Origin of the sequence: Allobaculum fili (assembly GCF_020969955.1) — a bacterium.
GTDB lineage: Bacteria > Bacillota_I > Bacilli_A > Erysipelotrichales > Erysipelotrichaceae > Allobaculum > Allobaculum fili.
This window is the reverse complement of the sequence record NZ_JAHDSX010000018.1, coordinates 1-44433: the sequence shown is the minus strand read 5'-3', so window position 1 is coordinate 44433 and position 44433 is coordinate 1. Positions and strand designations below refer to the sequence as shown.

Here is a 44433-nt window from a genome sequence, read left to right as displayed (position 1 = left end):
CTTTGGAGAAATCGATACCGAGATCGATTGCAGGGATGATTGATTCCATGAAAAAGCCTCCTTGAATAAAGGAATTATCCCAAGGAGGCGGTCGAGAAAATACCCGTCTTTTATTTGACGCTTACGTTTTTTCAACAAAATGTTCTGGCTCAGAAAAGCTTGTACGCATCTGCTTTAAAACCGTTTTCCGCAAAGAATTTCTGAAATTGCTTTTTCGTGAAAGAAAGAAGATGGACGTATGTACTTTTTTATGACCAGTCGTACAAGCCCGGTGTCATGGCATGGAACGCGGTGCCGATTTTTAAAAATTCTGGCACTTTTCGCAATGCCAAATGTCAATTTGAAACCGTTGTAGGCCAAAAATAAACCACGTAGGATGGAATCAACAAAGAAAGGAACAAAACGATATGAAACAGAAGCTTCAGACGTTCGGCCGATTCCTTTCCGGAATGGTCATGCCGAACATTTCCATCTTCATTGCCTGGGGTATTATCACGGCACTCTTCATCCCTACAGGCTGGTATCCAAATGAGACACTGAATCAAATTGTTTCCCCTATGCAGCGCTTCCTGCTGCCCGTACTCATCGCCTACTCCGGCGGCGAAATGATTTACGGCGAACGCGGCGGCATCATCGGCGCCTGCGCAGCCATCGGCGTAGCCGCCGGCGTAGAAACCCCGATGTTCATCGGCGCCATGGCGGTCGGCCCGCTCGGCGGCTGGTGCATGAAGAAAGTGGATGAGTTCATCACCCCGCGCACACCGCAGGGCTTCGAAATGTTATTCACAAACTTCTCCGCCGGCATCCTCGGTGCCATCCTCGCGATCCTTGGCTGCCTCGCCATCGGTCCGCTTTGCGAAGTTCTTACTTCCGCTCTTGAAACCGGCGTTGCCTTCCTCGTTCATCACGGCATGCTCTGGCTGACGAGCCTGATCGTTGAACCGGCAAAAGTTCTCTTCCTTAACAATGCGATTAACCACGGCGTATTCACCCCGATGGGGATGAATCAGGTTGCCGAAACCGGCAAATCCATCTTCTTCCTGATTGAATCCAATCCAGGTCCCGGCTTAGGCCTTCTGCTCGCCTACTGGTTCTTTGGCAAGGGCAATGCGAAAGAATCCGCTCCAGGTGCCATGATTATCGAATTCTTCGGCGGTATTCACGAAATTTATTTCCCGTACGTTCTGATGAATCCGATCACCATCGTCGGTCTGATCGGCGGCGGCATGGCCGGCGTCATCACCAACTCGATCTTTAATTCCGGTCTGGTTTCCGCAGCTTCTCCTGGATCCATCATTGCCATCCTCGGCATGACCGCCCGTGACAGCTATCTCGGCGTCATTCTTTCCATCGCGATTGCCTTCGCCGTTTCCTTCGGTCTGAACTGCGTTCTGCTCAAAGTATTCGGCAAAGACGAAGACATGGAAGCCGCAAAACAAAAAGTCGCTTCTTCCAAATCCGCATCCAAAGGCCAGGCCGTTCCAGCGGCTGCTCCAGTCCTGATTCAGGCCGACGTGAAACTGCCGAAACTTGCCTTCGCCTGCGATGCCGGCATGGGTTCTTCCGCCATGGGCGCTGCAGCACTGACGAAAAAGCTGAAAGCCGCCGGCGCAGACTGTACGGTTCCGCATTACGCCATTAACGATCTTCCCTACGATATGGAAGCCATCGTTACCCAGGCCAGCCTGGTCGATCGCGTCCGCACCAAATGTCCAAACGCAAAAATCTATCCGGTAAACAATTTCATGGGCGGTGCTGAATACGATGCCATCGTTTCCGATCTGCTCTCGAACACTTCCAGCCCAGCTCAAGCCAAACCTTCTAAAGCGCCTGGTGCACTGGAAAAAATCGTCTTTGCCTGCGATGCGGGCATGGGCTCCTCCGCCATGGGCGCCGCGGCACTTGCCAAAAAGCTGAAAGCCGCCGGCCTGAACATTCTCGTTACCCATTGCGCCATCAACGATCTCGCCAGCGATACCGCCTTTGTTGTAACGCATGAGTCCCTTGCCGACCGCGCCAGACAGCAGTGTCCGAACGCGACGATCCGTCCAATCACCAATTTCATGGGCGGCAGCGAATACGACGCCATCGTCGAAGAAATCGCCGGCTAAATACCTGACCCTTTCTAATCTCTCATTTCCACAGGGATCCATCGCCCTGGATCCCTCCTCGTTTTCCCTCGTTTCACCTGCATGGTTTCCTCTCTGAACTTCACAAAGGAAACGTCCCTTTAAAAACACGCCACGCTTATGAACCTTACTCAACGACAGATTCGAATCTTCCGGACGCTTCTGGACCTTGAAGACGGACAGACCATCAGCACTGAGCAGCTGGCTGCCAAAGTCAGGGTGAGTCGACGAACGCTGTTTCGCGAACTCGAATCGATCCGGCTGATTCTCGAACAATACGGCCTGTCCCTTTCCCGACGGCCCGGCCTCTCGCTCAACGGGGACAGAGAAAAACTCGCCAGAGCCCTCGACACAAGACAGGCGCCTGGCGCACTCGATAAAGACGAACGGCAGGACATGCTTCTGTATGAACTGCTGCGGGCCGAAGAAAAAGAAAAGCTCATTGTCTATGCCGCCCGGTTTCAGGTTTCGGAAGCGACGATCTCGCACGATCTTGAAGACCTGCAGCCCCGTCTGGACGCCTGGGATCTCCGGCTTTCCAAAGACGGAACCATTGAAGGCAGCGAAGACGCCAGACGACGCGCCATGGCCGAACTGGTCCGTGACGGCGTCGAATACAAAACCGTGGACTATCTCGATCCCGATACCGTCCTCGAACAGATTTTCAACGGAAGTGCCATCTTCTCCCTGCTCAATCAGGACATCCTCAAACGGATTCTCGACCTGTTTTCCGAGCGGCGCGAAGAACTTGGATTAAGCCGCTACGAACAGAACTCCTATATCGGACTGGTCATTCATCTCGTCATCGCTCTCGAGCGCATCCAGGCCGGCGAACCGGCCAGCGAGCGCATCGAAGGCTTGCCGGATCTGGAAGAAAGCCGGCAGGAAGCCAGAAAAATCACTTCCTTGCTGGAAGACGAATTTGAACTGACCTTTCCGGAATCCGAAATCGATGCCATCGCGCTTCATCTGCGCGGAGCCAAGGTCAACGCCGCCACCGGTACGCTTGACCACGACCAGAACGAAATTCTCGAACTGGCCAGACAGTTTGTGGAAAGCTTCCCGCCGGGCGACGCCGCGCTGCTCAGTACCGACCCGCAGTTCATTCAGGGCCTGCTTTCCCACCTCGAACCGACGGTCATCCGCCTGAAAAAAGGCCTTCCCATTTACAACCCGCTGCTCTCTTCATTAAAGGAGCAGTACGAAGCCCTCTTTGAAAAGACACGAAACGCGGCAGCGTCGATCGAACGCACGCTTTCCCTTCCCCTCTCGGATGAGGAAATCGGTTTTCTGACGATGCACGTCGGCGCCTGCTTCGAGCGAAGCGGCTATCAGTACCGGCGAAAGATTCACGCAGCTGTCGTCTGTGCCAGCGGCATCGGCGTTTCCGCCCTGCTTCGTGCCCGTCTGGATAAGGCGTTCTCCAGCCAGATGGATCTCGAAAACCTCTCGCTGGCCCAGGCCAGAAAACGCGCAGATCTCGAGCTCTTCATTACTACGTTTTATCCCGGCACACTTCCGGCGCCGTTCATTCAGGTTTCGCCGATGCTGCCGGTGAGCGACCTGAAAAAGATTCAGGAACAGCTGGCCCTCATGCAGACCACACCAGCGCCGCTTGAAAGCGCCCAGGCCGGTATGGATCAGGATCTGCTGGAACTAGAAGAAGCCATTCAGGCCATTCGTCCGCTGCTCAACCGGATACCAATCATCCATTCCGATCGGAAAACCGCCGACGAACTGATTCACGAAGCCGCTTCGGTTTTCGAAGGCGATTCTGAGCGCCTTGAGCGCGATCTTCTCACCCGCGAACAGCTCGGACCCGTCGTCGATCCCGACGAAGGATTTGGACTCTTCCATACCCGAAGCCAGGGCACCGACAAGCCCCAGGTCGCCGTGCTTGTTCCAGATGACGGTACCTTCCATAACGGCCTGCAAGTCATTCTGGTCACCATTCTTCCCGAACAGCACACCAAGGCGATGCAGGAAGCGCTCAGCGAACTCAACGTTGCGCTCGCTCTTGATCCCGCGTTTCGAAACACGCTCAAAAGCGGACCCGATTCCAAGCGGCACGAAGCGCTCAACCGCATTCTCAGCGGCTATCTCCACCGCATTCAGAGCCGAATCGGCTTTTAAGAAAAGCCGGTCCTGCATAAAGCTTTCCCGCTTTATACGCCTCAATATTTTGAATTTTCCAGCAGCCAGACTGTCGGATCGTACCGATCCATCGAACATTCCGCACAGGAATCAGAAAGGAGCCCTCTCATGGCACTGTTTTTTAAGAAAAAAAAAGCCGAAGAACCCAAAAACGAAATCCTCAGTAAGGAAAACATCCGCACCGGATGCAAAGCCGCAACCAGCGATGAAGCCATCGTCTCCGTCGGCCAGATGCTGCTCGATGCCGGCTACATTTCCGAAGGCTACATTCAGGGCATGCTCAACCGCGATCATTCTCTGACCACCTACATTGGCAACGACATCGCTATTCCGCACGGCGAATACGAAGTAAAAGACTGCGTGAAGAAAACCGGTCTGGCCATCCAGGTGTATCCCGACGGTGTGGAATGGGCCGGCAGCCGGGCCCGCATCGTCATCGGCATCGCCGCCACAACCGATGAGCACATCACTATCCTGCAGAACATCGCCGAGCGCTTAGGCGACATGGAGATGGTTGAAAAAGTCGTTGCGGGCGATCCCGATCTGATCCACAGGATCATGACCATGGAGGCTGCATGATTACCACCGTTACCTTCAATCCGGCGATCGATAAAACCGCACAGGTTCCGCAGCTGATCGCCGGCGGCCTCAACCGCCTTGAGAACGTCCGTCAGGACGCAGGCGGAAAAGGCATCAATGTCTCCAAGACGCTCAAGGCGATCGGCCAGGACAGCATTGCCACCGGCTTTCTGGCCGGATCGGCCGGCAAGTTCATTGAAGACCGTCTCGACGATCTCGGCATCGATCACGTCTTCGTCCAGATCGAAGGCAGCACACGAACCAATCTGAAAGTGCTCGACGCCCAAATGAACCTGACTGAGCTCAACGAAGCCGGACCGATGTGCACCAAAGACGATCTCGACAAGCTGATCGATCAGCTTTCGGATCGCGAGGGCATTCTCGTTCTTTGCGGCAACACCGGACCGGGCGTTCCCAAAGACATTTACCGCACGCTGACCGAAAAAGCGCACGCAAGCGGCCTGCAGGTCATTCTCGACGCGGACGGCGGACTCTTTAAGGAAGGGATTCAGGCCCATCCGGACATTATCAAGCCCAACCGCTTCGAACTCGCCCAGTACTTTGGAAAGCGCGAAGAAGACATGGACGCTCAAACCATGATCGAACTGGCCAGAACGTTCATAAACGAAGGCGTCAAGCTGGTCGTTATCTCGATGGGCATTGAAGGAAGCCTCTTCGTAACCAGAGACCGCGCGCTTCAGGCTCCGGCACTGAAAATCCCGTTCCAGTCCGCCGTCGGCGCTGGAGACGCGATGGTCGCTGCCCTGGCTTACAGCCTGGAGCATGAAATGAATCTGGAAGACACCATCACGCTGGCGGTTGCCATGTCCACCGGCGCCTGCATGACCGAAGGCACGCAGCCCGCTGATGCAGCAACCGTAGAAACACTGAAACAGGAAGTAACCTGGAAGGAGATCTAAATCATGAAAACAAAAGCGATCCGCCTGTATGGCGTAGACGACATCCGTCTTGACGAATTTGAACTGCCGGAAATTCAGGATGACGAAATCCTGGTAAAAGTCGTATCCGACTCCATCTGCATGTCCACCTGGAAAACCGTAAAACAGGGTGCGAAACATAAACGCGTACCAAACGACGTATACGACAACCCGATCATCATCGGCCACGAATTCGCCGGCGACATCGTGAAAGTCGGCAAGAAATGGCAGAACCAGTTCAAGCCCGGTCAGAAATTCGCGCAGCAGCCGGCCATCCCCGGTCAGATGGAATCCCCGGGATACTCCTACCGTTACTGCGGCGGCGACACCGAATACTGCATTTTCCCCAACCACATCATTGAATCCGGATGCCTCTGGACGTACGATGGCGACGCCTACTTCGCCAGTTCAGTAGCCGAACCCGTTTCCTGCTGCATCGGCGGCTATCACACCAACTACCACACGATTCCTGGCACGTACCAGCACGTAATGGGTACGAAAGAAGGCGGCGATATCCTGATCCTTGGCGGATGCGGCCCGATGGGTCTTGGCGCCATCTCCTATGGCCTGACCTTTGAAAACAAGCCAAAACGCATCGTGGTTACGGAAATCAGCGATGATCGCATTCACCGTGCCAGAGAAGTCATCAGCGAAGAAGAAGCTGCCAGAAACGGCGTTGAACTCATTTACGTAAACACCGCCAAAATGGAAGATGCCGAAAAAGAACTGCGCGACATCACCGGCGGCAAAGGCTACGACGATGTCTTCGTCTACATTCCGAACCGGGCTGTATGCGAAATGGGTAACCGCCTGCTCGCCTACGACGGCTGCATGAACCTCTTCGCCGGCCCGACCGATCCGAAGTTCTCCGCCACCTGCAACCTGTACGACAGCCACTACTCCCGTACCAAAATCATCGGCTCGACCGGCGGTACCATCGATGACATGAAAGAAGCCATCGAAAAGAACGCCGACGGACGCATCGATTCCGCGGTCATGATCACCCACGTTGGCGGTCTCGCTTCCGCTGTAGACGTTACCAAGGATCTGCCAAACATACCTGGCGGCAAAAAGCTCGTCTACACCCACATCGACATGCCGATGACCGCGATCGACGATCTGGCCAGCCTCGGCAAGCAGGATCCGTTCTTCTACGAGCTCGACAAAGTCTGCAAAGCCAACCGCGGACTCTGGTCGGCCAAAGCCGAAAAAATGCTTCTGGAACACTTCGGTGAATAATTCGCCCGCACCTTGAAGTGACAGAGCCTGAGGAAATAAACGGACCGGATTTCGCCCCATCCGATCCTATCTTCCTCATTCCTTTCTAAATCTGTACCTCTTCATCTGTATCCTTTCTGTCTCCTTTGTACAGCACCCCGCCTTCATCCATCCGGCAGGGGTGTTTTCTGCAGGTTCGTGATGCGAATTTTCACCGTCTTCGCTATTTTGGATGTACACCCCATACGCCGTTCCCAATTTTTTCTAAAACGGAATTTCCCGTTTTATAACCCGCAAAAGAAAACCGCATAAGGCCTTTTATTTTCCCTGTGCGGTTTATTGGATTTATGGAATGGAGCGTCTGGCGTTTGCGTCGGCAGTTTCTGGTTTCCTACCCAGAAGACCGGGGATCGCCTGATCCATCTCGCCAGATCCGCTATTTTTTAGAGGCAGAGGCTTTTGGATCCTCAGACGAAACTGGATCCTTCGTATTTGAAACCTCCCTCAGTCCGGCTTTTTTACAGATGAGGGACAGCCAGTAATTGAGATTGTCCAGATCCCGATAATATAAACGCTGCTTCTTTCTCTCGGCCAGAGCCTGAAATCTGGGCTGCAGTCTGGTGAATATCGAAAGCGCTTCCTGAACATAGTTTTGTTCAGCCAGCGAGATTCCATAATGAAGTTCCGTAATCCCTAGATCCCTCTCGTCGAAAACATCCGCATGTTCGCACTGAAGCTTTTTTCTGGCCAGTTGAATAGCATGATGATAAGAAGCTTCGGCATTCTGCCATTCCCCGGTTCTTGAATACATATCCCCCAGACGGTCATACGTATTCATCCAGGCTTCCAGATATTGTTTTGAAAGTCCGTTTTCCGTCAAATACAGATTTTGAAAACCTTCAAGAACTTCAATGAAAATCTGGACCGCGATTTCAAATTCGTGCAGATCGTAAAAACAGCTGCCAGCCAGATATGCGGCTTTCCCCCGTTCTGCCTGAATTACAGGGAGACCATACCTTTCGTAAAGACTGTCGAAAATCTCCATCTGTTCTTGATAAACCGCAAACAATCCCGATTTCCATGCCGCTGCTTTTGCTTTTCTGAATGGGAAGGAAAGCCTCTGTTTGAGTTTTTTAAACACATCCGAGTTCCATGCTTTCCTGAGTTTTCCAAGGATCAGTTCAATACCGATCCCGGAAACTCTGAGCTGGTATTCCAGCGGTGCGGATTCGAGATGATCAACGATCGTATCGACGAAACCAAGGACTTCTGAAAAATCATTTTCATTCTCCAGATTTCCGATCTGGCAGAACAGATCGATTAATCTCTGTGTTTTCGAACAGAGCAGATCATACGCTTCTAACGGAATCAGAGCCTTCGCAAGATATCCATTCACGATGCAGCAGTTTTCCCAGGTGTATTCGTCGTTTTCCGGGCTGCGTCCATAAAAACGAAAGATATCCTTTTCTACCAGAGCGGAATCTTCCAGCAGAACATTTTTTGCCTGCTCATAATCCTTCAGATTCATGCAGCTTCTTCCGGCCAGTACAAGAAGAGAATAATGACGGAAACGATAGTCCTCATATTCCGCTGTGTCCGAAGTTTTTTCAAACAGCGCACTGGCCTCATATAAAACTCGAAGCGCTTCAGAATCCCTGTCCTGAATATATAAAACCTGTCCATACTGATATTTCAGAATGGCAAGGAAAAGCGTGAGTTCCGTAGAGTTCTCCTCTTCCAGATCCTCTTCAATCCTAGGAATCAGAAATTCAAGTTCAGGCTCCGCCTGCGCAATATTCTGGTGCTGACAGATGGTTATGATTCGTATGGCGCAATTTTCCAGTCGAGTGCGTGTATCGGGATCCGGATCCAGTTTATAAAGCTTCTGGAGCCGTTTTAAAAGAATCCTGCGGTATACAGCTTCGCTTTCTTCATCCTCCTGCTGAGGATACAGATCCGCAATATTTTTCAAAATCATCTCGTCCTGCAAAAGGGTATCGCAACTGGCACAGTCCTCTGCAGACAAGACGGACCGAATCTTCCACCAGCTTACAAAATGCTTCAAAGCTCTTATGTGATCGCCCGATTGCAGAGCGCATAGGGCTGCGTTGCTCAAGGCTGTGAACAGATTCTGAAGCGAAAGATCATCGCGTCGCAAGTCGTAGTCTTTCCGTGCGGACTGAACGCTTTTTTCGAAATGGCCCAGCGCCGTTTCAAGGTCTCCTGAGCCATAAAAGATGCGTCCCATATCGCTCTCCAGTACATTTTCCAGAGAATCGGGATGATCGGAATTTGCAGGAAAGGCATTCAGCTGATTCAAAGCCTCTCTATAAAACTGAATCGCCCGTTCTGGATCCCTTTGACGTTCAAAGAACAGACCCGCTTTTCGAATCGAAGCTGCCGCTTCTGGAAAGCGCATGGAAACTTTTTCCGAATCTATTTTGTCTTTGTTCAGCTGGTTCTTCTCTACCGTGCAGTCCTGCATTTTCAGCAGGGCCATCTGATAACAGCTTTTGGCCTGTTTTTCTGAATCGGTAAGAGAATGGCTTTCTCCAAGCCCGTATAAACAAAGAATCATTTCCAGATTGTCATCTCGCGTCCTGTTTTGAATGTCAGAGATTCTTTTTATGGCTTTTTCAAAATAAGAGCGCGCACAGGCCGGTTTGTTCAGGCGCATATAATTCTCGCCCATCAGCCTGTATATATGAGCCAGACTGCTTTGATCGGACGGCGAAAGGTAAGCGCCTTTGTCAAGCAGAATTTTTTCCAGCTGTCGTAAGGTTCGAGCCGACTGCACATAGTCTTCCTGTTCCCTGGACAGCCAGGCCTTCAGCATCAAATCTGTTTTTTCTAAGTATTCTTTGCAGAAGGCGTATCCAGTGGTGCTGTTTTGGATCATGTCCTCAATTTTCTTCAGCAGATTGGAAACCCCATCCATATCCTTTTCTTCACACAGCAATGTCGCTTCAAGACCCGTTAAGTACGCTTCCCATTTCAATCGAGTACTGTATACATCCGCGCCAGAGCTGTCGTTCAGCGTCTTTTTGAATGCATTCAAAGTTCTTCTGGCTTCACTGAGATGATTCTGCTTTTGCAGGATGGAGATCCTGTCGTACCAGGCTTTCCAGTAGACATCCAGCAGTTCGACACTCTCTTCGAGGCGATCTGCCAGAATATTGGTAAGAGAGCGGTAAGCGCGTAATGCTTCTTCATATTTTCCCTGCGCTTCTTTGACCTGGCCGAGAGTGGAAAACAGAAGAACGGTTAAAGGATATACATCAAACTGGCTCTCTTTTAACGCCTGCATAATCGGAAGCAGGGAGTCGTTTACTTCCTTCTCCGCTTCTTTGTACAGCCCAAGATGGATCAGATCCTGAAGGTATCCCTTTAGCGCAAGGTAAAGCTGCAGGGCATGCTCCTGGTCCCTCCTGTTCGCAAACTGTTCAGCACACCTGAAAAGGTATCGTTTAGCGTACGTTAAAGCGGTCCGATAATTTCGGCGGACTCCATCGCCAGAGAAATACATTTCCGACAATTTTCTGAACGCTTCAATATAGCCTTTTTCGGCAGCCTGTCCGATCAGCATTTCTGCCTTTTCACCGTTTCTTTTTTTATTGATTCCTTTGAGAAGTGCCAGCCCGAGATAATAAAGCTTTGAGGGATCGCTGCCATCGAATGAAGTATCGGACTGGAGAAGCCGGTTCAGTCGTTTGCGTAAAACGGGGTCACTCACCGAACGAATTTCCGGAAGATCTTTATAGAGACGGGCGAGCTTTTCTGAATCCGCTGATTCCATTTCGATTGGAATTATCGTTTTTTTCGCATCCAGAGCCAAAGGGTATTCCTGTTTACTGATATAGTTTTCTTCTTCCAGTGCCGGGGTTACCAGCAGTGTGAAAACTTCACTCTTTTCCAGATTCTCTTTGATCACCTGATTAAAATCTTCACCAGGGATCAGATAATCGTCATACCATAACGCGACATCCCATGACGTTTCCAGAGACTGAAGGTATCCCATGAGGTTCTGTGCGTACTGCCAGTCTTTTTTCCGGTAGCTTATAAAAAGATGAAGCCGGAAGGAAGACTGGATCTTTTCAATAACATCCAGACTGACAAACATCTTATCCAGATATTCCTCCATTTTCCCTTCCAGCGTCTTTCCCTTGAGCAGATCGGGTTCCAGCTCAATAAACTGAAGATCTCCAAACACTTCCGCATAGTCGTCAATAAGGCTCGAATCGCTTAATATGGGAAGTGCAGGAAGCTTATTTCGGTCAAGAAAAGGCAATAAATTGTCTTTCAGGAAGGACTGCTTCTGGAGCAGCGATGCGGTAACGGGTACGACAGCCAGAAATACGTTTTCAAGCTGTTCCATGTCAGTCTCAGTCATTTCCTCGATGTTTCCGTCGAGCATCAGAATCGAGCAGTAAACTCTTGAAAATACGCTTTGAACAATCCGCTGGTCGATCTGTTCGGATTCGGAAGAGATAAGAAGCACCTTGGGTCGTGTTTGAAAATTTCCGTTGTCTGGGGTTATGATTTTCAGTTTCATTTTCTTTCCTCCTTTTCTGGTTCGTCAGAAATAAGGACAGCCTGATTCGATACCTGTTGAAGCCATGTGTTTATCCATTCATATTTTCAGGATTGTTTTTTGCTTGAGATAAGGAAGATATCTCAAGGATTGCACCGATGACCGTCCTGGATGTTCACGCAAATGTAAGCGCTTTCCCCTGCATTTATGAGTATAGAAGAAAAAGGCAGTCGGAACAGGATGGATTATTTTCTTCAATAAACGTGTTATAAAAAAGTAACGTTCCTAATCGTTTGCTGCACAAAAAAACCGCATAGGGAATTTCATTTTCCCGTGCGGTTCGCTTGTTTCATGGATTGGAAAGCTAGGCGTTTTCGCCGGCTACTTCTGCCTTCTGGCCAAGCAGGCCGAGGATCGCCTGATAAATCTCGTCAAATCCGCTCTTTTCTACCGAAGAGATCGGATAGATGGATTTCATCGGAATCTGCAGATCGCGCGAGATGACTTTCAGAGCGGCCTGTCGTTTTGTCTTAGGGACCTTATCGATTTTGGTAGCCCCGATAATGATCCTGCGGCCGGTCTGCTTAAAGTAGTCGATCATGTCCAGATCGTCTGCGCTAGGCGCATGACGGGCATCGACCAGGCAGACAACGCCGGCGATCTGTTTGCGTTCTCCGAAGTAATCGTCCATCATCCTGCCCATCTGGCGCAGCTGGGCCTGTGAGAGCTTCGCATAGCCATAGCCTGGGACATCGACCAGCGCCCACTGTCCGTCAATATCAAAGAAGTTGATCAGCTGAGTTTTGCCGGGGGTGGAACCGACGTACGCCAGCTTCTTGCGACCAGTAAGCGCGTTAATGAAACTGCTCTTGCCGACGTTAGAACGGCCGACAACGACGATTTCCGGCAGATCGCTGTCCGGCCAGTTGTCCTTGCCGGAAGCGGAGACGAGAAAGGAGCTGTTCAGCTGTTTCAAGCTACGTCACCTGCCTGAACTGCAGGCTGTCCTGCAGCTGCAGCAGGAAGTGCTGCGGTTTCTGGATTCGTCTTGGCTTTTCGGGTACGCGTTTTCTTTTTCGCCTTGAGCGGTTTGGTGAGCGCGTTGGCGAGAACTTCATCTACGGTAGCTACCGGCGTGAAGGTTACGGCTTTACGCACTTCTTCCGGAATGTCTTCCAGATCCTTTTCATTCATTTTTGGAATGAGGATGCTGGTAATTCCGCTGCGGTAGGCGGCCAGGGATTTCTCTTTCAGTCCGCCGATCGGCAGAACGTGTCCGCGCAGGGTCACTTCACCGGTCATCGCCAGATTGGATTTCACCGGGATGCCGGTCATCAGCGAGGTCAGAGCAGTCGTCATCGTTACGCCAGCCGAAGGTCCGTCTTTTGGTACGGCGCCTTCCGGTACGTGCAGATGAATGTCGTTTTTGGCGAACAGTTCTCCGTCTATGCCGTAGCGATCGGCATTGGCACGCACGTAGTCGAGCGCGATGGACGCGGATTCCTTCATGACATCGCCAAGCTGTCCGGTCAGGATCAGGTTTCCCTTGCCTTCGAACTTATTGGCTTCAATCTGAAGGATGTCGCCGCCAAAGGACGTGTAGGCCAGTCCGGTAACGGTGCCGACCTGATCTTCCTCTTCGCGCTTGCCATAGTCGACTTTCTCATTGCCAAGCCATTCGTGGATGAGATCCTTGTCGATCACAACCTTGTCGAATTTCTTGCGCAGAATGCCGAGGACGGCTTTGCGGGCCAGAGAGCCGAGGGTACGTTCGAGCTGACGAACGCCGGCTTCTCTTGTGTAGTAGCGAATCAGATAGAGGATCATGGCATCGCTGATTTCGAACTGTTCCGGTTTCAGACCGTTTTCTTCGAGCTGTCTGGGCACGAGATGACGCTTGGCGATCTGGATTTTTTCCACATCGGTATAGGACGAAATCTCAATGATTTCCAGACGGTCTTTCAGAGCGGCCGGGATGTTTTCGAGGTAGTTTGCGGTAGCGATAAAGAGAACTTTGGACAGGTCGTACGGCTCTTCGATGTAGTGATCGGAGAACAGCGCGTTCTGTTCGGGGTCCAGTACTTCCAGCATGGCCGAAGACGGGTCGCCTTTGTAGTCGGAAGCCATCTTGTCGATTTCATCAATCAGGAAAACCGGGTTGATGACTTCGGCTTTTTTCATGCCTTCAATGACACGGCCAGGAAGCGCACCGATGTACGTACGGCGATGACCGCGGATTTCCGCTTCATCGCGCACGCCGCCAAGGGACATCTTGACGAAATGACGGCCCAGCGCGCGGGCAATCGATTTGGCCAGAGACGTCTTTCCGACTCCAGGAGGGCCTGCGAGGCAGAGGATCGGCGCTTTCAGAGACTGGGTGTTCTGCTTCACGGCGAGATACTCCAGAATACGTTCCTTGACTTTTTCCAGACCGTAATGGTCTTCTTCCAGGACCGCTTCGACCTGATCGAGGTCTTCGTTGTCCGTGGTCGTCTGCCACCAGGGCAGATTCATGAGCCAGTCAATGTACGTCTTGATGATGCCGGTCTCGCCGCTGGCTGCCGGCAGCGTTTCGTAGCGGTCGAGTTCTTCGAGAACTTTCTTGCGAATGTTTTCCGGATACGGATTGTCTTCCAGGCGCTTGCGGATTTCCTGGCCTTCCTTGCCGATGGACGGTCCGTCGGAAAGCTGTTCCTGCATCGCCGCGATTTTCTCGCGAAGGAAGAAGTCCTTCTGGTTCTGATCAATACGTTCCTTGACGGTTTCGTTGATCATTTTTTCTACTTCCGCCAGATACTTTTCCTGCTCAATGTCTTCTTTAAGCATGTACAGTCTGGCGTTAATGCTGGTTGTTTCGAGATACTTCTGTTTCCGTTCGATGGAAAGCGGGAAAATCTGGGCCGCCTTGTTGGTCAGATTTTCCGGCGTAATTCCTTTGGAAAGGTCGAGCAGGAGTTCTTTGGACATGAACTTTTCGCCTGTTTTCATCCCTTCCAGGGACTCTTTAATCATCCGCATCAGAACGGTTTCTTCCGTTTCATCTGCTCTTTCGGATTCGAGAACTTCGACTTCGCAAAGATCAGACAAGGCGCCTTCTTCAAAGCTTTCAAGCTTTACCCGTTCAATACCCTGAAATTTCACGCGGACGAAACGGTCGAAACGACGAGCATGACGGATCCAGCAGAGGGTACCCACTTTGTGGATATCGTCTTCGGTGGGAGCGTCAATATCATTCTTGATCTGTGAGAACATGCAGATCTGGCCGCTGTAGTTTCCCTGTGCGTTATCAATCGCGCGGATGCTGGATTCCCGGCCGACGTCAATGACGATTTCCTGGCCAGGGAATACAACTACGCCGCGAGTGCAGATAATGGGATATGTCTTGGAATTCATTCAAGTATACCTCCTGTCTGTTACGGCCCATATATGGGCAAAAAAGACGCACAAGCGTCTTTTTTTATCTTAAATAAATGCCTGTTATTCAGCTGCTGCTTCTTCGCCCTGTGCGGCTTCGAGAGCTTCAACTGCCTTGTCGTGCAGAAGAGAATGTTTTACTTCTTCACGGTTTACGTTTTTGAGGATGTCTTCCACCTTCGCGTTGTTGGCTTTTGCGAAGTCTTCGATTTCGGCATCAACTTCCTCATCGGTTACTTCCAGACCGGCTTCACGGGCGATCGCGTCAAGAACGAGCGTGTTCAGAACGCGCATTCTGGACTCTTCGTAGAACTGGCCGGCAAGAGCGGACGGTTCAATGCCTGCCTGCGAGAGGAAGTTCATGAAGTTGTCCATATTGCCGAACTGGCTGGCCAGACGGTTGATCTGGTAGTTGGTTTCATTGCGGATCATGGATTCCGGAATTTCTACATCGGCTTTTTCGCCAACGGCTTTGAGCAGTTCGCCGATGAATTTTTCTTCCGCTGCGTTTTCACGTGCTTCCTGCATGCGTGTGCGCAGAGTTTCTTTCATCGCGTCAACGGTTTCCGGCTTGTCCAGATCTTCCTGCGCTTTGGCGAATTCATCGTTCACCAACGGAAGCTTGTCGCGGAATACGTCGCCGACAGTCAGGTGGAGCGTCGTTACGTTTCCTTCTGCATCGGTGTTTTCTACGTCTTTTTCTTCACCGGTCTTCATGCCAAGCAGAGCGTCTTCAACGGTTTTGTCTGCGCCGGCACCGATGACGAGCTGTTTTTTCACTTCGGAGTCGCCGTCTTTAACGGTTACGGCAACATCGTCGCCTTCTTCAATGGCACCGTCTTCAACGAGTTCGCTTTCTGCGGCTTTTTTCTGACGGTCCTTAATGGCGTTTTCTACGTCTTCGTCGGTAACGGTCACTTCGTCCTTTTTAATGCCGAGGTTTTTCCACTGACCGAGTTTGGCTTCTGGAGCTACAGGTACGGTAAAGGTGAGCGCAACGCCTTCATCGTTCACTTCGAAACCGTCAAAGGAAATGCGGTCGATTGGTTCTACGTCGGCTTCTTCAATGATCGCATCGAGATGCTGACGGCTCATTTTCTCTGCTGCTGTTTCTTCGATGGCAGCTTCGCCATAGACTTTTTTGATCATGGCAGCTGGTACGCGTCCATTACGGAAGCCTTTGATCTGGGCACGGCCGGCCAGGTTTTTCAGAGCGGCTTTGCATTCTTTCTGCCACTCAGCCTGGTCAAATGTGGCGGTAACGGTAACGGTATTGTTATCGTTTTTTACGGAATTTGTCTTCATACTCAAAATTTTCCTCTCGTTTCTATACGCAGCGGGTACGGCTTGAGACCGTCGGGATAATACTTCTTTTCCATCGCTTCCAGACCGGCCTCGTCGTTCATCTCCCTGCAGACAAGCCGGATAATGGATCCGGCCAGACGCTTTGGATCATAGCCCTCAAAATCATTGGGGAGCATTTCCAGGATTTCCTGGTCCAGAAGCTGATAAGCAAATCGGGCGCCGAACGTTCGATTTCCTTCCAGCATCGTTTCCAGCCAGTCTCTGGTCTGCAAAATGATCGACGTTTTATCGGGGTCATTTAAAAGGGATGGGTTAAACCGATAACTGACGTTGTCTTTTTCCATTGTAAACAGAGAATCTGTTTTCTGTCGGATCAAAGCCAGAATCAGTTCGCCTTTAAATTCCTGCAGAAGCACTGGACTCGAAAGCAGCTGCTGACATGCGTCATGACAGGCATTCAGATCCATCGTACAAAGAAGCGAAACGGCTTTTTCCTGATCCGATTCGGATCCATGGATCAGCCTGAGAACGCTGGCCATATCGTCCGGGTTCTGTTTATTGTCACTTGCGGGATCATTTACGGAATCCGCAAGACGGGGATTCAATTCCAATGTGCTGTCCTTTCGGTTCATACTGCCTCCGAGCCTGAAAATTATACAGAAGCGGTCGTGTTCATGACAACCATTCTTCCATTTCACAAGCCTCAATCATTGTAACAAATTTCAAAATAAAGCTGTATTTATCAGTCCTGACGCCGCTAAATCTTAGCGGGTGCATATGCGGGCAATCCGTTTTGAAAAGTACAGACGATGCAGAGGCTTTCTGAACACTCTAAACCCTTTCTTACGGCATTCCCTAAAGCTTCCGGTTCAGGACGCAGTCTCATTCTGGCAGGAAAGAACCGTATCCTTTTTAAAGGGGTGAATTTCTGATCGGGCGGATGAAGGCTCTGTATCGCGAACAGGCCTGCTCTGACTTTTTGAGGCCTTTCCGCTGGTCTGGTCATATTGCGCATTTCACTGAAATTTTTCATCAATCGGCATTTCTCACCTGAAAAGCCGTTTTTTTGTATCCGATTTCGTCAATTCAAAAGATTTCGTACAAACCGGACTGAAATTCTGACCCCTGAACAATACGCTTGGATTCAAAAATCGCTCCTTCTATAAAATTAAGGATGTAAGGGTTATCAGCAATTCTGGCACAAACCAGTGCAGGCAGAAAGGAGAGAAACTGCACGGGCCAGAAATGGATCGCTCCATCGTTTGATCGAATCTCCCCCGCTTCGATCGGACAGGGCGGTCTGGAAGAAGCGTCTTTTTTTTTCGCCTCTTCCTGCGTGCAGCCAAACGTATGCCGCACAAACAAAAATAAGGATTAAAGAGAAAATCTAAGAAAGGTTCAGCATGATTTACAGAAAAATGAACAGTCTGTTTGTGCTGACGCTCAGCACCTCGCTTGGTCTGTCCGTCCTGCAGGCTGCGCCGAACATGACCTGTGTCCTGGCCGCGGAAGAAACCGCCCCGAAGCCGGTGCTTTCCGTCAGCTTCGATCAGGAAAGCGCCAAGGACGAAGCGGCGGCGAAAACAACGGAACCGTTGTCGGCTCCCCGGAATACGGCAAAGGAAAACTTGGAAAAGCCATCCATCTCGTCAACTCGATCGAACGCACCGATGAAGCGAAACAGTATATCAACTTTGGTCAGCCGGATGATCTGAAATTTGGAACCGGCAGTTTTACCGTTCAGTTCTGGTACAAGGCGTCGGCCGATTCTCAGACCGAAGGTTGCATCGTCGGCAACAAGGAATGGGTTTCCGGATCGAATCCCGGCTTTACCATCGGCGATATGGTCAACGGCGTCACGCTCAACTTCCAGACACCGGGCGGTTCGCGTACGGATTCAAGCCGCATCACGACGCCGACCGACGGCACCTGGCACCACATTGCGGCCGTGATCGACCGCGGCCGTGCCAAAACGATGACGTACTACATCGACGGCAAGCAGGCGGAAGCGCCCAAATCGATTGCCGCCCACCATGGAACAATCGATTCGTCCGACTTTTTGATCGGTGCCTCGAACAAATCCGACGGCACGAAGTTCCTGGCGGTAGACGACGCGTGGATCGATGAATTCAGTGTCAGCCGCCGTGCGCTGAGCGCCGAGGAAATTGCCGCATCCGCCAATACGTATTTAATGGATCTGGAGCTGGAGCGCATCGACCGGCCGATCGATCTGATGACCGCGGGCGAACGCTACACCCCTGACGCTATCGAAACAATGAAAGCGTCCCTCGCTAAAGCGCGAAGACATGAAAGCTGAAGGTGCCGATCGGCAGGCCATTTATGACGCGCTGTTAAAGGAATACGACACGTTCATGGAAGGTACGCCGGCTAAGCTGAGCTTCCACGTCGTCTCCGACCTTCATACGTCCAGTGAAGCGTCTCTGAATACTTTCTCCGAAGCGCTCGCCGACATGAATACGATCAACCCCGAAGCCAAAGCGATCCTTCTGGCCGGGGATCTGACACAGAGCGGCATGCCAGAACAGATGACGAGTTTCTACGACCGGCTTGAGGCCGGTCTGAGCGAGAAAACCGAAGGCGTTCTGGTCGCCATGGGCAACCACGAAATGCGCGGACCGACGTCATCACAGTGGGAAGACAGTCCAAGCGGCGTAAACGCCCATTTCCCGATCATTTCCGCCAGCTATCTGGAAAACAACGCCAGATATATGGGTGAAAATGACGACAAGCTCTACTACGATCAATGAATCGACGGCTATCACTTCATTGTTCTCAACTCTGAAAACTCGCCGAAGGATATGGCGTGGCTCTCGCAGGAACAGCTCGACTGGCTCGATGAAAAACTGAGCGAAGACGAGTCGCTTTCCCGCCCCGCTTTCATCATGATCCATCAGGCACTCAACTATACCCACTCCGGTTCGATGAACTACAACGGATTCGGCGATCAGGATGAAGCCATGAAAACCATCCTGGCTAAACATCCCGAAACGATTCTCATCACCGGTCATATTCATAACCCGTTTGGCACAGCGGAAATCATGGACTCCGTCTGGGGAACCCTTGTCGATGTTCCTGTCTTTACCGGCAAAGGCCTGGGCTATGAAGTGTATGTTTACGATACGGAAGTCGTATTCCGTGCAAGAAACCACAATACGAAAGAATGGATGCCCGATTACGATGTCATCGTCGAACTCAACACACTGCCTTCTCTTGTGGCCCGCACCAAAGCACTGAACGAAAAAGACTACACCGCCGACTCCTGGAACAAAGCGTATCCAGCGCTTCAGGAGTACCAGAGTCAGGCTGAAGAAATTCAGGCCAGGACGTACGGAAACTTTGGCGCTGCTGCGCGTCAGGCCATCAACGTCCTCCAGAAAAAGTACCTTGCCGCGTTCGCAGAACTTGAAGAAGCCGTTCCCGCTGACCGAAGCAAGCTTCAGGCTTCCGTTGATACCGCTGCTGCCCTGCAGACCGCCGGCGGACTCGAAGGTCTTGAAGAAAACATCGTCGCCGAATTCAATGCAGCCTTAACCGAAGCCAATGTCCTGTTAAAAGATGAAAGCGCCACGCAGGAGCAGATCGATGCATCCAAAGTCCGTGTCGATCACGTCCTCGATCTGGCGGCGTTAAAAGACGATCTGAGCGCGCTCAACGCGCTGATCGCCAAAGCCGAAGCCATCGATTCCGACAAATATACCGAAGCCTCCGTTTCCGCACTTACCACAGCGGTGTCGCAGGCAAAAGCTCTTAAAGCGGATCTGAGCCGTCTGAATCAGGAAAACATCACTGCCGCTTCGACTTCCCTGCAGACCGCTATCGACGGTCTCAAAGTCAAAGTCGATCGAAGCGCTCTGCAGACGGCGGTAAATACGGCCGAAGCGAAACAGGAAGCCGGCGATCTTAACGGTCTGCCCCAAGCGATTGTATCGGAATTTGAAGCCGCTTTAAGTGAAGCAAAACCCCTGCTGGTAAACGAGAACGCCGCGCAGGAACAGGTCAATACATCCAAATCCCGTCTGGATTGCTCACTCGAACTCGTCGCTCTCAAAGGCGATCAGCTGCACTGGATACGCTGATCGAAACCGCAGAAGCTGTCGATTCCAAGCTGTATACAGAAGAGTCACTTACGAATCTGACGTCCGCCCTGAACGAAGCCAAAGCGCTCCAGACAAATCTTGAAGCCCTCAGCCAATCCTCCATCGCAAACGCCTGCACCAATCTGCAGAACGCGATCGATACCCTCGAACTTCTGCCTGTCCTGACGCTGAATCTGGATACCCTGCACTTCCTTTCGCAAAAGGCGCACGGATACGCCAAGGCGCAGTTCCAGTCCGCCGGCTGGCAGACGATGGAAGACGTTCTGGAAGCCGCGGATGAGATGATCGCGTCTGTCGATGAGGCATCCGCAGAAGCGATGACGCAGGAAGATATTGATGCGCAGGTGAAAGCCCTGCATGCATCGATTCTCCATCTGCGTCTTCTTCCCGACGCGAAACGTCTTTTCTGATTTCATAACGAAATACGAAAAGCCGGAATCCAAAACAGCTAAGTAAATCCAAATACGCAAATCCAGTTCCATAAAGAACAAAATTTCTTCTGCACATCACAAAGATATTCGGGCTGCGGTGTTCAGATCTCACACATTCGGGCAAAAAGGATCCTTCGAATTTTTTGAAAAAAATCCGGCGGATCCAGATTCCACATCCGCAAAATCGATCGTTCACACGCGATCGATCTGCAGATTTCACGAACGCTTTCCGGCCAGGAAGAATAAACTGTCGCTGAGCCCTGCACTTCCTGCCGCCTCGATGAAAATGGGGTCCACAAAGTTTCATCGATCGAAATCGTTCCATTTACCGCATATAAATTGTCGACAGGCCGAAGCCCGGGCGCATTTTGCCCGGATTACGGCCTGTTTTTGTGAAAAAGGCATCCGAATCGGATTCCTCTTTCTTCGCCTTTTCTGCTTTAGTTTTGTGTTTTCATCCGATTCGCTTGCTTTTCCATTCCGTATTGGAATACCTTTTGACCCTCGCCCTGAACAGTCTGGCCGGAACAGTCAAATCCCGCATGGTTCATGGTGAATTTGTTAAAATGGACACAGAAGGAAGATGAATATCATGGACTATAAAATTGAATATCCTAAGAAAAATGAGGCAGTAATTACCTTCACCATTCCGAAAGCGGAATACGAAGCCGATATCGAAGCTGCCAAAAAAGCAACCGGATCCGAAGATCCAGCGGTAGCCCAGGAATACGCTCTGGCTCAGGAAGGCGGAAAAGTCTTCACCGAAGCCGCAAAGGAACACACACTCAAGCTGGCTACCCAGCCTGCATTCCTTTCCGAAGCGGATGCCGACGGCAACGTTCAGGTTACCCTGACCTGCACCCTCGTTCCAGAAGTGACTCTCCCTGCCTATACCGGACTGAACTTTGAAAAACAGCCGATCACCGTATCGGAAGAAGAAGTTCTCCAGAACGTTATGGGCCGTATCAACCAGACGAACCTCTTCGAACCGCTCCCAGAAGACGCGGTTGCGGAAGACGGAAATCAGGTTGTCATCGACTTTGTCGGTGAAAAAGACGGCGTCGCCTTCGAAGGCGGAAGCGCAAACGATTATCCGCTGGTTCTTGGAAGCCACACCTTCATCCCTGGCTTCGAAGATCAGCTGATCGGCGTCAAAGCCGGCGACGAGCGCAGCGTAGAAGTTGTCTTCCCGTCCGACTACTTTGAAGCCTCTCTGGCTGGACAGCCGGTTATCTTCAAAGTCACCGTAAAATCCGTTCAGAAAGCCATCGTCCCGGAACTCAACGATGAATTCATCAAGAAGATGAACCTCGAAGGCTGCAGCACCGTTGATGAGCTGAAAGCCAAGATCCGTGAAGAACTGACCCAGATGAAAACCGAACAGGAAGAAAACCGTCTGGCCATGGCGATCCTCACCCGCGTAGCGGAAGGCGCGCAGATGGACATCCCGGCAGCCATGATCGACTCCCAGGTTTCCCAGCACATGGAACAGTACGAAAACCAGCTCAAACAGTACGGTATGAGCTTCGATGACTTCCTGAAAGCGTCCAAGCAGACTGCGGAAGAATTCCGTGCCCGTCTGGTACCGGAAGCTGAAAACGAACTGCGTTCCGCACTCGTTCTCGATGCCATCGCCAGTGCCGAACAGATCGGTGCCGACGAAAAGGATCTTGCCAAAGAGTACGAACTGCTCTCGACCGTTTACAACTTCCCGCCTGAACAGCTGAAAATGTTCATCCCGCAGGAAGCCGTAGCCGCGCAGATCACTCAGCGCAAAACGCTTGAATTCCTGAAAGCCAACAACACCAAAAAAGACTAGTTTCCTCGCCAGTAAAAAAATCAGCGGCTTCTGCCCGCATCCAATCCCAGGATGCCGGGCAGAAGCCGCTTTTTCATGTTCATCATTTCATAAACGGGCAGGCCGTTTCGGACACAGTGGAGCGGGTATGCGGATTTCGATCGTCGCGCATACTGGAGCCCTTTGTCGTGTGCAAGGGCAGTTCACCGAGCTGTTTTTCAATCTCCAGAAGCGCCTGTGCAAAATGCACGAGATCGTCTGGCAGGCGATCCGAATTTGTTTCTTTACGCAGCTCGTTTCCTTTACGAATCAAACCGTATTTTGCACAGACAGACGCAAGACGAGACTGATTCTCATTTTCAATGGCGATTCCAGATAGTTCCAGACCGTTCAGAAGTGTCCTGTCATCGCTGGCGTATCCCCGCATCTTACTTTTCCAGATACACGATAATCTGATCCCCGTGTCGATCGAAATACGGCTGCCGGCATTCCATGCAGGACCCTCGATCCGGCTGTTCAAGCCATGCGTTCATCGCGGTCACAATTCCCGCACGATCCAAATCCATACTTTGTCCTATTTCTCAGACAGACCCTGCGTATCGATACTTTCCTCATCTTCAAAATCCAGATGAAGCGGTCTCCAGAAACGGCCGGGCACATGCAGACTTTCTTCGCTTTCCGGCACCCAGAGGGCATGCAGATTTCGATTGCCGCTCATGCCTTTGCGTACCATCAGACAGATGTTGCCGCGCTCGTCATACCAGCCGCCAAAGCTCCAGCCTTTGCGCCTGGGAACCGGCAAGGTAAACGAAGGCGTATTGATCGAGTAGGAGAGCACCGGATCGACGTCCAGCACGCCTTTGTCCGGATCCAGGCGAATTTCGTATTCTTCTTCCTTCCATCCCGCGTAAAGCGTTGTTGGCTTGGCAAAGCGCATGGACGGATTCCAGGCGCGATGACAGGCTGGATCAAGATACCAGCCCGTAAAGCGATGGCCAATCCGGATCGGCGAAAACGGCGGGTGAATGCGTCCCGCGCCATCGGTTTTTACCGGAGCGACGCGGCTTCCTCCACATGAGTCAAAGGAAATTTCCACCAGAGCATCGAACGTTCCTTTCAGACGGATTCTTCGCATCCACGACGGATCGATGTATTCGATCAGCTCGCCATCCATCAGCCAGCCGGTAAAGAGCTTGCCTTCGCACTGCGCCGGGTACAGCTTGAGCAGACCGCTTTCGACGGTATAGCTGTGGGGGTTCAGCGGCGAGTTCATGCCCTCGTCGAGTTCGTAAATGATGTTGTAGGAAAGCGGCTTCCAGCTGGGATACAGCTGCATCGTATCGGGCAGAAGTCCCGCCGGGTTGACTGGACGCGTCAGTTCCGGATCGACGTACCAGCCCGCGAAGTAGTACCCTTCCCGCTCCGGGGTATTTTTCGATGATGTATGGGAATCCAAAAGGCGGCTTCGATCCAGAGTCTTTGGCGCGTTCGTTCCGTTCTGGATTTCTTTTTGAATATCTTTGGGCATAAATTGCTTGATCCTCTTTCGATTAGTGCTAAAATAATCTCGCTGTCCTGGTAGCTCAGTTGGATAGAGCATGCGCCTTCTAAGCGCACGGTCGGGTGTTCGAATCATCTCCAGGACGCCACTTAGAACGAATCGCCTGAAAAGGCGTTTTTTTTTGCCTTTTCGGATTTGCCTGCCATCTCGCCTGTTTTCTTTTTTACGAAGACAGGCTTTTTCTTTCTAAGCGTTCTGGAGTTCATTTTATCACTGAACCGGGTGCGTGGGCAGAGGCGGTACAAATCGGAATCCGGTTTGTACGTCTTCGTCAGAATCCCTCGCGCGCTGGAGATTTCTCCAGATGAAGACGCTCATCGACCATTCAAAAATCCCGGCCTGCTTTTCTTCAAGCAGACCGGGATCTGTTTTTTCCGTTTCGTCGATCAGGTAGATCGGCTTACCACCAGCCGCCGGTCCAGCTGTTTTTCGGTTTGAACGGCCAGTCTTCCTGATGGATCAGTTTTGCGTGGATCTGATCGTTATCGTCGACTTCAATCACCGCGTAGCAGGGCGAATTGCCATCCCGCGGAAAACGCATGCTTCCCGGGTTCACCAGCAGGACGCCGTTGACCTTCTTGATGAGCGGTACGTGCGTATGACCGAATACCGCAATCTGACAGTCGTTTTCCTTAGCTAAGGCGGCCAGTTTTTCGAGCCGGCTGTAATAGCCAAGGCGATGGGAATGCGTCATGTAAATGCGGATCCCCGCATAGGAGACGACCCGGCTGTCTGGCATCATACGGTTTCCGCCGTAGTCATTGTTTCCGCGCACGAAAATCCAGGCGGGAAAGTATTCCGGGCTGTTTTCGAGATCTCCGCAATGCAGAAAGAGATCGGCATGCGGATACGCTTTTTCCAGTTCGGTGAGCAGGTTTCCTGCTCCATGGGTATCGCTGGCCACAATAATCTGTGCTTTCAATCCTGCTTCCTCCGTTTCCTGTTTTGAGCAGCGTGATATAGAAAGATCTGCTCTTCGATTTCTATTTTAGTTCCTCGAGAACTTCGCCCTTTTCAAAAAGCTCAGAGGCTGCGTCTTGACCGACATAGCGCAAAACGAACGGCTGCCATTTGACCCCGGTTTTCTCTTCCTTCTGCTGGGGATAGCGGAAGACCCAGCCGTATTTCCAGCTATTCTCGCTCAGCCAGTCGAGCGTGCTTTTCTGCTCTTTACTGAGATCGTCGCAGGCTTTGCTCCAGTCTTCGCCTTTTTCTTTCGAAACCACGTCGTTCCATTCGTCAAAGCCGGAAAGACGAACGCTCAAGCCGAACTGTTCTTCCCGGGTGCCGTATGGGCCCTGATTGTACGAGGCATGTTCCTGCGCCTGCTGCTGGTCTGCCTGACTCATGTAGCCGCCGACGGCCTTGAGTTCATGACCGGCTGCAGCCGCGTCACTGGCCATCTGCAGCCAGCTCGCTGCGGCGGGATAGCGCAGGCTGATGCCCGGCGCGATTTCGGTCAGATCGCCAGGTTCCCAGCGCAGAATCGTTTCGGTTCCATTGAGAACGGCTGTCAGGTCATCGGGGCGTCCGTGATAGAGCGGCAGCGTGCTGCCGGATTCGAAATAGTTGATCAGATCCGTATAGGACAGCCAGCCGAGCAGTTCGCTCATCCGGTCGGCGTCCATGCGATCCCGGTACGTGTTGACGAAATAGACCACAAACTGCGGATCAGCCGCCTGAGCGGCCATGATCTGCTGGTAATAGCGGATGTTGTCCATGTTGAATTCCGCTACGCTCGCGTAGGGCAGCACTTCTTCGGGCAGCAGCTGCATGTTGATCAGCGTGTTGATGTCTTCGTCATCGAGCAGCACCGCCAGCTGATTGCGCTGTTCCGGCGTTCCGTACGGGTAGCGGGTCAGCGGATCGGCCACTTTCTGCAAATGGAAAAAGGTCAGCAGCGCAAAGGCCACGCAGCAGAAGAAAATGACGAGGCGGGTACGCAAAATGACTTTGTTCGATTTCATCGAATGGGTTTCGTTCGCTTTCATTCCTCGCTTCCCCTTTCTGCCCTCTCTTCTGTATGGAGCGAATCGGCCGGATCAGATATTGCAACACTCGGATCCGACGCCGGCGTTTCTGCCGCCGTTCGGGTATTTCCGGCATCCGACACGGGGACGGTTTCGGCGTTTTCCGCCGGACTGGCGGTATCCGTCTTTTCTTCATCGTTTTCGTGCAGGCGCGCATAGAGCAGCGCCGCCGTTTTGGCCGGAACGATTTTTTCAAAATCTTCTAAGGACGCTGCCCGCATCTTTTTCAAAGACGGGTAGGCCGACTGAATCTGTTTTTTGCGCTTTGGCCCAATGCCGGCAATATCGTCGAGAATCGACTTGGTCATGCCCTTGGCGCGCAGTTTCTGGTGGTACGTTATCGCAAAGCGGTGCACTTCATCCTGCATGCGCGTCAGCAGGAAAAACAGCGGATCGGTTTTATCGAGCGGGATTTCCTGAAGATTTTCATTGAGGAGCGCTCTCGTCGAGTGCTTATCGTCCTTGACCAGACCCGCGATCGTCAGCGGAATGCCCAGCTCATCGCGAATGCTCTGGGCGGCATGAATCTGACCGACACCGCCATCGACGAGAAGCAGATCCGGCATTGGCTTGTTTTCGCGCTGCAGCCGGGAATAGCGGCGGCGCACGACTTCCTTCATGGAGTCGGTATCGGAGCGGTAGCCGTCGAGCTGGTATTTGCGGTACGCATTTTTATCGGGCTTGCCGTCGCGGAAGACGACCAGACCGGAAACGTTGTACGTTCCGGAAATGTGCGAGTTATCGAACAGCTCAATCGTATGGATCGGCTTATGGAAAATGGTCGAAAGCTTGCGGTTGGCGCCTTCGAGTTCACGGTCCTTGCGGTAAATGAGCTGGAACTTCTGTTCGTGTGCTTCTTTCGCGTTGGCGCACGCCAGTTCGGTCAGCTTCTTTCGATCGCCGCGCTGCGGAATGATGATTTTCGTATCGAGCGCGTCTTCGAGCGACTCCACATCCGTTCCTTCCGGCACGTAAATGGTCGATGGGATTTTGTTCGTCTGATAGTACTGCAAAATATACGACACAAACGCGTCCTGCACGTCTTCATAAATTGGTGCAACGGACATGTTGCGTTCGAGCAGCTTGCCCTCGCGCACGAAAAAGCCCTGGAAGGAAATGTAGCCTTTGTCTTCGTACCAGCCAAAGACATCGAAGTTGTCCCGGATCGAAAAGTCGATTGTCTGCTTTTCCTGAATGTAGTCGATGGAACGGATCTGGCCAAGCAGTTCCTGTGCCCGCTCGAAATTCAGGTTCTGGCTCGCTTCGGCCATCTTTTCCTGCAGCTCTTCTTTCACTTCCCCGGTATAGCCTTTGAGAAAGCGAATGATTTTCTCGCGGCGCGCGAGCGCCTCTTTTTCATCGACTTTCTGAAAGCAGAAGCCCGGACACTGGTGCATGTGATAGTACAGGCAGGGCGTCTTGCTCATCGTGCGGCAGCGGCGCATCGGGTAGAGCTGACTGATCAGCTTGACCATGTCGTAGGCGTACGTCGAAATCGGATAGGGACCGAAAAAGTCGCTGTTTCTTCCCTTGGCCTTACGGGTAATGCGGACCTGGAAATCCGCCCCCTTGGTGACTTCAATGTATGGATACATTTTGTCATCCATGAACATGATGTTAAAGGGCGGCCGGTATTTCTTGATCAGATTGATCTCGAGAAGCAGCGCTTCCTTTTCGGTTGTGGTATTGATGAATTCAAAATCTTCGATGCGGGCCACCAGTTTGGTGGTCTTGTTATTGTGAACGCCGTGAAAGTAGGATCGAACCCGGTTTTTGAGAACCTTGGCTTTTCCGACGTACAGGATTTCCTGATTTGCATCTTTCATGATGTAGCATCCGGGCTTATCCGGAAGCAGTTCCAGTTTTTTCTGAATATGTTCGGTCAGCGGCATACGATCCTTTCTAACTCTTTGACAAGAGTGCATTCGTTCAAAAATAAATGGAAAATTCAGACGTTATCTGCGGTCAGAAGACCGTCCTTTTTCATTATCAAACGTCTGTGGGACGAAAAAGCGTCCTTTTTCAGTATAGCAAAGCGCGCAATCCCCCGGCTTTGCGAAAGATTGCGCGAAAATCCGACCTGCACTGCAGACGGTTTATTTCAGTTCGACGAGCGTAGCGCCTAGACCGCCGTCGTTAGGTCCGCCGCTGGAAATGCGCTTGACCTGCGGATGGCTCTTGAGATCTTTCCAGACCGCGCTGCGCAACGCGCCGGTACCCATGCCATGAATGATCCGGACGTTTTTAATATTATGGTAAACCGCCTGATCAATATAATGGTCGAGCTCGCGGATGCCTTCTTCGACACGCATGCCGATCAGGTTCAGTTCCATATTGAACGGACGGAAGGAAAGATCCGGACTTTCCTTTTTACGCGGCTGTTTCTGCGCTTTGGGCTTCTTGATCTTTTCGAGCTGATCGACGCTCAGATTGACGCGTCGGCCATTGACCATGACGACAGCCTTATTCTTGCGCACCTGAACGACTTCGCCATGATTGTTGAGGGAGATGACATGGACGTAGTCGCCCGGTTCGATCGTTTCCTGCTTTTCGACCGCCGGCTCTTCGGTTTTCTTCGCGTCGTCGAGCTGACTGAGCTGACCCATTTTCTCGATCTGTTCGTGACTGGCTTTTCCCGTGCTGGCCCGCAGATCGCGCAGGATGGCTTTGGCTTCTTCCTGCTTTTCGTAAAGCATGTCTTCAAGCTGGCGGGCATAGTCGTCGTCGAGACGCTTTTTCATGGACGCCCATTTTTTCTGGTCTTCGTCCGCCTTTTTCTGCAGACGGTGTGCGTCCTTAACGAGCGCGTCGAAGCGGTCTTTCTGCTTCTGTACCTGGGCCTGCTGCTTTTCAAGAACCGACAGCTGCCTGGCGGCTTCGGATTCGTTCTGAGCTTTCAGCTCCCGGGCGCGTTTGAGTACATCTCCGTTCAGCCCGAACTGGCTGGCAATCGGGAACGCGCAGCTCGCGCCGCTGATACCAGGTAAATAGCGATACGTCGGAACAAGTTTCACAGGATCGAATTCCACCGATCCGCACAGCACGCGCGGATTCGTTTTCCCAAAGGCTTTGACCGCGTTGTAATGGGTACTCGTTAAAATCGTAGCCCCGCGATCCATCAGCGCTTCGATGACCGCCTGAGCAAGCGCCGCGCCTTCATCCGGATCCGTTCCGCTGCCGATTTCATCGAGCAGAACGAACGTATGTTCGTTGGCTTTCTTAATGATTTTCGCGATTTTGGAAATGTGCGACGAGAACGTCGACAAGTTGTTTTCGATCGACTGCTCATCGCCGACATCGAAATAAAACTGTTCGTAAATGGGAAGCATAGCCCGATGGGCGCTGACCGGAAAGCCGCACTGCGCAAGAAGAATAAAGAGCGCGATCGTCTTGAGCGTAACGGTCTTGCCGCCCATGTTCGATCCGGTAATCATCAGACAGTCCTGTTCATCGCTCAGCGCATACGAGTTGGCGACTGCGGTTTTCGCATCCAGCAGCGGATGTACCGCGTGATCGATATGCAGCGCGTGGCTCATGCCCTGCAGCGTCGGAATGCATCCGTCGTGCAGCTGCATCCAACGTGCTTTGGCCAGAGCCGTATCGATAATTTCGAGCGTTTCGTCGTTGGACAGAAGCGCCTTGGCGTTTGCGCCGACTTTGCGGCTGAGCTCCTTGCAGATGCGCTTCTTTTCTTCTTCGATTTCGTTTTCCAGACTGGCTGCCGCGTTATTGAGCGTCGCCAGCGCGTCTGGTTCTACGTAGCTTCCGGCCCCGGACTGGCTCGTTCCATGGACGATGCCGCCAAACTTATACTTGTCGGCCGCCTTGACCAGAACGCAGAGGCGTCCTCCGGAATACACCGTCATCGTATCGACCAGCGAAGACGAATGCGCCTGAATGAACTTTTTGGCTGCAGCCGACAGATCGGCTTTCGTCTGCACCAGCTGACGGCTCAGGTTCTGCAGGCGGGCGCTCGCATCCGGTCGAATCGATCCGGAAAGATCGATCGCTTCATCGATGTCCGCCGCCAGGGAAGACAGGTTGGCCAGCGTAGAGGCCAGATCCGAAAGCATCGGTTCCTTTTCGGGCGAAAACGCCTTGGCCGCGGTCTGCGACGCCGTAATAAACAGTGAAATTTCCAGCAGTTCGCTGCCGTTCAGCGCGATGCCCTTTTTGGCCAGCTTGACGGATTTTGTGATGTCGCCAAGTCCGCCTAACGAAAGCTCCTGCCCATCCTGCAAAAACGCAAAGGCTTCTGCGCAAAGATCCAGCTGACGCCGAACGACTGCCGTCGATTTGAGCACTCTTGCGTCTTTTAAATGGGCTGCGGTTTTGGGCGAAGCCGCCAGGCTGGCAAACTGCTCCAGTACCGCCGGCATATCGATGGCATTCCAGTTATCTACGTACATATCCGTCCCTCTCTTTCCTTCTAAATTCCGCAATGGAATTCGTTGTTTCTTTGCATAAATTCAGTATTTACTGCAGAGTCCTGTCGACTCTGGTTTCTGTGAAATCTTTTCTTTCAGCCTGCACCCGATCCGCTGATCCGCAGATACGCGTAAAAGCGACTGGGATCGGCATTGTATCGTCCGTCTTTTGCACGAGGAAATACAGCTTTCCTCTGCAGGGAAGGCCCGGCGGTCCGGAAACGGCCGCAATCCCTGTAATGATACAATAGGAACATGGCAACTGTTGTACGAACCATGAGCTCGAGCCAGATCGAGACTCTCCACAAAAAACTCAAACCGCTCTCCAAAGCGAAAAATCTTCCCTCTTACGCGGCCTGGTCGATTTATGTCCTGGATTCTTCCGGGAAAAAAGTCGTCGTGACCGCCTATACGTCCGGTAAAGTCGTCATTCAGGGCGGTGATATCGACTGGGTCGTCAGTGTCGCCGATGACATTTTAGGAAAAGACGAATCCAGCGGACGGTTTTCGGCCGCAGAACTTGACGATGTCCCACGGGTCCGTCCCGCGTCGAATTCGTCTTCTGCAGGTCACGGGTCCAAAGCCAATGTTTTCCCGCAGGCCGGCAGCGATGAAGTCGGCACCGGCGATTACATGGGCCCGGTTACCGTCGCTGCGGTAATCGTCCCGGACCAGGAATGTGCCGCGAAGCTGCACGCGATGGAAATTACCGATTCCAAGAAAATGACCGACGCGCGCATTCTTGAAGTGGCCCCGCAAATTGAAGCGATGGTTCCCCATTCCATCGTTATTTTACAAAATGCCCAATACAATCGCATACGCGAGGAAAAAGGCTATAACCTCAACAAGATGAAAGCCATGATGCACAATCAGGTGTACCTGAATCTGCAGAAAAAAGGCTATGCCCTGCCTGAACTTTGCGTGATCGACCAGTTCTGCATTCCGCGCACGTACTATAGCTATCTGGCGCAGGAGAAAAACGTCATTCGCACCATTCATTTTGAGACGAAGGCGGAATCGCATTATATCGCGGTTGCGGCCGCTTCGGTACTCGCCCGCTACGCCTTTTTAAAAGTCTGGGAACAGCTCGAGGCGAAAGCCGGGATGCCGCTGGAAAAAGGCGGTGGAGACAAAGCCACCCAGAGCGCCAGAAAGCTCATGGCGAAAATTGGAAAAGAGCGCATGCCGGAATTTGTCAAAATGCATTTCGTCAATTCCCAGAAAATCGGCCTGGTCTAAGCCCGCAGTACATCCAGAACGTCTCCCTCTTTTGGAACCGTTCTGGATTTTCTTTTGCCCAGAATGCGTGCGGGAAAATCAAAAATCCGATAATTCAAAAATTTGAAAATTCAAAAATCCCGAAATTTGAAAATTCCAGAAGAATCCAAAACGTGAATTCCGCGCAAAAAGAGCGAGCGCGCAGGCATTATCGCCTGCGCGCTGTATGGATGGAAACGGATAGTTTTAAGGGCATCGGTTTCGTTTGTTTCGTCTATTCATCTGGATCTGTTCGGCGTCTGTTTTTATCCGACTGCTTTGTGAACGAGCAGATCGATTTCAGCAGATCTCCATCCAGACAAATCTTACTTCCTGCAGTCCGGGCAGCCGCACTCGCGGGAGCCGTCCTCAGCACAGCGGTCCTGGCCTTCTTCGATGCGGGCATCGATATGGACCTGATAGGGCAGCTGAATGAGTTCAATCCCGGCATCCTGGAACATGCGCTTGCTGGCGATGTTGCCTTCGCTGCCGCAGTACTTGTCCGATTCGTATACGACGCGGGTGATGCCGGACTGAATGATCGCCTTCGCGCATTCGTTGCACGGAAAGAGCGATACATACAGGGTACAGCCCGCCAGCGACTGAATGGAGTTGAGAATGGCATTCAGTTCCGCGTGCACGACAAAGGGATACTTTGTTTCCAGAAACTGGCCTTCCCGCTCCCAGGAGTAGACGTCGTCATCGCAGCCGCGCGGAAAGCCGTTGTAGCCCATGCCTACCACGCGCTTTTGCGGATTGACGATGCAGGCGCCGACCTGCGTGTTGGGATCTTTGGAACGGAAGGCGGCCAGATGGGCCATCGCCATGAAATACTGATCCCAGCTCAGTACCGAACGTTCTCTCATGCGTTTGCTGCTTCCTTTTCCAGCTCAGCCAGAACTTTTGCGAACGTCGGATCGAGCGGCGCTTCAAAATGCATCTTTTCTTTCGTACGCGGATGGATCAGCTCGAGCTGCATCGCGTGCAGCAGCTGTCCGCCCGCTTCAATCGTTTTTCTCGGACCGTATTTCGTGTCGCCGGCAACCGGATGCTGGATATAGGCCATGTGTACGCGAATCTGGTGGGTACGACCGGTTTCCAGCGAACATTCGATGTAGGCGTAGTCCTTGAAGTTTTCCAGAACGGTAAAGTGCGTTACGGCCGGTTTCGAGTTTTTCGCTGTTACCGCCATTTTCTGGCGGTCTTTTTCATCGCGGCCGATCGGCGCGTCGACGGTTCCGATCGTATGCGAGAACGGATGATGGACGATGGCGCGGTAAATGCGGCGCAGGCTCTTGTCCTGCAGCTGGGCTGCGAGAGATTCGTGCGCCATGTCGTTTTTGGCCACAACGAGCAAACCCGAAGTGTCCTTATCAATACGGTGCACAATGCCCGGACGCTTTACGCCGTTAATGCCGGACAGATCCTTGCAATGGTAGAGCAGACCATTGACCAGCGTATGTTCCATATGGCCAGGGGCAGGATGGACAACCATGCCTTTGGGCTTATTGATGACGATGATGTCTTCGTCTTCGTAGACGATATCGAGATCCATTTTCTCCGGAAGAACTTCCAGACTCTGTGCAGGCGGCATATGGATTTCGAGAATATCCCCTTCCTGCATTTTCCGGCTGGCTTTAACGCTGCGGTCGGAAAGTTTGACACGATCTTCTTCAAGAAGGGACGCGGTGCGCGTACGGCTAAGATCAAGGACTTTGCAGATGTACTTGTCCAGACGCATACCGGCATCTTCCTTACTGCAGGTCAGCGTGATCTGCTGGGAACCGTCGTCCAGATCGACGGTCTGAATCGAATCGGATGCATCGAGATCGTCTTCGAAGTTTACGTCGGTCATAACTTCAGGGGGTGTATTGACCGCATAAAGTGTCTCTTCGACGTTTTCGCTGTTTTTTTCTTCCTGTGGCTTTGGATCCATATTATTTGGACTGACTGGATTTGCTGGATTCATTGAACGCTTTCCTCTCTTTCCATTCCTCGACCAGAACGATCACAATGAGCAGCGCGACGCCGATGGTCAGGCAGACGTCGGCCACGTTAAAGACCGCGAAGGGCGATCCGAAAATATAAAAGCGGAAGAAGTCGCGGACATAGCCGAGCGTCATGCGGTCGATCAGGTTGCCGAGGGCGCCTGCCGCAATCAGAGACAGGGCGAATTCCACTTTCGTACTATCGGTTTTCATAAAATAATACGCGATGACGCAAAGGGCGACAGTCGTGAGAATTCCGAAAAATCCCATCGAGACGCCGGTCATGCTGGAAAAGGCCGCTCCAAAGTTTCGTAAGTACGTCAGTTCAAAGAAACCTGGAATAACTTCAATCATGCCGTTGAGGGGAATGCTTTTAACAATGGCCCATTTGGTCCACTGATCGAGGCCGACCATCAGAACGATGATCAGAGCCCCGACCCCTAAAGCGGGCAGTTTCTTTTTCAGTTTTTGTTTTCGCGTCAGTTTATCGTTGTTCGCAGTGTGAGCTGGCTGTTCCATAGACAGGACCTCCCTTTCGATTAAAAACTTTCTTATGTGTATACAGGCTGTATCATGCTCATTTTTGGCATGCGTTTTTATGGATTGCACTTAGTTTTATCGTACGCGCATTCCTTTTGAAAAAGGATCGCACGCCTGAATGAACTGCAGGTTAAAGTCGGGTACGGGACAGTATGATGTTGCTTTAATCCCGCGCAAGCGTGCCTTAATCACAGCCTGTATCATCTTACCGGTTCTTCTGCTCGGAACGCAAAAGAACCGAACCGCGCAGGACGGTTCGGCTGTCTGTTTCTGAATGGGATTTAAATTCTATTTGAAGACGTTTCCGAACGGCTTTTGGAAGGAAAAGCAGGTTCAAAATCGACCCGTCAAAAAAGAGAAGCCGGTTTATTCTTCTTGAGCATCCGAGTCTTTTTTTAAGGCGTCGAGAATGGGAAGGATGTATTTCGGGTTGGTCACATCGTACGTTTTAACGATCAGCCGGGCCATTAACGCCTGAGGTTCGGTCTTGTTTTTCTTTGCGAGAAACGTGCGGATGAACAGTTTCATCATCGCTTTGGAAGACGCGGGCAGTTTTTCCAGGTTAAAACCGCCGGGGCAGTAAAAAATATCCTTTACGTTGTGTTCTTCAAAAGCGCGCAGACACTTTTTGCGAAGCCGCTTCACTTCCTCGTTTTCGGACGGACTGGCGCCGACAATATACAGAATCCGTTTCTGATCAGGACAGGTCGGCAAATTGTCCTTCAACCAGTGGAGATCATGAAGATAGCCTCCGCTGATCCAGCTTCCAAAAACGATGGCCTCATACTGCGATAAATCTTCGGTACTGGCGGCTGACACGTCCAGGCAGTCCGCATGGGCTGCCGAAGCAATCCAATTCGCATAGCGCTTGGTAAAGCCCGTCTGCGAACTATAAATGACAGGTGTTTTCATAACTTTTTCCTGTAATACGAAATTCCTGTTCGGGCGGATCATTTCCCTGTTTTCCTGTTTCAGGAAAAATCCGTCGCATCCTTTTCTACTCTTTTAAGGAAAGGCTTTTGGATTCCGGTTTCCTTTTTTCCTGGGGCAGAAGATTCCCCGTTTTCTGGTGCAGGAAGAAACCGGCTATTTCCAGAGTCTGGTTCTGAAAAAAGCCTTTTTACCCGGTTCTGTCTTTTTACGAATCGGCTTCCTTTTCCATTTCTTCCTCGATTTCATCGATCCGGTTCTGGAGTCGATGGAGCAGATGAAAGAGCGTTTCGACTTCTTCGTCCGTAAAAATTTCAAACAGCGCTTCACGCTCCTGCGGGCAGACTGGGAAGTAGCTGTCGTGGAACGCGCCGTCCTGATCGGTTGGATACAGGCAGACGGAGCGCTGATCTTCCGGGTTTGGCTGCAGCGTGACATAGCCTTTTTTCACCAGCACATCGGCCAGCTTTTTGACATTCTGTCTGGAACAGCCCAGTAATTTAGCAAGCTGCGTAAAGGTCATCGGTTCCTTGGAATAGCGAACGATCGCCAGAAGGATGATCTGTTTCAGGGAAAGGTCGGGAACGGACTGATCAAACAGCGTCTGGAGCCGGTTGGCGGTAATCAGCAGCATACAGAAGATAAACATTTTCTGGGTTTCTGCTGAGCCGTACAGTTTTTTGATCATTTCTTCCGAATTCATAGTTGTCTCCTGATTGGCAACTTGTTACCGAATATATTAGCAACTTGTTGCGTACTTGGGCACAGAAAGGTGAAAACGCTTTTCGAATATTGAAATTTCACCAGGAATTGTGCCTGTTCTCATCTTTTATCCATTGGTTTTTGCCTCCGGAAATGGCCTCGTTCAGTACGTTCGAACAATATGAATCGATCATTCTTCCCTGTCTGCACAAAGTGCCAGGCTGTCGATCCTATCGACGGGTGCGGTTTGGAAATTTCACTTACAGAACCCTATGGATTCAAGAAAGCCGGTACGGTCAAAAAGCAATCGCGTATTTATCCATTTTCGTTGTCACAATCCGCAATGGCAAGACATTTTCCGCCGTTTTTGACAAAATTTTCATCCCCATGGGATACCCATTGTTTTGGAAACTGATCAAAGACACAATTCTTTCCCGATTTTCGCCATGCACCAGGCCAGACCAGGACACCTCCAAAGCATCAAATACGGCCAAGTCGAAAATCCAGACGCGATCCAGTACAATTCGGACAGATTGCGAAGAACCAAATCGAGAAGGCAGAGAAAAACCGGCTAGAACAGCCGGTTTCCGTTTTTTCGATTGAACAGCATTTTGTAAAAGAGCCACAGGCTCAGGCAGAACGAAATAAAGAATCCCGCCAGACCCAGCACCGGAATGCCAAGCAGCTGCGGTTTCATGCCCGTCGTACAAATGATGGAACTGCCCATCAGCAGCGCCGCAATGAGAATGCAGACGACAAGGCGGTCCACCAGATGACTGATCTGGGGCATCAGATGATCGAGATCCGAAATTTTGATGCCGACCTGAAGACGGCCTTTCTGCAGCAAGGATAACGTTCGATCCAGCCGAACCGGCATGTGCGTGAGCGCCTTCAGTCCCGCATAGCTTTCCTTTAAGAAGGTGCTGATTTCCTTGTTCCAGTCGATCTGATCAAGCGTTTTTCCTTCGCTGGAAATGTATTCCAGCATATTCACCTGATCGTCGAGATCTTTGAGTGTCCCCTGAATGGTCACCATCGACCGGGCAAGCATCGTAATCGAGCTTGGCAGCCGTATGGAATAGCGCTGACAGATTTCAATGGCCTCCGTCACCATCACTCCCAGGTCCAGATCTGAAAACGACTGGTTGATGTAGCGGTTTAAATACGTTTCAAGCGCGTTGGAAAAGCCGATGTAGTCGAGATCTTCCGGCGGAATGCCGATATTGAGAATCGCGTCGCAAAGCCGTGGCAGATCGCGCTGCGCCAGCGCGTCCAGTGCTTCGCTCATCTGCTGGGCCTGTCCGCGCGTCAGCTCGCCCATCATGCCAAAATCAAGCCAGACGATTTTATCGTCGACAATTTTCAGGTTTCCTGAATGCGGATCCGCATGGAAAAAGCCGTGCTCAATAACCTGGTCAATGAAGTTCATGCCCAGTTTCATCGCGATTTCCTTACGGGAATAGCCTTCTTCTTCAAGTGCCGGATAGTTGTCGATTTCGATGCCGTCGATTTCTTCCATCACCAGCATGTTCTGTCTCGTATACTGCGAATATATTTTCGGGATATGCAGGTAAGGAACGTCATCGTTTTCCGCCCCAAAGCGAATCGCGTTGGCCGCCTCATGACGGAAATCCATTTCTTCCTGCGCCGTTTTCCAGAACTCGTCGATGACGTCATCGAGATTGACCAGACCGGAAATGACCTGATCGAGAGAAATCAGCTTTGCGGCTTTTTTCATCATTTTGACATCGACCTGCATCTGTTCGTAAATGCCCGGCCGCTGCACTTTGATGACGACTTTGTCTCCATCTGGCGTGATCGCCTCATGGACCTGGGCCATACTGGCGGAACCTAAGGGCTTTTCGTCGATGTACGAAAAGATCTGATCGATCGGCTTTCCATACGCCCTTTCAATTTCTTCCTTGACCACCGCATACGGCATCGGATTCACATCCGAGCGCAGCTTTTCCAGTTCCTTGGCATACTCCTTAGGCAGCAGATCCGTACGCGAAGACATGATCTGGCCCAGTTTGACATACGTCGGACCGAGATCTTCAAAAATCTCGCGCAGCTTAACCGGGGTGATGCCCTGCTGGACATGGTGCCGGCTTAAGACTTTGACAATCTGCGCAAAGCGCTCGCCCGAAGAAACGAGCTTTGTGGAACTGGAAGATGAATTTGTGCTATTGGTCGCCATTTTTCTGTTCCTGGTCTGCCGAAGACGAGGCAGACGATGCAGAAGAAGAAGCCGTCGATTCGGCGGATTGGGAAGAAGCGGAAGAAGCGCCGGCTTGTCCCACAGGACCGCTTTCCTGACGGAATTCGGTGGATACCGAATGGGAATCGCTCATGACTTTCGCGGATGTTCGATGCAGCGGGGTATTCAAGTCGACTTCGGATTCGGTCGCGTTTTTGGTAATTTGGATTGCAAACGAGGGCAGCGGGATATGCAGAGAAATATCGATCGCCCAGTCGTTTTTCTGCTTGATTTTAAACATATACAGATTTTAGCACAGGCCCATTCCCCGCCCGGAAGCCATGTCCAAATCGTTCGTCCCCGGCAGGAATAAAACGAAAGCGAATACCGATACCGCTGTCTTCAGAGCCCAAAAAGAAAAGCCGGACGACCCGGCTTTTTATGTGTCTGAATTGAATATTGAATAAGAGTAAACTGGCAAAATCATGCGCGAAGGATCCGACCAGAGTGAATTTCATACGGAATTCCATCCAGAACTGGATGGTATAGCAATCGCTGTCGATCAGACGTCAAGCTTGAGATCTTCATTGGTGTACCAGCCAAGTTTTAAGAACAGATGATGGAAGAGCAGCGTGAAGATGGCGGGAAGAATGAACGAAATCAGGATCAGTGCCGTCCAGTCCATGAAACCGATGGAAGCACGAAGGCCTTCGGAAATTTCCGTCATCCAGCCGGTGAATACGCCGATCTGTCCGACCAGACCGCAGGTGCCCATGCCAGAAGAAATGGCGGCGCCGTTCATCTGTAAATTGAACAGGCAGGTGGCGATTGGACCGGTAATGGCGCTGGCCAGAATCGTCGGCAGCCAGATGACTGGCTTGCGTACGATATTGCCCATCTGCAGCATCGAAGTTCCCAGCCCCTGGGCAAAAAGACCGGACCATTTATTGACCGCGAAACTCATGACCGCAAATCCGACCATCTGCGCGCAGCAGCCAGCCAGGGCAGCGCCGCCAGCCAGACCGGTTAACGAAAGCGCAGCACAGATTGCGGCCGAACTGATCGGCAGCGTCAGGAAGATGCCCATCAGTACCGAAACGATGACACCCATTAAAAAGGGCTGAAGTTCGGTAGCCCACATGATCATGCCGCCAAGCGCGGTCGCCCCGCTGCCGATCGCAGGCGCGAAGGCAATCGAAAGCAGAGCACCGATGCAGATTGTAACGAAGGGCGTAACGAGAATATCGACACGGGTTTCCTTGGAAACGAGCTTGCCGCATTCGCAGGCGATGACCGCCACCACGTAAACTGCAAGCGGACCGCCGGCTCCGCCTAGGGCGTCCGCCGCATAGCCGACCGCAAGGAGCGAAAACAGTACAAGGTTTGGCGCGTGAAGGGAAACGCCGATGGCTCCGGCCATCGCCGGCCCTTTGACCGCCGTCGCGTACGAGCCGATTTCCGCGAGAATCGGCAGATTGAGCAGGGTTCCCATCGTATTAAGAATGGTTCCCATTAACAGAGAGGCGAAAAGTCCCTGGGCCATGGCGGAAAGGGCATCGATTCCATACCGTTTGGCAGAAATCTGAACGTCCTTTTTGGCCAGGAATGCAGCAGCAGAACTCATGATTTATTTTTCCTCAACTTTCCTGTAATTGCTCAAAGTATAGGAAGAATCGTGTTTTCGTACAATGCGAATCGAAACCGTACACCTTGAAAAATCCCAAAACTTTGCAGTTTTATGGGATTTTTCTTTCGTGAATGCGCTTGCATGAATCCCCTCGTTTTCGGATCTGTTTTCCTATGAATCCAGCAGGAATATGAAACGCAAAACCGGATCTTCTACTGTATTTCTTTGTATTTCTCCCTCCACTTTCTGTCTGCTTTTACCGCCTTCTCGGACTGTTTTCTGAAAGCGGATCTTCCCTCCTCTTCGCTTTCCCAGAGAAAAAGCGAGTCCCGGATCGAAGATATTCTTCGAACGATGGACTCGCTGTTTTTTTCTATATCCAAACTGGATTACGCGTTGAGCGATTTCTGTTCTTTCAGATCGTCCGTAACTTTTTCATCGGCCGCTTTGACTTCATCGGCATCGGCGACAAAGCTTTTGGCTTCCTGCCCGTTTTTCTCATTGAGCAGAGCCTGCTTGTAAAACGCGAGACGGTCGATCTGTTCCTTGGATAGCTGCGGATACTTCGGATCGATGTTCTCAAGCGCTTTTAAGATCGCTTCACTGACGAGATAGCGAGCAAACCATTTCTGATCTGCCGGAATGACATACCACGGACAGTGCTTGGTCGCGGTGACGTTGATCGCGTCTTCGTAAGCGTGCGTGTAATCGTCCCACAGGGCCCGTTCCGAAAGATCGGCTTCGGAGAACTTCCAGTTTTTCTCCGGTCGATCGATGCGTTCCAAAAAGCGTTCTTTCTGTTTCTTCGCGGAAACGTTCAGGAAGATTTTTACAATCTGGTAGCCGTTCTGGTACAGGTATTCCTCAAAGCCGCAAATCTGAGAATAGCGGCGTTCAATAATATCCTTATTTTTAATCGAAGCCGGCAGGTTGTAGTTTTTCCAGAGCTCACGCACTTTAACGATCAGCACATCTTCATAGTATGAGCGATTGAAAATAGCGATTTTGCCCCGAGCCGGCAGTGCCTTATTGAAGCGCCAGAGAAAATCGTGGGAAAGATCTTCATGTGTCGGGGATTTAAAGCTGTAGACATCCACGCCCTGCGGATTGACACCGCTCATGACATGCTTGATCGTTCCATCCTTGCCTGCGGCATCCCGCGCCTGAATCAAAATGATCAGACCGGCGCTTCCATCCGCATACAGCTTATCCTGCAGCTGCTGGATCTGAAGCTGGTTGGCGGCCGTTCGGGCAATGATTTCCTCTTTCTTTTTCTTATACGCACCCGCCTGACAGGAAACATCCGAAAGGTGAAGTGCTTCTTTTCCATTGTATTTATAGGACTTGAGCATAATAGGCCCTTCTTTCTGGTTTCAGTATAGACAGGCGAACGAACGGCTTTTTGTCGTTTGCCCAAAGGGTGTAAAAAAGCGCATGCCCAAACGACATGTGCCCAAAATCAAAAACATGGAAAACGTCTCCAGAATTCCGCGTTTCAGCCTTTTAAAAAGACAGACAGGAGTACGAAGCAACGGAAGCTGCCCGACCTTTTAAATGCTGGTCTGGGTTGGCGGATTGATCTTCTTTTTAAGCAGATGCAACTCGATCCAGCCGCGTCCTTCGACCATGAGTATGGCTGTAAAGATCAGCAGGCCGCCGGTTACCATCATGACGGACGGAACCTGATGCAAAATCAGAAAGCTGAAAATGTTGGCCCAGAGACTTTCCGTCCCCATTAAAATGGAAGCCGCCGCGCAGGATGTGTATTTCTGCGCCGTCGTCTGCATCAGATAGCACAGGAATGTCGACAGGCAGACTGTATACGCCAGAGAACCGATCGTTTCCATCGAAATCTGCGCCGGCCACGGTTCAAGCAGACCAAACGGAATGGCCAGAACCGCCGCGGTGCTTAGCTGCAGCGCGTTGACAACCGCAACCGAAAGGTGTTCGGACCGGCCAAGCGCGACAATCTGTGCCGCGAAGAAAACCGAACAGCCCAGCGAAAGCAGATCGCCCCAGCGAAGACCGAAGCTGCCGCTGCTCAAGGAAAGAAAGCCGATGCCCGCCATGCAGACTAAAGAGGCGCAAAGAACGAGCCCATCCGGTTTCTGTTTCCAGACAATCCAGGCCAGATACGGAACGAGAACCACATTGACCGACGTCAGAAACGCGTTCATTCCCGGTTCGGTCAGATTGATGCCAAACGTCTGCAGCGCAAAGGCGATGTACAGAAAGCATCCCGAAATCAGACCCGTTTTCATGGCTTCCTTCTGTACTTTTTCCCGTTTGACCAGAACTGGAATCCAGGCGAGCAGCGCTGCCCCGGCAAATCGAATGAGAAGCATCTGAAACGGTGTAAATGTCTTTAACGCGAAATCCGTAGCAATAAATCCCCCGCCCCAGATCACGCCGATCAGCAGGCAGAGCAGGTTCGCGGTTTTCTTATTCATGAAACAATCCAACCTCCTAAAACGATGGCCGACTTTTCAGGCCAGTCCGCTTTATTGAATCACGTTTGCGGCCTTCCATTTGAAAAAGATCGAGAAACCCACAAAACCGATCGGGTTTTGATCACTTCTGCGTAAAACCAGACCGATTGGTTTTTTCAGTCTTACTCGCTTTACCGATCCTGCCTTTCGGATTAAATCCAGTAATTTCTCAGAACCATCTCCGGATTCGCTTAAGTCATTTGTGAATTATCGCCTGTCCGATCCATAGAAATAGATAGAACCTTGCCGAAACAGCCCCTCTATTTCTTCAAAAGGCACCGTCCTGATCAAGGTCCTTCCAGAACGCGCCAAAGAAAAACAGCGTTCCTGCTTTTTGGATTCAGAAGCGCTGTTCGATATTTCTGTTTGATGGATTTCAATCCTTTTCTACCCTTCCAATGGAAAGACCAAAACGGACAGGGAAATCGAATGCGGTGTGGCAAATTGCGGTATGGAAAGACCGCAAAAAATCAAATACAGAACGGAGCTGGCTACGCCAGGGTCGCCGCCTGCAGCAGAGATGGATCGGCATACGCCATCCAGACAGGAAGCGCCATCTGCGGTTCCGGTTCATCGAGGGAAACGATCGAATAATCCATCGTTTCTTCTGCAGAAGCCGGTTCGATATACTGGTCGATGCCGCAGTCCTGCTCGTAAATCGCATCCGCCTGCTCCTGGGTAATCATGTCGTTGCGAACCATCGCCCGCAGAACAATTTCCTGTTTGGCTTTGGCAGCATCGAAATGAACGAGCGGGTTTAACGCCGAGGGCGACTGCGGAATTCCTGCCAGCAGTGTCGCCTGCGCGTCCGTCAGCTCCCACGGTTCGACGCCAAAGTAGCCGTTGGCTGCCTGGCGAATGCCATGGAAGTTGTTTCCATAGTTAATGATGTTCACATAGAGGGAAAGGATCTGATCTTTCGTGCAGATTTTATCGAGACGGGTCGCCAGTACGATTTCACCGGCTTTCCATACCGGGGTACCGTCATACTGTCCATACAGGTTTTTCACCGTCTGCATATCGATCGTGGAACCGCCCGATTTAGGCATCCAGGGGACGATCTGGGAAAGGCCTGCGCGAATCAGCGCTTTCAGATCCACCGCCTGATGACTGTAAAAATGCGCATCTTCGACCGCAATCGTCGCCTGATACAGCATAGGGGAAACTTCTTCGTACGGCGTATAGCCGGGCATTGCCTCGGCCCGATCCACCAGCGAAGAGAGAGATTCTCTGGATTCAAATTCATTGGCGGTATAGATTCCCATGCCAAAGAAGATCACGGTTCCCGCCAGCGCTGCAAACACGGTCAGGCTGAGAACCCATTTCAGAAGCTTTTTCAATCTTATCGCCTCCTTTAGTGCAACCAGATCTATCCCCGTTTTTCACAGGAAACCGATCGTCCTATCCCGTTTTATAAAACGGGAAGTTTTATTTTAAGCGTCTTATCTGGCTGTGTCCTAAGTTTAGCATGATCAAATTGCGGGATTCATGGCTTCGCCTTTAGTTTGCCTTGCATCCCTGTAAGGCTGGTGTCACCTGCCCGCCCTTCCCTCTTTCTTTTGGTTCAATGAAAAATTTTGTGGGATTTGGGATTCCTGATTGATGGGTTTCTTGAAGCATCGATGATCTTAAGAAAGAAATACCCATCATCCTTGAAACCGTAAGCTTGTCGTCTTACGGTCTTGATCTTGTTATTCATGCCTTCAATCTTTCCTGAAGATATCCCAAAAATGGTATGTGAAAGGATCCCTTCGTAATGGTTCTCGATTAGTCGCGCAAACCATTTAAAGTGCTTTTTTTTCGTTCCTTTGCACGTGTCAATCAGTGAATTCAGCAGCTGCACCATCTCCTCTGGATCTGAGCATTTGAAGGCTCTTTCCAGCTGGTCTTTTACCAGATCGCAGGTCATGAAGAGAGAGTTCACTTTGAGTAGTTCGTTGTAACGTTTGACAAAACCTGTTTTGGCAAGAACTGGCTTTAACCCAAACAAGGTGTTCTCGCCACCCATCATGGCTCCAGCCTTCCCTTTTGCATCTTTGGAAGCCAGCGTTGCCTTAGAAGACATCAGAA

36 protein-coding genes and 1 tRNA gene are annotated in these 44433 nt (G+C 51.4%); 13 read left to right on the top strand and 24 right to left on the bottom strand.

All coding sequences use genetic code 11. From position 1 onward, the window contains the following. The first annotated feature begins 407 nt into the window (after nucleotides 1–407). From Afil_RS05735 to Afil_RS05715, 5 genes are all read left to right on the top strand, one after another. Nucleotides 408–2111, top strand: coding sequence for a PTS mannitol transporter subunit IIBC (locus tag Afil_RS05735; protein ID WP_230267610.1), 1704 nt, complete (start codon nucleotides 408–410; stop codon nucleotides 2109–2111). Nucleotides 2112–2249: 138 nt separating this feature from the next. Next, entirely contained in the window at nucleotides 2250–4262 is a 2013-nt protein-coding gene (locus Afil_RS05730; protein ID WP_230267609.1) for a BglG family transcription antiterminator, read from the top strand. A 129-nt stretch (nucleotides 4263–4391) separates the two neighbouring features. After that, complete coding sequence (locus tag Afil_RS05725; RefSeq protein WP_230267608.1) at nucleotides 4392–4862, top strand: PTS mannitol transporter subunit IIA; 471 nt, start codon at nucleotides 4392–4394, stop codon at nucleotides 4860–4862. After that, the gene (gene pfkB, locus Afil_RS05720) at nucleotides 4859–5782 is read left to right on the top strand and encodes a 1-phosphofructokinase (RefSeq protein ID WP_230267607.1); all 924 of its coding nucleotides are present in this window, start codon (nucleotides 4859–4861) and stop codon (nucleotides 5780–5782) included. The genes Afil_RS05725 and pfkB overlap by 4 nt, the downstream gene beginning before the upstream one ends. A gap of 3 nt (nucleotides 5783–5785) precedes the next feature. Further along, nucleotides 5786–7039 (top strand): zinc-binding dehydrogenase, encoded by a 1254-nt coding sequence (locus Afil_RS05715; RefSeq protein ID WP_230267606.1) that lies wholly within the window; start codon nucleotides 5786–5788, stop codon nucleotides 7037–7039. Between the two features lie 415 nt (nucleotides 7040–7454). Here the strand turns inward: Afil_RS05715 and Afil_RS05710 are convergent, their stop codons facing one another. The 5 genes from Afil_RS05710 to Afil_RS05690 form a co-directional block, all read right to left on the bottom strand. Next, nucleotides 7455–11570 (bottom strand): TIR domain-containing protein, encoded by a 4116-nt coding sequence (locus Afil_RS05710; RefSeq protein ID WP_230267605.1) that lies wholly within the window; start codon nucleotides 11568–11570, stop codon nucleotides 7455–7457. A 343-nt stretch (nucleotides 11571–11913) separates the two neighbouring features. Beyond that, on the bottom strand, nucleotides 11914–12525 hold the full coding sequence (gene yihA, locus Afil_RS05705; RefSeq protein WP_439647322.1) for a ribosome biogenesis GTP-binding protein YihA/YsxC: 612 nt from the start codon (nucleotides 12523–12525) through the stop codon (nucleotides 11914–11916). Next, nucleotides 12522–14942, bottom strand: a complete 2421-nt coding sequence (lon, locus tag Afil_RS05700; RefSeq protein WP_230267604.1) for an endopeptidase La — start codon at nucleotides 14940–14942, stop codon at nucleotides 12522–12524. The genes yihA and lon overlap by 4 nt, the downstream gene beginning before the upstream one ends. Nucleotides 14943–15026: 84 nt before the next feature. Then, nucleotides 15027–16268, bottom strand: coding sequence for a trigger factor (gene tig, locus Afil_RS05695; RefSeq protein WP_230267603.1), 1242 nt, complete (start codon nucleotides 16266–16268; stop codon nucleotides 15027–15029). Between the two features lie 2 nt (nucleotides 16269–16270). After that, on the bottom strand, nucleotides 16271–16900 hold the full coding sequence (locus Afil_RS05690; protein ID WP_230267602.1) for a hypothetical protein: 630 nt from the start codon (nucleotides 16898–16900) through the stop codon (nucleotides 16271–16273). Between the two features lie 771 nt (nucleotides 16901–17671). On the opposite strand from Afil_RS05690, the gene Afil_RS05685 reads away from it, so the two are divergent. The 6 genes from Afil_RS05685 (at nucleotide 17672) to tig (Afil_RS05660) (ending at nucleotide 22636) form a co-directional block, all read left to right on the top strand. Further along, nucleotides 17672–17983, top strand: a complete 312-nt coding sequence (locus Afil_RS05685) for a hypothetical protein (RefSeq protein WP_230267601.1) — start codon at nucleotides 17672–17674, stop codon at nucleotides 17981–17983. Next, nucleotides 17908–18585, top strand: a complete 678-nt coding sequence (locus tag Afil_RS05680; RefSeq protein ID WP_367614347.1) for a LamG domain-containing protein — start codon at nucleotides 17908–17910, stop codon at nucleotides 18583–18585. The genes Afil_RS05685 and Afil_RS05680 overlap by 76 nt, the downstream gene beginning before the upstream one ends. Continuing rightward, complete coding sequence (locus Afil_RS05675; protein WP_230267600.1) at nucleotides 18575–19036, top strand: metallophosphoesterase family protein; 462 nt, start codon at nucleotides 18575–18577, stop codon at nucleotides 19034–19036. Before Afil_RS05680 ends, Afil_RS05675 begins: the two co-directional genes overlap by 11 nt. Before the next feature lie 51 nt (nucleotides 19037–19087). Continuing rightward, nucleotides 19088–20365, top strand: a complete 1278-nt coding sequence (locus Afil_RS05670; protein WP_230267599.1) for a hypothetical protein — start codon at nucleotides 19088–19090, stop codon at nucleotides 20363–20365. Beyond that, nucleotides 20311–20796: a hypothetical protein gene (locus Afil_RS05665; RefSeq protein WP_230267598.1), complete on the top strand. Its 486-nt coding sequence runs from the start codon at nucleotides 20311–20313 to the stop codon at nucleotides 20794–20796. Before Afil_RS05670 ends, Afil_RS05665 begins: the two co-directional genes overlap by 55 nt. Before the next feature lie 613 nt (nucleotides 20797–21409). Beyond that, nucleotides 21410–22636 carry a trigger factor gene (tig, locus tag Afil_RS05660; protein WP_230267597.1) on the top strand — a complete coding sequence of 409 codons (1227 nt, stop codon included), beginning with the start codon at nucleotides 21410–21412 and terminating at the stop codon, nucleotides 22634–22636. An 82-nt stretch (nucleotides 22637–22718) separates the two neighbouring features. On the opposite strand, the gene Afil_RS05655 is transcribed toward tig (Afil_RS05660), so the two are convergent. From Afil_RS05655 to Afil_RS05645, 3 genes are read right to left on the bottom strand one after another with little or no spacing between them, the layout of a single operon-like run. Further along, a complete protein-coding gene (locus Afil_RS05655) occupies nucleotides 22719–23042 on the bottom strand; it encodes a DUF1828 domain-containing protein (protein WP_230267596.1) in 324 nt (107 codons plus the stop codon). Nucleotide 23043: 1 nt separating this feature from the next. Next, nucleotides 23044–23181: a hypothetical protein gene (locus Afil_RS05650; RefSeq protein ID WP_230267595.1), complete on the bottom strand. Its 138-nt coding sequence runs from the start codon at nucleotides 23179–23181 to the stop codon at nucleotides 23044–23046. An 8-nt stretch (nucleotides 23182–23189) separates the two neighbouring features. After that, the gene (locus tag Afil_RS05645; RefSeq protein ID WP_230267594.1) at nucleotides 23190–24143 is read right to left on the bottom strand and encodes an InlB B-repeat-containing protein; all 954 of its coding nucleotides are present in this window, start codon (nucleotides 24141–24143) and stop codon (nucleotides 23190–23192) included. 44 nt (nucleotides 24144–24187) lie between these two features. On the opposite strand from Afil_RS05645, the gene Afil_RS05640 reads away from it, so the two are divergent. Continuing rightward, nucleotides 24188–24264: transfer RNA gene (locus Afil_RS05640), tRNA-Arg, on the top strand. A gap of 312 nt (nucleotides 24265–24576) precedes the next feature. Here Afil_RS05640 and Afil_RS05635 read toward each other — a convergent pair. The 4 genes from Afil_RS05635 to Afil_RS05620 form a co-directional block, all read right to left on the bottom strand. Further along, nucleotides 24577–25098, bottom strand: a complete 522-nt coding sequence (locus tag Afil_RS05635) for a metallophosphoesterase family protein (RefSeq protein WP_230267593.1) — start codon at nucleotides 25096–25098, stop codon at nucleotides 24577–24579. Between the two features lie 61 nt (nucleotides 25099–25159). Next, nucleotides 25160–26167 carry a M15 family metallopeptidase gene (locus tag Afil_RS05630; protein ID WP_230267592.1) on the bottom strand — a complete coding sequence of 336 codons (1008 nt, stop codon included), beginning with the start codon at nucleotides 26165–26167 and terminating at the stop codon, nucleotides 25160–25162. After that, a complete protein-coding gene (uvrC, locus tag Afil_RS05625; protein ID WP_230267591.1) occupies nucleotides 26164–28098 on the bottom strand; it encodes an excinuclease ABC subunit UvrC in 1935 nt (644 codons plus the stop codon). Before uvrC ends, Afil_RS05630 begins: the two co-directional genes overlap by 4 nt. Nucleotides 28099–28302: 204 nt before the next feature. Further along, nucleotides 28303–30615 carry an endonuclease MutS2 gene (locus tag Afil_RS05620; RefSeq protein ID WP_230267590.1) on the bottom strand — a complete coding sequence of 771 codons (2313 nt, stop codon included), beginning with the start codon at nucleotides 30613–30615 and terminating at the stop codon, nucleotides 28303–28305. A 273-nt stretch (nucleotides 30616–30888) separates the two neighbouring features. Here Afil_RS05620 and rnhC point away from each other — a divergent pair, with 273 nt between their 5' ends. Continuing rightward, a complete protein-coding gene (gene rnhC / locus Afil_RS05615) occupies nucleotides 30889–31872 on the top strand; it encodes a ribonuclease HIII (protein WP_230267589.1) in 984 nt (327 codons plus the stop codon). 344 nt (nucleotides 31873–32216) lie between these two features. Here rnhC and Afil_RS05610 read toward each other — a convergent pair whose 3' ends face one another. The 12 genes from Afil_RS05610 to Afil_RS05555 all read right to left on the bottom strand — a co-directional run. After that, nucleotides 32217–32756, bottom strand: a complete 540-nt coding sequence (locus tag Afil_RS05610) for a deoxycytidylate deaminase (protein WP_230267588.1) — start codon at nucleotides 32754–32756, stop codon at nucleotides 32217–32219. Beyond that, on the bottom strand, nucleotides 32753–33631 hold the full coding sequence (locus tag Afil_RS05605; protein WP_230267611.1) for an RluA family pseudouridine synthase: 879 nt from the start codon (nucleotides 33629–33631) through the stop codon (nucleotides 32753–32755). Before Afil_RS05605 ends, Afil_RS05610 begins: the two co-directional genes overlap by 4 nt. 196 nt (nucleotides 33632–33827) lie before the next feature. After that, the gene (lspA, locus tag Afil_RS05600; RefSeq protein WP_230267587.1) at nucleotides 33828–34397 is read right to left on the bottom strand and encodes a signal peptidase II; all 570 of its coding nucleotides are present in this window, start codon (nucleotides 34395–34397) and stop codon (nucleotides 33828–33830) included. 387 nt (nucleotides 34398–34784) lie between these two features. Further along, nucleotides 34785–35330, bottom strand: coding sequence for a flavodoxin family protein (locus Afil_RS05595; RefSeq protein WP_230267586.1), 546 nt, complete (start codon nucleotides 35328–35330; stop codon nucleotides 34785–34787). Between the two features lie 226 nt (nucleotides 35331–35556). Next, the gene (locus tag Afil_RS05590; protein ID WP_230267585.1) at nucleotides 35557–36051 is read right to left on the bottom strand and encodes a MarR family winged helix-turn-helix transcriptional regulator; all 495 of its coding nucleotides are present in this window, start codon (nucleotides 36049–36051) and stop codon (nucleotides 35557–35559) included. 570 nt (nucleotides 36052–36621) lie between these two features. Further along, nucleotides 36622–38247: an ABC1 kinase family protein gene (locus Afil_RS05585; RefSeq protein WP_230267584.1), complete on the bottom strand. Its 1626-nt coding sequence runs from the start codon at nucleotides 38245–38247 to the stop codon at nucleotides 36622–36624. Continuing rightward, nucleotides 38234–38548 (bottom strand): hypothetical protein, encoded by a 315-nt coding sequence (locus Afil_RS05580; RefSeq protein WP_230267583.1) that lies wholly within the window; start codon nucleotides 38546–38548, stop codon nucleotides 38234–38236. The genes Afil_RS05585 and Afil_RS05580 overlap by 14 nt, the downstream gene beginning before the upstream one ends. Before the next feature lie 261 nt (nucleotides 38549–38809). Beyond that, entirely contained in the window at nucleotides 38810–39871 is a 1062-nt protein-coding gene (locus Afil_RS05575; RefSeq protein WP_230267582.1) for a PTS sugar transporter subunit IIC, read from the bottom strand. A gap of 392 nt (nucleotides 39872–40263) precedes the next feature. Beyond that, nucleotides 40264–41226, bottom strand: coding sequence for a PPK2 family polyphosphate kinase (locus tag Afil_RS05570; RefSeq protein WP_230267581.1), 963 nt, complete (start codon nucleotides 41224–41226; stop codon nucleotides 40264–40266). A gap of 198 nt (nucleotides 41227–41424) precedes the next feature. Further along, nucleotides 41425–42324 (bottom strand): DMT family transporter, encoded by a 900-nt coding sequence (locus tag Afil_RS05565; RefSeq protein ID WP_230267580.1) that lies wholly within the window; start codon nucleotides 42322–42324, stop codon nucleotides 41425–41427. Between the two features lie 530 nt (nucleotides 42325–42854). Beyond that, nucleotides 42855–43703, bottom strand: a complete 849-nt coding sequence (locus Afil_RS05560; protein ID WP_230267579.1) for a biosynthetic peptidoglycan transglycosylase — start codon at nucleotides 43701–43703, stop codon at nucleotides 42855–42857. A gap of 224 nt (nucleotides 43704–43927) precedes the next feature. Continuing rightward, nucleotides 43928–44433, bottom strand: a 506-nt coding sequence (locus Afil_RS05555) for a transposase (protein ID WP_230267578.1), incomplete at its 5' end; no start/stop codon positions are given.

Coding starts and splice junctions, on each gene's coding strand:
- uvrC (WP_230267591.1), bottom strand. CDS start 28,098: ATGCCGCTGACCGAACATATTCAGAAAAAACTGGAACTGCTTCCGGAT.
- Afil_RS05710 (WP_230267605.1), bottom strand. CDS start 11,570: ATGAAACTGAAAATCATAACCCCAGACAACGGAAATTTTCAAACACGA.
- Afil_RS05620 (WP_230267590.1), bottom strand. CDS start 30,615: ATGTACGTAGATAACTGGAATGCCATCGATATGCCGGCGGTACTGGAG.
- Afil_RS05725 (WP_230267608.1), top strand. CDS start 4,392: ATGGCACTGTTTTTTAAGAAAAAAAAAGCCGAAGAACCCAAAAACGAA.
- Afil_RS05670 (WP_230267599.1), top strand. CDS start 19,088: ATGGCGTGGCTCTCGCAGGAACAGCTCGACTGGCTCGATGAAAAACTG.
- Afil_RS05685 (WP_230267601.1), top strand. CDS start 17,672: ATGATTTACAGAAAAATGAACAGTCTGTTTGTGCTGACGCTCAGCACC.
- Afil_RS05655 (WP_230267596.1), bottom strand. CDS start 23,042: ATGCGGGGATACGCCAGCGATGACAGGACACTTCTGAACGGTCTGGAA.
- tig (WP_230267603.1), bottom strand. CDS start 16,268: ATGAAGACAAATTCCGTAAAAAACGATAACAATACCGTTACCGTTACC.
- tig (WP_230267597.1), top strand. CDS start 21,410: ATGGACTATAAAATTGAATATCCTAAGAAAAATGAGGCAGTAATTACC.
- lon (WP_230267604.1), bottom strand. CDS start 14,942: ATGAATTCCAAGACATATCCCATTATCTGCACTCGCGGCGTAGTTGTA.
- Afil_RS05650 (WP_230267595.1), bottom strand. CDS start 23,181: ATGGATTTGGATCGTGCGGGAATTGTGACCGCGATGAACGCATGGCTT.
- Afil_RS05605 (WP_230267611.1), bottom strand. CDS start 33,631: ATGCGTCTGGACAAGTACATCTGCAAAGTCCTTGATCTTAGCCGTACG.
- rnhC (WP_230267589.1), top strand. CDS start 30,889: ATGGCAACTGTTGTACGAACCATGAGCTCGAGCCAGATCGAGACTCTC.
- Afil_RS05595 (WP_230267586.1), bottom strand. CDS start 35,330: ATGAAAACACCTGTCATTTATAGTTCGCAGACGGGCTTTACCAAGCGC.
- Afil_RS05690 (WP_230267602.1), bottom strand. CDS start 16,900: ATGAACCGAAAGGACAGCACATTGGAATTGAATCCCCGTCTTGCGGAT.
- Afil_RS05565 (WP_230267580.1), bottom strand. CDS start 42,324: ATGAATAAGAAAACCGCGAACCTGCTCTGCCTGCTGATCGGCGTGATC.
- Afil_RS05645 (WP_230267594.1), bottom strand. CDS start 24,143: ATGCCCAAAGATATTCAAAAAGAAATCCAGAACGGAACGAACGCGCCA.
- Afil_RS05675 (WP_230267600.1), top strand. CDS start 18,575: ATGAAAGCTGAAGGTGCCGATCGGCAGGCCATTTATGACGCGCTGTTA.
- Afil_RS05730 (WP_230267609.1), top strand. CDS start 2,250: ATGAACCTTACTCAACGACAGATTCGAATCTTCCGGACGCTTCTGGAC.
- Afil_RS05575 (WP_230267582.1), bottom strand. CDS start 39,871: ATGAGTTCTGCTGCTGCATTCCTGGCCAAAAAGGACGTTCAGATTTCT.
- lspA (WP_230267587.1), bottom strand. CDS start 34,397: ATGGAACAGCCAGCTCACACTGCGAACAACGATAAACTGACGCGAAAA.
- Afil_RS05570 (WP_230267581.1), bottom strand. CDS start 41,226: ATGCTCAAGTCCTATAAATACAATGGAAAAGAAGCACTTCACCTTTCG.
- Afil_RS05585 (WP_230267584.1), bottom strand. CDS start 38,247: ATGGCGACCAATAGCACAAATTCATCTTCCAGTTCCACAAAGCTCGTT.
- pfkB (WP_230267607.1), top strand. CDS start 4,859: ATGATTACCACCGTTACCTTCAATCCGGCGATCGATAAAACCGCACAG.
- Afil_RS05630 (WP_230267592.1), bottom strand. CDS start 26,167: ATGAAAGCGAACGAAACCCATTCGATGAAATCGAACAAAGTCATTTTG.
- Afil_RS05590 (WP_230267585.1), bottom strand. CDS start 36,051: ATGAATTCGGAAGAAATGATCAAAAAACTGTACGGCTCAGCAGAAACC.
- Afil_RS05610 (WP_230267588.1), bottom strand. CDS start 32,756: ATGAGAGAACGTTCGGTACTGAGCTGGGATCAGTATTTCATGGCGATG.
- Afil_RS05715 (WP_230267606.1), top strand. CDS start 5,786: ATGAAAACAAAAGCGATCCGCCTGTATGGCGTAGACGACATCCGTCTT.
- Afil_RS05735 (WP_230267610.1), top strand. CDS start 408: ATGAAACAGAAGCTTCAGACGTTCGGCCGATTCCTTTCCGGAATGGTC.
- Afil_RS05580 (WP_230267583.1), bottom strand. CDS start 38,548: ATGTTTAAAATCAAGCAGAAAAACGACTGGGCGATCGATATTTCTCTG.